The organism is Citricoccus sp. CH26A (assembly GCF_000224415.1).
GTDB lineage: Bacteria > Actinomycetota > Actinomycetes > Actinomycetales > Micrococcaceae > Citricoccus.
This window is the reverse complement of sequence record NZ_AFXQ01000022.1, coordinates 1-44,579: the sequence shown is the minus strand read 5'-3', so window position 1 is coordinate 44,579 and position 44,579 is coordinate 1. Positions and strand designations below refer to the sequence as shown.

General features: G+C 71.3%; 39 protein-coding genes. 34 read left to right on the top strand and 5 right to left on the bottom strand.

From position 1 onward, the window contains the following. The 18 genes from infB to CITRI_RS0112430 form a co-directional block, all read left to right on the top strand. Nucleotides 1–2,454: translation initiation factor IF-2 (gene infB, locus CITRI_RS0112515; protein ID WP_010145192.1), on the top strand; the 2,454-nt coding region annotated here is incomplete at its 5' end. A 35-nt stretch (nt 2,455–2,489) separates the two neighbouring features. Further along, complete coding sequence (rbfA, locus tag CITRI_RS0112510; protein ID WP_010145191.1) at nt 2,490–2,927, top strand: 30S ribosome-binding factor RbfA; 438 nt, start codon at nt 2,490–2,492, stop codon at nt 2,925–2,927. Next, nucleotides 2,924–3,853 (top strand): tRNA pseudouridine(55) synthase TruB, encoded by a 930-nt coding sequence (truB, locus tag CITRI_RS0112505; RefSeq protein ID WP_010145190.1) that lies wholly within the window; start codon nt 2,924–2,926, stop codon nt 3,851–3,853. The genes rbfA and truB overlap by 4 nt, the downstream gene beginning before the upstream one ends. Then, nucleotides 3,850–4,212 (top strand): hypothetical protein, encoded by a 363-nt coding sequence (locus tag CITRI_RS0112500; RefSeq protein WP_010145189.1) that lies wholly within the window; start codon nt 3,850–3,852, stop codon nt 4,210–4,212. Before truB ends, CITRI_RS0112500 begins: the two co-directional genes overlap by 4 nt. Beyond that, nucleotides 4,205–4,660, top strand: coding sequence for a hypothetical protein (locus tag CITRI_RS0112495; RefSeq protein WP_010145188.1), 456 nt, complete (start codon nt 4,205–4,207; stop codon nt 4,658–4,660). Before CITRI_RS0112500 ends, CITRI_RS0112495 begins: the two co-directional genes overlap by 8 nt. 58 nt (nt 4,661–4,718) lie before the next feature. Further along, nucleotides 4,719–5,669 carry a bifunctional riboflavin kinase/FAD synthetase gene (locus CITRI_RS0112490; RefSeq protein WP_010145187.1) on the top strand — a complete coding sequence of 317 codons (951 nt, stop codon included), beginning with the start codon at nt 4,719–4,721 and terminating at the stop codon, nt 5,667–5,669. Next, nucleotides 5,666–6,448 carry a class I SAM-dependent methyltransferase gene (locus CITRI_RS0112485; protein ID WP_010145186.1) on the top strand — a complete coding sequence of 261 codons (783 nt, stop codon included), beginning with the start codon at nt 5,666–5,668 and terminating at the stop codon, nt 6,446–6,448. Before CITRI_RS0112490 ends, CITRI_RS0112485 begins: the two co-directional genes overlap by 4 nt. An 80-nt stretch (nt 6,449–6,528) precedes the next feature. Next, a complete protein-coding gene (rpsO, locus tag CITRI_RS0112480) occupies nt 6,529–6,798 on the top strand; it encodes a 30S ribosomal protein S15 (RefSeq protein WP_010145185.1) in 270 nt (89 codons plus the stop codon). A 231-nt stretch (nt 6,799–7,029) separates the two neighbouring features. Continuing rightward, complete coding sequence (locus tag CITRI_RS0112475; RefSeq protein WP_010145184.1) at nt 7,030–9,297, top strand: polyribonucleotide nucleotidyltransferase; 2,268 nt, start codon at nt 7,030–7,032, stop codon at nt 9,295–9,297. A gap of 213 nt (nt 9,298–9,510) precedes the next feature. After that, complete coding sequence (locus CITRI_RS0112470; protein ID WP_010145183.1) at nt 9,511–10,836, top strand: pitrilysin family protein; 1,326 nt, start codon at nt 9,511–9,513, stop codon at nt 10,834–10,836. 168 nt (nt 10,837–11,004) lie between these two features. Beyond that, nucleotides 11,005–12,534 carry a sodium:alanine symporter family protein gene (locus tag CITRI_RS0112465; RefSeq protein ID WP_010145181.1) on the top strand — a complete coding sequence of 510 codons (1,530 nt, stop codon included), beginning with the start codon at nt 11,005–11,007 and terminating at the stop codon, nt 12,532–12,534. A gap of 169 nt (nt 12,535–12,703) precedes the next feature. Further along, nucleotides 12,704–16,426, top strand: coding sequence for a nitrate reductase subunit alpha (locus tag CITRI_RS0112460; RefSeq protein WP_010145180.1), 3,723 nt, complete (start codon nt 12,704–12,706; stop codon nt 16,424–16,426). Then, nucleotides 16,426–18,156 carry a nitrate reductase subunit beta gene (gene narH, locus CITRI_RS0112455; RefSeq protein ID WP_010145179.1) on the top strand — a complete coding sequence of 577 codons (1,731 nt, stop codon included), beginning with the start codon at nt 16,426–16,428 and terminating at the stop codon, nt 18,154–18,156. Before CITRI_RS0112460 ends, narH begins: the two co-directional genes overlap by 1 nt. Beyond that, entirely contained in the window at nt 18,153–18,869 is a 717-nt protein-coding gene (narJ, locus tag CITRI_RS0112450) for a nitrate reductase molybdenum cofactor assembly chaperone (protein WP_010145178.1), read from the top strand. Before narH ends, narJ begins: the two co-directional genes overlap by 4 nt. Further along, nucleotides 18,856–19,647 carry a respiratory nitrate reductase subunit gamma gene (narI, locus tag CITRI_RS0112445; RefSeq protein ID WP_010145177.1) on the top strand — a complete coding sequence of 264 codons (792 nt, stop codon included), beginning with the start codon at nt 18,856–18,858 and terminating at the stop codon, nt 19,645–19,647. Before narJ ends, narI begins: the two co-directional genes overlap by 14 nt. Before the next feature lie 51 nt (nt 19,648–19,698). After that, entirely contained in the window at nt 19,699–20,946 is a 1,248-nt protein-coding gene (locus tag CITRI_RS0112440; protein WP_010145176.1) for a nitrate/nitrite transporter, read from the top strand. An 18-nt stretch (nt 20,947–20,964) separates the two neighbouring features. Then, nucleotides 20,965–21,723, top strand: coding sequence for a 4-hydroxy-tetrahydrodipicolinate reductase (gene dapB, locus CITRI_RS0112435; RefSeq protein ID WP_010145175.1), 759 nt, complete (start codon nt 20,965–20,967; stop codon nt 21,721–21,723). Between the two features lie 9 nt (nt 21,724–21,732). Further along, nucleotides 21,733–22,167 (top strand): hypothetical protein, encoded by a 435-nt coding sequence (locus tag CITRI_RS0112430; RefSeq protein WP_010145174.1) that lies wholly within the window; start codon nt 21,733–21,735, stop codon nt 22,165–22,167. Here the strand turns inward: CITRI_RS0112430 and CITRI_RS18520 are convergent. Both CITRI_RS18520 and CITRI_RS17650 read right to left on the bottom strand, forming a co-directional pair. After that, nucleotides 22,164–22,421, bottom strand: a complete 258-nt coding sequence (locus tag CITRI_RS18520) for a hypothetical protein (RefSeq protein WP_141566099.1) — start codon at nt 22,419–22,421, stop codon at nt 22,164–22,166. The two genes, CITRI_RS0112430 and CITRI_RS18520, sit on opposite strands and share 4 nt — an antisense overlap. Continuing rightward, entirely contained in the window at nt 22,415–23,395 is a 981-nt protein-coding gene (locus tag CITRI_RS17650) for a heparan-alpha-glucosaminide N-acetyltransferase domain-containing protein (RefSeq protein ID WP_010145171.1), read from the bottom strand. Before CITRI_RS17650 ends, CITRI_RS18520 begins: the two co-directional genes overlap by 7 nt. A gap of 74 nt (nt 23,396–23,469) precedes the next feature. On the opposite strand from CITRI_RS17650, the gene dapA reads away from it, so the two are divergent. The 14 genes from dapA to CITRI_RS0112355 all read left to right on the top strand — a co-directional run bounded on the left by dapA (nt 23,470) and on the right by CITRI_RS0112355 (nt 38,241). Further along, a complete protein-coding gene (gene dapA / locus CITRI_RS0112420) occupies nt 23,470–24,381 on the top strand; it encodes a 4-hydroxy-tetrahydrodipicolinate synthase (protein WP_010145170.1) in 912 nt (303 codons plus the stop codon). A gap of 15 nt (nt 24,382–24,396) precedes the next feature. After that, nucleotides 24,397–26,082 (top strand): ribonuclease J, encoded by a 1,686-nt coding sequence (locus CITRI_RS0112415; RefSeq protein WP_010145169.1) that lies wholly within the window; start codon nt 24,397–24,399, stop codon nt 26,080–26,082. Nucleotides 26,083–26,164: 82 nt separating this feature from the next. Beyond that, entirely contained in the window at nt 26,165–29,224 is a 3,060-nt protein-coding gene (locus CITRI_RS0112410) for a DNA translocase FtsK (protein ID WP_010145168.1), read from the top strand. 38 nt (nt 29,225–29,262) lie between these two features. Next, a complete protein-coding gene (locus tag CITRI_RS0112405; RefSeq protein WP_010145167.1) occupies nt 29,263–29,853 on the top strand; it encodes a CDP-alcohol phosphatidyltransferase family protein in 591 nt (196 codons plus the stop codon). Next, nucleotides 29,850–30,329: a CinA family protein gene (locus CITRI_RS0112400; RefSeq protein ID WP_010145166.1), complete on the top strand. Its 480-nt coding sequence runs from the start codon at nt 29,850–29,852 to the stop codon at nt 30,327–30,329. Before CITRI_RS0112405 ends, CITRI_RS0112400 begins: the two co-directional genes overlap by 4 nt. Next, nucleotides 30,326–31,468, top strand: coding sequence for a hypothetical protein (locus CITRI_RS17645; RefSeq protein WP_010145165.1), 1,143 nt, complete (start codon nt 30,326–30,328; stop codon nt 31,466–31,468). The genes CITRI_RS0112400 and CITRI_RS17645 overlap by 4 nt, the downstream gene beginning before the upstream one ends. Before the next feature lie 260 nt (nt 31,469–31,728). Then, on the top strand, nt 31,729–32,181 hold the full coding sequence (locus tag CITRI_RS0112390) for a helix-turn-helix domain-containing protein (RefSeq protein WP_029139291.1): 453 nt from the start codon (nt 31,729–31,731) through the stop codon (nt 32,179–32,181). 68 nt (nt 32,182–32,249) lie between these two features. Beyond that, a complete protein-coding gene (locus CITRI_RS0112385) occupies nt 32,250–32,468 on the top strand; it encodes a DUF3046 domain-containing protein (RefSeq protein WP_029139290.1) in 219 nt (72 codons plus the stop codon). Between the two features lie 221 nt (nt 32,469–32,689). Next, nucleotides 32,690–33,754 carry a recombinase RecA gene (recA, locus tag CITRI_RS0112380; protein ID WP_010145162.1) on the top strand — a complete coding sequence of 355 codons (1,065 nt, stop codon included), beginning with the start codon at nt 32,690–32,692 and terminating at the stop codon, nt 33,752–33,754. Continuing rightward, nucleotides 33,751–34,323, top strand: coding sequence for a regulatory protein RecX (locus tag CITRI_RS0112375; protein ID WP_050813688.1), 573 nt, complete (start codon nt 33,751–33,753; stop codon nt 34,321–34,323). Before recA ends, CITRI_RS0112375 begins: the two co-directional genes overlap by 4 nt. 9 nt (nt 34,324–34,332) lie before the next feature. Then, a complete protein-coding gene (gene miaB / locus CITRI_RS0112370; RefSeq protein WP_010145160.1) occupies nt 34,333–35,844 on the top strand; it encodes a tRNA (N6-isopentenyl adenosine(37)-C2)-methylthiotransferase MiaB in 1,512 nt (503 codons plus the stop codon). Nucleotides 35,845–35,852: 8 nt separating this feature from the next. After that, nucleotides 35,853–36,770: a tRNA (adenosine(37)-N6)-dimethylallyltransferase MiaA gene (gene miaA, locus CITRI_RS0112365; RefSeq protein WP_010145159.1), complete on the top strand. Its 918-nt coding sequence runs from the start codon at nt 35,853–35,855 to the stop codon at nt 36,768–36,770. After that, nucleotides 36,767–37,720 carry a diaminopimelate epimerase gene (gene dapF / locus CITRI_RS0112360; protein ID WP_010145158.1) on the top strand — a complete coding sequence of 318 codons (954 nt, stop codon included), beginning with the start codon at nt 36,767–36,769 and terminating at the stop codon, nt 37,718–37,720. Before miaA ends, dapF begins: the two co-directional genes overlap by 4 nt. Beyond that, entirely contained in the window at nt 37,717–38,241 is a 525-nt protein-coding gene (locus CITRI_RS0112355; RefSeq protein WP_010145157.1) for a GNAT family N-acetyltransferase, read from the top strand. Before dapF ends, CITRI_RS0112355 begins: the two co-directional genes overlap by 4 nt. Before the next feature lie 114 nt (nt 38,242–38,355). Here CITRI_RS0112355 and CITRI_RS0112350 read toward each other — a convergent pair whose 3' ends face one another. Then, nucleotides 38,356–38,976: a class I SAM-dependent methyltransferase gene (locus tag CITRI_RS0112350; protein ID WP_010145156.1), complete on the bottom strand. Its 621-nt coding sequence runs from the start codon at nt 38,974–38,976 to the stop codon at nt 38,356–38,358. Between the two features lie 356 nt (nt 38,977–39,332). Here CITRI_RS0112350 and hflX point away from each other — a divergent pair, with 356 nt between their 5' ends. Continuing rightward, complete coding sequence (gene hflX / locus CITRI_RS0112345) at nt 39,333–40,895, top strand: GTPase HflX (RefSeq protein ID WP_010145155.1); 1,563 nt, start codon at nt 39,333–39,335, stop codon at nt 40,893–40,895. Further along, a complete protein-coding gene (locus CITRI_RS0112340) occupies nt 40,892–42,982 on the top strand; it encodes an ATP-dependent DNA helicase (protein WP_010145154.1) in 2,091 nt (696 codons plus the stop codon). Before hflX ends, CITRI_RS0112340 begins: the two co-directional genes overlap by 4 nt. 3 nt (nt 42,983–42,985) lie before the next feature. Here the strand turns inward: CITRI_RS0112340 and CITRI_RS0112335 are convergent, their stop codons facing one another. Beyond that, complete coding sequence (locus CITRI_RS0112335) at nt 42,986–43,900, bottom strand: hypothetical protein (protein WP_010145153.1); 915 nt, start codon at nt 43,898–43,900, stop codon at nt 42,986–42,988. A 26-nt stretch (nt 43,901–43,926) separates the two neighbouring features. Then, entirely contained in the window at nt 43,927–44,532 is a 606-nt protein-coding gene (lexA, locus tag CITRI_RS0112330) for a transcriptional repressor LexA (RefSeq protein WP_083843438.1), read from the bottom strand. Between the last annotated feature and the right edge of the window lie 47 nt (nt 44,533–44,579).

Below are 44,579 nucleotides of genomic sequence, written 5' to 3'. Positions count from 1 at the left end.
GACCAGGCCCCGGCCTCGGACAGCGCCGCCCCCACGCCGGGTCCGGCCGCACCGAAGGCCCCGGCCGCCAAGCCCGGAGCCCCGCGTCCGGCTCAGCCGGCTCGCGCCGGCGCGCCCAAGCCGGGTGGGGCCCGTCCCGGGAACAACCCGTTCACCTCCAAGGACTCCGGCGCCCGTGCCGGCGCCCCGCGTCCGGGCGGTCCCCGTCCCGGTGGCCCGCGTCCGGGCAACAACCCGTTCGCACCCAAGCAGGGCATGCGGTCCGGTCGTCCGGAGGAGCGCTCCGGCGGTCCGCGTCCGGGTGGTCCCCGTCCGGCGGGTGCCCCCCGTGCGGGCGCCGGTGCCGGCACTCCCGCGGCTCCGCGTCCGGGCGGCCCACGCCCGAGCCCGAACATGATGCCCGGCCACATCAACAAGCCCGCTCCCGCCTCGGCCCGTCCGGGCGGCCGTGGCCGTCCTGGTGGCGGCACCGGCGGCGGGCCCGCCGGTGGCGGTCCGCGCGGTGGCCGCACGGCCCGTGGCGGCACCCAGGGTGCCTTCGGCCGCGGTGGCGGTCCGCGGGGCAAGCAGCGCAAGTCGAAGCGCGCGAAGCGCCAGGAGCTGGAGCAGCAGACTCGCGAGATCGGCGGCGTCAAGGTTCCCCGCGGCAGTGGCGAGACCATCCGCCTGCGCCGTGGTTCCTCGCTGGCCGACCTGGCCGAGAAGATCAATGCCGATTCGGCGGCGCTGGTGAAGGTGCTGTTCCAGCTCGGTGAGATGGCCAACGCCAACCAGTCCCTGGACGAGGACACCTTCGCGGTGCTCGCCGGCGAACTCGGCTACACGATCGAGATCGTGTCCCCCGAGGACGAGGACAAGGAGCTGCTGGAGACCTTCGACATCGATCTCGAGGCCGAGGAGGCCGCCGAGACCGAGGAGGACCTCGAGCGCCGTCCGGCCGTCGTCACCGTCATGGGCCACGTGGACCACGGCAAGACGCGCCTGCTGGATGCCATCCGCTCCACCAAGGTGATCGAGGGCGAGGCCGGCGGCATCACCCAGCACATCGGCGCCTACCAGGTGGACTTCGAGCACGACGGCACGGATCGCAAGCTGACCTTCATCGACACCCCGGGCCACGAGGCGTTCACCGCCATGCGTGCCCGTGGTGCCAAGGTCACGGACATCGCCGTGCTCGTGGTCGCCGCGGACGACGGCGTCATGCCGCAGACCGTCGAGGCCCTGAACCACGCCAAGGCGGCCGGTGTGCCGATCGTGGTGGCGGTCAACAAGATCGACAAGCCGGAGGCCTCCCCGGACAAGATCCGCGGCCAGCTCACCGAGTACGGACTGGTGCCCGAGGAGTACGGCGGCGACACGATGTTCGTGGACGTCTCGGCGAAGAACAACCTCAACATCGAGGACCTGCTCTCCGCCGTCCTGCTCACCGCGGATGCGGCGCTGGACCTGACCGCGAACCCGAACAAGGGCGCTCGTGGCGTGGCCATCGAGGCCAACCTGGACAAGGGCCGCGGTTCCGTGGTCACCGTCCTGGTGCAGTCCGGAACCCTGCACGTCGGGGACAACATGGTGGTGGGCAACGCCCACGGCCGCGTACGGGCGATGTTCGACGACAACGGCGAGACCGTCACGGAGGCGCTGCCCTCCCGCCCGGTCCAGGTGCTGGGCCTGTCCTCCGTGCCCCGGGCCGGTGACACCTTCCTGGTCACCGAGGACGACCGCACCGCCCGCCAGATCGCCGAGAAGCGCGAGGCGGCGGACCGCAACGCCATGCTGGCCAAGCGCCGCAAGCGGATCTCCCTGGAGAACTTCGACCAGGCCGTGGCCGAGGGCAAGATCGACACCCTCAACCTCATCATCAAGGGCGATGCCTCCGGTGCCGTCGAGGCGCTCGAGGACTCCCTGCTGGAGATCGAGGTCGGGGACGACGTGCAGCTGCGCGTCATCCACCGCGGCGTGGGTGCGATCACCCAGAACGACGTCAACCTGGCCACCGTGGACAACGCCATCATCATCGGCTTCAACGTCCGCCCGGCCGAGCGCGTCGCCGACCTCGCCGACAAGGAGGGCGTGGACATGCGCTTCTACTCGGTGATCTACGACGCGATCGACGACATCGAGGCAGCGCTCAAGGGCATGCTCAAGCCGGAGTACGAGGAGGTCCAGCTGGGCAGCGCGGAGGTCCGCGAGGTCTTCCGCTCCTCCAAGTGGGGCAGCATCGCCGGTTCGCTGGTCCGGTCCGGCCTCATCCGCCGCAACGCCGCGGCCCGCCTCGTGCGGGACGGCGCCGTGGTGGCCGGGAACCTCAAGATCGAGTCCCTGCGCCGGTTCAAGGACGATGCCACCGAGGTCCGCGAGGGCTACGAGTGCGGTATCGGCCTGGGCGGCTTCAACGACATCAAGGAAGGCGACGTCATCGAGACCTTCGAGATGCAGGAGAAGCCGCGCGCCTGATGCGCGTCCGACACGGAAGAAAGGACTGAAGTCCCATGGCCGATCCGGCACGCGCGGGCCGACTGGCCCAACGCATCAAGGTGCTGGTCGCCGAGGCCCTGCGCAAGCGGGTCAAGGACGACCGGACGGAGTCGATCACGATCACCGAGGTGCGGGTCACCAACGACCTGCAGCACGCCACCGTGTACTACACGGTGCTCGGTGACGGCACGGCCGCCGAGGGTGTCCGGGAGGTCCTCGAGACCCACCGGGGCGCCATCCGGCACGAGGTCGGCCGCCAGCTGACCATCCGGCTGGTGCCGACCCTGGAGTTCGTGGCCGACGACGTCCCCGAGGCGGCGGCGCACCTCGAACAGGTCCTCCAGCAGGCGAAGGAGCGTGATGCCGAGCTGGCCCGCCAGCGGCAGAACGCCTCCTTCGCGGGAGAGGCCGACCCCTACCGCACGGACGGGGACGAGGACAGCCCCCGGTGAGCCGGGAGCTGCCCCAGGGCGCTCCGGGCACCTCCGCCTCCGGGCTGGTGCTGGTGGACAAGCCGGCCGGCTGGACCTCCCACGACGTCGTCGGGAAGGTCCGCCGGCTGGCCGGCACCCGGAAGGTCGGCCACGCCGGCACCCTCGACCCGATGGCCACGGGCCTGCTCGTGGTCGGCTTCAACAAGGCCACCCGGCTGCTCACCGCCATCACCGGGTCCGACAAGACCTACCTGGCCACCGTGCGGCTCGGCCAGAGCACGGTCACCGACGACGCCGAGGGCGAGGTCGTGCAGACCAGGCTCGCCAACGCCGTCACCGAGGACCGGGTGCGTGCGGCGATGCTCCCGCTGACCGGTGCGATCCAGCAGGTGCCCTCGACCGTGTCCGCCATCAAGGTGGACGGCCGGCGCGCCTACGACCGGGTCCGCTCCGGTGAGGACGTCACCCTCCAGGCCCGGCCGGTCACCGTCCGGCGCTTCGAGCTGACCGGGTTCCGGCGCCTGGACGGCGGGCGCATCGTGGACCTGGACGTGGAGGTCGACTGCTCCTCCGGTACCTACATCCGGGCCCTGGCCCGGGACCTCGGTGAGGCGCTGGACACCGGCGGGCACCTGACGGCGCTGCGCCGCACCGCCGTCGGGCCGTTCTCGGTGGACGACGCCGTGACCATCGAGCAGCTGGGGGAGCGGTTCACCGCGACGGACCTGTCCGAGGCCGCCGCCGGTCTGTTCCCCGTCCGCCGGCTGACCCCGGACGAGGCGGTGGAGCTGTCCTTCGGCCGGCGGATCACCGCGACCGGTCGTGAGGGCACCGTGGCGGGGCAAGCCCCGGACGGAGCCGTCGTCGCGCTCATCAGTGACCGGGACGGCAGGGCCAAGCCGGAGATCGTGTTCGCACCGGCCGCGTCGGACGGTGCCCCGTGATCCTCGATGCCTGGTTCTGGGTGGGAACGGTGGTATGCGCCGTCTCCCTGCTCATCTGCGTCGTCATGACGGTGCTGCGGCGCTTCCCGGCCGACGCCTCGATCCTCTCGATCGCCGCCGTCGAGCTGTTCCTGCTCGTCTACGGCACCGGCGCGGCGTTCCGGATGTCCGGGGGTGAGCCGGTGAGCGGAGCCCTCTGGGAGTTCTGGGGGTACGTCCTGACCGCGCTGGTGGTGCCCCTGGTGGCCTTCGTGTGGGCCGTGACGGACAAGACCCGCTGGTCCAACCTGGTGATGGCCGCCGTCGGTCCCACCGTCTTCGTGATGCTGTACAGGATGCAGGTGATCTGGTTTGGCTGAGAAAGTCCTCGAGTCCGGGGGCGCGCCCGCCCGGCCGAAGCGCAACCAGGGGCTGGGCCGCATCCTGGTGATGGTCTACGCCGTCTTCGCCCTGTCCTCCTTCGCGCGGTCGCTGTACCAGCTCGCCACGGAGTTCTCCGCCGCCCCGCTGGCCTACCTGCTCTCCGCCTTCGCCGCCGCCGTGTACATCGTGGCCACGCTGTCCCTGGCCCGCTCGGGGCGCACCGCCTGGTACGTCTCCCTGGTCGCCGTCCTGGTGGAACTGGTCGGGGTGCTCGGCGTGGGCCTGTGGACCGTACTGGACCCGGAGCTGTTCGCGGACGACACCGTGTGGAGCCGTTTCGGCGCCGGCTACGGCTACATCCCGCTCGTCCTGCCCCTCCTCGGCCTGGCCTGGCTGCTCACGCACCGTGACGACGTCGCAGGCCGCGCCGGAGCGGGTGGATAATGTTCAGGGTCCCCGGAATCCCGTGGACCTGAAGGACCGACGAGGCGGAAGGACCGCAGTGCACTACTGGGACGGACTGGCCGAGGTGCCCCCGGGACTCGAGCCGTCAGTCGTCACCATCGGGAACTTCGACGGCGTGCACCGCGGGCACCGGCAGGTGCTCGAGCACGTGGTCTCCACGGCCCGCTCCGCCGGGCAGTGCGCGATCGCGATCACCTTCGACCCGCACCCGCGCGTGGTGCACCGGCCCAACGAGCCGCAGGAGTCCATCACGGACCTGCAGGAGAAGTCCCGCCTGCTGTCCCAAGTGGGCCTGGACGGCCTGGTCGTCATCCACTACACCCTCGAGTTCGCCCAGCAGAGCCCCGAGGAGTTCGTGCGCAACGTCATCGTCAACGCCCTCCACGCCCGCACCGTGGTGGTCGGGCGCGACGTCCGCTTCGGGTACCGCAACGCCGGCGACTTCGACATGATGTGCGCCCTGGGCCAGAAGTACCACTTCGAGGTGGTGCCGGTGGCCGACTACGGCGAGGACCGCCGGTGCTCCTCCACCTGGATCCGGGACGCGCTGCGCGCCGGGGACGTCTCCGAGGCCGCCGGGGTGCTCGGCCGCAACCACCGCGTCCACGGCGAGGTCGTCCACGGGTTCGCCCGCGGCCGGGAACTGGGCTTCCCCACCGCCAACCTCTCGGACGAGGTCCAGGGGATGATCCCGGCCGACGGCGTGTATGCGGGATGGCTGCACGAGGAATCGGGCCGCCGCTGGCCGGCGGCGATCTCCGTGGGCTCCAACCCGACCTTCGACGGGGTCTCCCGAGTGGTCGAGGCCCACGTGATCGACCGGCCGGACGAGGCCGTGGAGGACTTCGACCTGTACGGCCAGCAGGTCGCGGTCGAGTTCGTCGAGCGGCTGCGCGGCATGGTCGCCTTCGAGGGCATACCGAAGCTGATCGAGCAGATGACCGACGACGTCGACCGCACCCGTCAGGTCCTGGCCGTCCCCTCGTGAGTCCCGTCCCCCCGCGCCCGACGGCCGGCCCCCGGTTGACGGAGACCGCCCGGCTCCACCAGGGCGAGGCGTTCCGTTCCACCGGCCGTCGCTACGACGCGATCCGGCCGTCCTATCCGGCCGGCGTGGTGGACTTCCTGGTCCCCGCCGGCGCCCGGACCGCCGTCGACCTCGGGGCCGGCACGGGACTGTTCACCGCCCTGCTGGACGCGCACGGCCTGGCGGTGACCGCCGTCGATCCCTCCGCGGCGATGCTCGAGGTCCTGCGAGCCGCGCTGCCGCGCGTGCGCACCGTGCAGGCCGGGGGCGAACGGACCGGGCTGCCGGACGGCTGCGCGGACGTGGTGACCGCCGCCCAGGCCTGGCACTGGATCGATCCCGAGGCCGGGGCCCAGGAGGCCGCACGGCTGCTCGGGCGTGGCGTGCTGGGCATCGTCTCCAACCAGCTGGACACCACCGTGCCCTGGGTCCACCGGCTCAGCCGGATCATGCACGCCGGTGACGTGCACCCGCCTCGGCAGCCACCGGCCGTGGGTGAGCGGTTCACGGCACCCGAGGGCCGGTGGTGGCACTGGACCCAGCCGATCACCCCGGAGGGACTCCACGACCTGATGGCCACCCGGTCCTACCACCTGCGCGCCACGGACGCCGTGCGTGACCGGATGCGCGCCAACCTGGACTGGTACCTCCTCGAGCACCTGGGGCACGCGCCCGGGGAGATGCTGGAGCTGCCGTACGTCACGAGCGCGTGGCGGTGCGAGGTCCGGCCCCTCTGCTAGGATGGACGGCTGGCGCCCGCTGCAGTCCGCGGTGGCGGGACCGTCCTCTCTGATCGCGGCACAACTCATGAGGAGTTCGCGTGGCACTCGACCCCGCCGTCAAGACGTCCATCATCAAGGAATACGCCACCCACGAGGGTGACACCGGTTCCCCCGAGGTCCAGATCGCCGTGCTGTCCCGGCGCATCAAGGACCTGACGGAGCACCTGAAGTCGCACAAGCACGACCACCACACCCGCCGCGGCCTGATGGCCCTGGTCGGTCGCCGTCGTCGCATGCTCGGCTACCTCGAGAAGACCGACATCGCGCGCTACCGCGCCCTGATCGAGCGTCTGGGCCTGCGTAAGTAACGTGACGTAGGGGCGGCGGTCCGCGTGGGGGTTTCCCCCCAGCGGGTCGCCGCCTCTAGTCTTATCCGGGGGGACCGCGCCGAGCGCACGCCTCCCACCATCTCTATCCATGCCCGCTCACGAGTCGCCGTTCGCGGTCCTCGACAGTGGCCTCCGGAACCCAAGCGTCCGGGGGCTTCGATCGAAGACCGGGTGGTGACGCGGCGGGCCGCTACGAAAGGACACCCACCCATGGAGGGTCCCGAGATCCAGTTCGCCGAAGCCGTCATCGACAACGGCTCCTACGGCCAGCGCGTCGTGCGCTTCGAGACGGGCCGCCTGGCCCAGCAGGCCGCCGGTGCGGCCATGGTCTACATCGACGAGGAGACGTCGATGCTGTCCGCCACCACCGTCGGCAAGTCCCCGCGCGAGGGCTTCGACTTCTTCCCGCTCACCGTGGACGTGGAGGAGCGGATGTACGCCGCCGGCCGCATCCCCGGCTCGTTCTTCCGGCGTGAGGGCCGTCCGACCACGGACGCCATCCTCACCTGCCGCCTGATCGACCGTCCGCTGCGCCCGGCCTTCACCAAGGGCATCCGCAACGAGGTGCAGGTCGTCGTCACCGTCACCTCGATCGCCCCGGACGAGATCTACGACACCGTGGCCATCAACGCCGCGTCCATGTCCACCCAGCTCTCGGGCCTGCCGTTCTCCGGTCCGATCGGCGGCGTGCGCGTCGCCCTGATCGACGACGGCGCCGGCAACCGCCAGTGGGTCGCCTTCCCGAAGCACTCGCAGCTGGAGAACGCCGTGTTCAACATGGCCGTGGCCGGCCGCGTGGCCGGTGACGACATCGCCGTGATGATGGTCGAGGCAGAGGCCACCCCCGGCGTCTGGAGCCTGGTCAAGGACCAGGGCGCCACCGCCCCCACCGAGGAGATCGTGGCCGAGGGCCTCGAGGCCGCCAAGCCGTTCATCAAGGCCCTGTGCGAGGCGCAGGCCGACCTGGCCGCCCGCGCGGCCAAGGCCCCGGTGGACGTCCCCGTCTTCAAGGACTACGAGGACGACGCCTACGCCGCGGTGGAGGAGTTCGCCGCCGCCCGGCTGACCGAGATCTACTCGATCGGTGACAAGCAGGAGCGCCAGAACGCCTCCGACGCCTACCACCTCGAGGTCATCGAGGCACTGACCGGCGAGGGTGCGGCCTTCGCCGAGCGCCGCCAGGAGGTCGCCAAGGCCTACGGTGCCGTCACCAAGCAGGTCGTGCGCCAGCGCATCCTCAAGGACCAGGTCCGCATCGACGGGCGTGGCCTGACGGACATCCGCAAGCTGACCGCCGAGGTCGAGGTCCTGCCGCGCGTGCACGGCTCCGCCATCTTCGAGCGCGGGGAGACCCAGATCATGGGCGTCACCACGCTGAACATGCTCAAGATGGAACAGCAGATCGACTCGCTGGCCCCGGAGACCTCCAAGCGCTACATCCACCACTACAACTTCCCGCCGTACTCCACCGGCGAGACCGGTCGCGTGGGTTCCCCGAAGCGCCGCGAGATCGGCCACGGCGCCCTGGCCGAGCGGGCCATCGTGCCCGTACTGCCGTCCCGCGAGGAGTTCCCCTACGCCATCCGCCAGGTCTCCGAGGCCCTGAGCTCCAACGGCTCCACCTCCATGGGCTCGGTCTGCGCCTCGACCCTGTCGATGCTCAATGCCGGCGTGCCGCTGAAGGCCCCCGTGGCCGGCATCGCCATGGGCCTCGTCTCGGACACCGTGGACGGCCAGACGCGCTACGCGGCCCTGACCGACATCCTCGGTGCCGAGGACGCCTTCGGTGACATGGACTTCAAGGTGGCCGGCACCTCCGAGTTCGTCACCGCGATCCAGCTGGACACCAAGCTGGACGGCATCCCGGCCTCCGTGCTGGCGGCCGCCCTGACCCAGGCCCGTGAGGCCCGGCTGCACATCCTGGGCGTCCTGAACGCCGCGATCGACGCACCGGACGAGATGAGCCAGTACGCGCCGCGGATCATCGCCATCAAGATCCCGGTGGACAAGATCGGTGCGGTCATCGGGCCCAAGGGCGCCATGATCAACCAGATCCAGGACGACACCGGTGCGGACATCTCCATCGAGGACGACGGCACCGTGCTGATCGGCGCCACCGAGGGCTCGCAGGCCGAGGCCGCCCGGTCGGCGGTCAACGCCATCGCCAACCCGCAGGTCCCCGAGGTCGGTGAGCGCTACCTCGGCACCGTGGTGAAGCTGACCACCTTCGGCGCCTTCGTGTCCCTGACGCCGGGCAAGGACGGGCTGCTGCACATCTCCGAGCTGCGCAAGATCAACGAGGGCAAGCGCGTCGAGGACGTCGAGGACGTCGTCGAGGTCGGCCAGAAGATCCAGGTGGAGATCACCAAGATCGACGACCGCGGCAAGCTCTCCCTGGCCCCCGTGGTCGAGGACGGCGCCTCGTCCGAGGGCGGGTCCGGCGCCGAGGAGTCCGAGGGCGCCGACCAGGAGGGCTGACCCTCCCTCCCGCCGGTCCTCCCCGGACGTCCCCGATGACGGTGCAGCCCGGCCCCGGCCGGCGCCGCACCCGGGGCGGTGCCCGCGGGGGAGTGGCGAACGCGTCCTGACAGGCCGGTGGGCCGCACGAGAGTGCGGCCCACCGGCCTCTCGCGTACCCGGGGGCAGGCGGGGTGGCCGGAACCGTGGCCGCGCGCTGGTAGTTTCAGGCACATGACTCCCACCATCCCGATCCCCGCAGGCTTCACCGGCACCATCCAGGACGCCGGGCACGGTTCCGTGGTGCGCCGGTCCGTGCTGCCCGGGGGCGTCCGGGTGCTCACGGAGTCGATGCCGGAGCAACGGTCGGTGACGATCGGCTTCTGGATCGCCGTGGGATCGCGCGACGAGGCCGAGGGGGGCTTCGGCTCGACGCACTTCCTGGAGCACCTGCTCTTCAAGGGCACCCCGCACCGGTCCGCGATGGACATCGCCACCGCGTTCGACCGCGTGGGCGGGGAGTCCAACGCCTCGACCGCGAAGGAGTCCACCTGCTACCACGCGCGGGTGCTGGACACCGACCTGCCGATGGCCATCGAGGTCATCACCGACATGGTGACCTCGGCGCTGATCGACCCGGTGGAACTGGAGACCGAGCGGGGCGTCATCCTCGAGGAACTCGCCATGGACGCCGACGACCCCGTCGACACCGCCCATGAGGAGCTGGCCACCAGGCTGCTGGACGGGCACCCGCTCGGCCGGCCGATCGGTGGCACCCCGGACGCCATCCGGGCGATCTCCCGCGACCGCGTGGTGGACCACTACCGGCAGTGGTACCGGCCGGACGAGCTGGTGGTGACCGCTGCCGGCGGGCTGGACCACGATGAGGTGTGCCGGCTGGTCCTGCAGGCCCTGCAGCGCTCCGGCTGGGACCTGCCCGAGGGCGCCGCACCGGCCCCGCGGCGCAGCCACGTCTACACCGGGGCCGGGATCACCGAGGGCGTGCACCGGGTGGCACGCCCGGTGGAGCAGGCCTCGGTCCTCGTCGGAGGCCGCTCCGTGCACACCCTGGATCCGGATCGGTTCGCCCTGGCCGTGATGAACTCGGCCCTGGGCGGCGGCATGAGCTCCCGGCTGTTCCAGGAGGTCCGGGAGAAGCGCGGACTGGCCTACAACACGTACTCGTTCTCGGCCTCCTACTCGGACGTGGGCTACTTCGGGCTGTACGCCGGCTGCTCCCCGGCCCGGGCGGACTCCGTGGCCGGATTGATGGTGGGGGAACTGGAACGCCTGGCCGAGCACGGCATCACCGACGAGGAGCTCGACCGCGTCCGCGGGCAGCTGTCCGGGGGCACGGTCCTGGGCCTGGAGGACACCGGGTCCCGGATGTCCCGGTTGGGACGCGCAGAGCTCGTGACCGGTGAGTTCGTGGACCTGGACGGCGCCCTGGACCGGTGGCGCCAGGTCACCTCCGACCAGGTCCGCGCGGTGGCCCGACGCCTGGCGGAGTCGCCGCGGGCCACCATCGTGGTCGGACCGGACGCGCCCCGCAGCTCCTGAGAGAACGGTTGAACATGTCCATCATGTTCCGGTTCCGGCGTTCGTCGGCACCTGACTTGACTGGCCGTGGTGCATGACACATTCTGGACGTTCCGGTCACTGTGTGACCGGTTCAGGCCCGTGGGGGACGGGCGTCGCACCCTGTGAGAGAAAGACCGGTCCATCGTCATGGAACAACTGGAAAAAGTCCTGGGAGACATCGGGTCCTTCGTCTGGGGGCCCTTCTTCCTCATCCCGCTGCTGCTCGGCACGGGCCTGTACCTGACCATCCGGCTGGGGTTCCTGCAGTTCCACAAGCTCTTCCCCGCTCTGAACCTCGGGATCATCCGGCGCCGGGATGACTCCGAGGAGGGTGACATCTCGCAGTTCCAGGCCCTCACCACCGCCCTGGCGGCGACCGTGGGCACCGGCAACATCGTCGGCGTGGCCACCGCCATCGGCATCGGCGGTCCGGGCGCGCTGTTCTGGATGTGGGTGACCGGCCTGGTGGGCATGGCCTCGAAGTACTCGGAGGCCTACCTGGCCGTCCGGTTCCGGACCACCGACGAGGCCGGGGACAAGTCCGGCGGGCCGCAGTACTACCTGCAGAAGGCCATCAAGGGCCCGCTCGGGAAGATCCTGGCGCTGTCCTTCGCCGTCTTCGCCTTCCTGGCCTCCTTCGGCATCGGCAACATGACCCAGGCCAACTCCATCGCGGCCAACGTCGAGGAGTCCTTCGGCCTGCTGCCCTGGATCACCGGCATCATCCTGACCGTGATGACCCTGCTCGTGCTGGTGGGGGGCATCAAGTCCATCGGCCGGGTCACCGCCGGGTTCGTGCCGGTCATGATCGTCTTCTACGTGGCGGCGTCGCTGTACATCCTCATCGCCAACGTCGTGGACATCCCGGCCGCCCTCGCCCTGATCTTCACCGATGCCTTCACCGGCACCGCCGCCGTCGGCGGGTTCACCGGATCGATCCTGATCATCGCGATCCAGTACGGCGTGGCCCGCGGCATGTTCTCGAACGAGTCCGGCATGGGCTCTGCCGCGATCGCGGCCGCTGCCGCGCAGACCACGCACCCGGTCCGCCAGGGCCTGGTCTCGATGACCCAGACGTTCATCGACACCATCATCGTCGTGAGCTGCACGGGCCTGGTCATCATCACCACCGGCGTCTGGAACCGGGTCGACGAGGAGACCGGCGAACAGGTCTCCGCGGCCCTGATGACCGGCGAGGCGTTCTCCACCGGCCTGCCGGGCCAGTGGGGCCACTGGATCGTCACCCTCGGCCTGGTGATGTTCGCCTTCTCCACCATCCTGGGCTGGTCCTACTACGGCGAGCGCAACGTCGAGCGCCTCTTCGGCCAGCGGCTGGTGATGCCGTACCGCGTCGTGTTCTCGCTCGTGGTCTTCATCGGCTGCACCGTGCCGCTGGCGGTCGTCTGGAACTTCTCCGACATCATGAACGGCCTGATGGCCCTGCCGAACCTCATCGGCCTGCTCATCCTGTCCGGCCTGATCGCCCGGGAGACCCGCCACTACCTCAAGCACGACCCGAAGCTCGTGGCCTCTGCGGCCGAGATCGAGGACTTCATGGTCGATCGTCCGGGCTGGGCGGACTGGAAGTCCGGGAACGTCGTCGGCTCCTCCCGCACGCACACCGGCCGCTCGCTGAAACCGGAGCGCATCCGGGAGGGCGACACCGGACCCGTGTGACCCGCGGACCACGACCGGGCGCGATGAGGGCACGCGCACGGGCCTGACCGGGCTGTCCGGCTCGGTCAGGTGACCGATCGGTGGACCATCGCCCCTCACGAGGCCTCCGGCGGCCGATCCCAGGACTGGGGTCTGCCGCTGGAGGCCTTGTCATGCTTACAGTGGCCCCATGGTGACCCCGGTCAAGCCCGGCATGGATGGTCCGGCAACTCAGGCACTGCTCAACATCGGTCGGTTCTTCACCCGATGGGACGAGACGGAGGACGGCCGAGCGGTCTTCCGGGAGGGGGGCCGGGACGGTGACGCGTTCTACCGGAACCGGTGGAGTCATGACAAGGTGGTCCGCTCCACCCACGGGGTGAACTGCACCGGGTCCTGTTCGTGGAAGGTGTACGTCAAGGACGGGATCATCACGTGGGAGGCCCAGGAGACCGACTACCCCTCGGTCGGCCCGGACAGTCCGGAGTACGAGCCGCGCGGCTGCCCCCGCGGGGCCGCGTTCTCCTGGTACACGTACTCACCCACCCGCGTGCGCTACCCCTACGTCCGCGGCACGCTGCTGCAGATGTACCGTGACGCCAAGAAGGCCACCGGGGGCGATCCGGTGACGGCCTGGCAGTCCATCGTCGAGGACCCGGACAGGCGCCGCAGCTACCAGCGGGCCCGTGGCAAGGGCGGTCTCGTGCGGGCCAGTTGGCAGGAGGCGATCGAGCTCTCCGCGGCCGCCCACGTGCACACCATCAGGACCTACGGTCCGGACCGCTGCACCGGCTTCTCGCCCATCCCGGCCATGTCCATGGTCTCCCACGCCGCCGGTGCTCGGTTCATCAACCTCATCGGCGGGGTGATGAACAGCTTCTACGACTGGTACGCGGACCTCCCGGTGGCCAGCCCCCAGGTGTTCGGCGACCAGACCGACGTGCCCGAGTCCGGGGACTGGTGGGACGCCACCTACCTGATGATGTGGGGCTCCAACGTCCCGGTCACCCGCACCCCGGACGCCCACTGGATGGCGGAGGTGCGCTACCGCGGGACCAAGGTCGTCTCCGTCAGCCCGGACTACGCGGACAACACGAAGTTCGCGGACGAGTGGTTGCCGGCCCAGGCCGGCACGGACGCCGCCCTGGCGATGTCCATGGGGCACGTGGTGCTGCGGGAGAACTTCGTGGACCGCCGCGTGCCGTTCTTCGAGGACTACGTGCTGCAGTACACGGACCTGCCCTTCCTCGTCACCCTGGACGAGCGCGCGGACGGCACCGTGGTGCCCGGCAAGTTCCTCACGGCCGCCGACCTCGGCGGGGTCGAGGCCGACGCGGCGGACCCGCACTTCAAGACGGTGCTGATGGACCGGGACGCCGGCACCCCGGTGGTGCCGCAGGGCTCCGTGGGCTTCCGGTACAACGAGCGGGACGAGGGGCGCTGGAACCTGGACCTGCAGGGCGTGCGGCCCTCGTTGTCGGTGGCGGACACCACTGGGTACGACGGCGGCGCCTCCGTGGTGGACCTGCCCGCCTTCACCGACGCGGACGGTTCCGGGTCGGTGATCCGCCGGGGCGTCCCGGTCACCGAGGTGGCCGGGCGGAAGGTCACCACGGTGTTCGACCTGATGCTCGCCCAGTACGGCGTCGGCCGCGCCGGCCTGCCGGGCCAGTGGGCGGGCGGCTACGACGACCCCCACACGCCCTACACCCCGGCCTGGCAGGAGGACATCACCTCGGTGCCCGCCGAGGCCGCCATCCGCACCGCCCGCGAGTTCGCCAAGAACGCCGAGGACTCCGGCGGACGGTCCATGATCATCCTCGGCGCCGGCATCTGCCAGTGGTACCACGGGGACGCCACGTACCGCGCCATCCTGGCGCTGCTGATGCTCTGCGGCTGCCAGGGCCGCAACGGCGGCGGCTGGGCGCACTACGTCGGCCAGGAGAAGGCCCGGCCCATCACCGGCTGGGCCGCCATGGCGGCCGCCTCGGACTGGACCCGTCCGCCGCGGTTCATGATCGGCACCGCCTTCTGGTACATGCACACGGACCAGTTCCGCTCGGACGGCTACTCCACGGACTCGCTGCAGTCCCCGCTGGCCGAGGGCCACCTGGCGGGCAAGCACACCGCGGACGTGATCGCCCAGTCCACCCGCCTGGGCTGGATGCCGTTCTACCCGCAGTTCACCCAGAACCCGCTGGACGTCGCGGACCAGGCCGCGGCCGCCGTCGGGAACGGCGAGGCCGCCACCGAGGCCGAGTGGATCGCCGCCCGGCTCAAGGACGAGTCCCTGCAGATGGCGGTGGAGGACCCGGACGCCGAGGCCAACTGGCCGCGCACCCTGGTGCTGTGGCGCTCGAACCTCCTCGGGTCCTCGGCCAAGGGGGAGGAGTACTTCCTCAAGCACCTGCTGGGCACCCACCACAACGTGCTGGGCCAGGACCACGGCGAGTCCCGGCCGCGCGACGTCCGCTGGCACGAGGAGGCCCCCGAGGGGAAGCTGGACCTGCTGGTCTCCGCGGACTTCCGGATGACCAGTTCTACGCTGCTCTCGGACGTGGTGTTCCCGGCCGCCACCTGGTACGAGAAGCACGACCTGTCCTCCACGGACATGCACCCCTACGTGCACGCCTTCACCCCAGCGATCACCCCGCCGTGGGAGGCCAAGACCGACTACGACCTGTTCCGGCTGCTCGCCGAGGAGGTCTCGCGCCAGTCCAGGACCCACCTGGGGGTGAGGCGGGACGTCGTCGCCACGGCGCTGACGCACGACACCCCGGGGGAGATCGCCCAGCCCGGGGGCATCGTCCCGGAGTGGAAGGGCACCGACCTGCCGGCCGTGCCCGGGAGGAACCTGCCGAACCTGAAGGTCGTGGAGCGGGACTACACGGCCATCGGGGACAAGTTCACCGCGGTCGGGCCACTGGCGGACACGCTGGGCTTCACGACCAAGCACATCACCTACGACGTCACCGAGCAGGTCGAGCTGCTCGGCCGGCTGCACGGGGTGTTCGACTCCGGTGCCGCCGCCGGCCGCCCGGCCGTGGACACCGACGCGCGGATGGCCGAGGCCATCCTGATGTTCTCCGGGACCACCAACGGGGAACTGGCCGTGCAGGGATTCGAGACCCTGGAGAAGCGCACCGGGGTGCCACTGGCGGACCTGGCCGCCGGCAGCCAGGAGAAGCGGATCACCTTCGCGGACACCCAGGCCGCGCCGGTGCCCGTGATCACCTCCCCGGAGTGGTCCGGTTCGGAGACGGGCGGGCGGCGGTACGCCCCGTTCACGGTCAACATCGAACGGCTCAAGCCCTTCCACACCCTGACCGGGCGCATGCACTTCTTCCTGGACCACGACTGGATGAAGGACATGGGGGAGATGCTGCCGCTGTACCGGCCGCCGCTGGACATGCACCGCCTGTTCGGCGAGCCGAAGCTGGGCGAGCGCGGGGAGCTGTCGATCTCGCTGCGCTACCTGACCCCGCACAACAAGTGGTCCATCCACTCGGAGTACCAGGACAACCTGTTCATGCTCTCGCTCTCCCGCGGCGGCACCTCCGTGTGGATGAGCGCCCAGGACGCCGCGCTCATCGAGGTGACGGACAACGACTGGGTGGAGTGCGTCAACAACAACGGGGTGTTCGTGGGCCGGGCGATCGTCTCCCACCGGATGCCCGAGGGCGTCGTGTACGTCCACCACGCCCAGGAACGCACCATCGACGTGCCGAAGTCCGAGGCCACCGGACGGCGCGGTGGCATCCACAACTCGGTGACCCGGATCCTGGTCAAGCCCACGCACATGATCGGCGGCTACGCCCACCTGTCCTGGGCGTTCAACTACCTCGGCCCCACCGGCAACCAGCGGGACATCATCTCGGTGGTCCGCAAGCGCTCCCAGGAGGTGCAGTACTGATGAGGATCATGGCCCAGACCGCCATGGTGATGGCACTGGACAAATGCATCGGCTGCCACACCTGCTCCGTGACGTGCAAGCAGGCCTGGACCAACCGTGCCGGCACCGAGTACGTGTGGTTCAACAACGTGGAGACCCGCCCCGGCCAGGGCTATCCGCGCCGGTACGAGGACCAGGAGAAGTGGCGGGGCGGCTGGGAGCTGAACCGGCGGGGGAACCTCAGGCTCAAGTCCGGGGGCCGCCTGGCCAAGATGTTCGGGATCTTCGCCTCGCCGGTGCAGCCCGAGCTCAAGGACTACTACGAGCCGTGGACCTACGACTACGAGAACCTCATCAACGCCCCGGCCGGGGACGACTTCCCGGTGGCCAGGCCCAAGTCACTGATCACGGGGAAGGACACCAGGATCTCCTGGTCGGCGAACTGGGACGACAACCTGGGCGGCACCGCCGGGTCCGGTCACCTGGACCCGATCGTGGAGAAGGTCCGGAGGGAGTCGGAGGACAAGGTCAGGTTCGAGTTCGAGCAGACCTTCATGTTCTACCTGCCGCGGATCTGCGAGCACTGCCTGAACCCCTCCTGCATGGCCTCCTGTCCCTCCGGGGCCATCTACAAGCGCGCCGAGGACGGGATCGTGCTGGTGGACCAGGACCGCTGCCGCGGCTGGCGTCAGTGCGTGACCGGGTGCCCGTACAAGAAGATCTACTACAACCACAAGTCCGGCAAGGCCGAGAAGTGCACGTTCTGCTACCCCCGCGTGGAGGTGGGCATCCCCACGGTGTGCGCGGAGACCTGCGTGGGCCGGCTGCGGTACATCGGCATCTTCCTGTACGACGCCGACCGGGTCACCGAGGCCGCCTCGGTCCCGGACGAGCAGGACCTGTACGAGGCCCAGCTCGACCTCATGATGGACCCGCACGACCCGGCCGTGATCGAGGCGGCGCGCGCCGAGGGCATCCCCGAGGACTGGCTCGACGCGGCCCGGCGCTCACCGGTGTACAAGCTGGCCAAGGAGATGCGGGTGGCGCTGCCGCTGCACCCGGAGTACCGGACCATGCCGATGGTCTGGTACGTCCCGCCGCTGTCCCCGGTGGTCGACCTGCTCAAGGACCAGGGCCACGACGGCGAGGACGCCGAGAACCTGTTCGGGGCCATCGAGTCGCTGCGGATCCCGGTGGAGTACCTGGCCGAGCTGTTCACCGCCGGTGACACCCGGCTGGTCACGGACGTGCTGCGCAGGCTCGCCGCGATGCGCTCCTACATGCGGGACATCACCCTGGGCCGGGAGGCGGACGAGTCCATCGCCCGGGCCGTCGGCATGACCGGGGCCCAGGTCCAGGAGATGTACCGGCTGATGGCGATCGCCAAGTACGGCGAGCGCTACGTCATCCCCTCGGCCCACGTGGAGGACGCGCACAACCTCGAGGAGCTGGGCTGCTCGCTGGACGTGGACGGCGGCCCCGGCATGGGCCAGATGGGCGGGTTCGGGGAGGCCTCCGGGCGGCCGGTCCCGGTGGCCCAGGAGACGTTCATGGCCCTGCAGGCCCGGCAGACCGCCGACGACCCGACCGGCAACACCCAGCTGGCCGGCCGCGTGAACCTGCTCAACTGGGACGGCCACGGCACGCCCGAGGGCCTGTTCCCGCACCGCACGGCCGAGGACGTGGGCCAGGTGGAGGAGCCGCCCGGTCCGGCCGACGGCACCACCACCCGAAGCGGTGAGACGGCATGAGGCTCCTGGAGCGGCTGCTGGGCAAGCCCGGGAGGGGCAGCCTGGATCCGGAGGACTACACGGACCCCGACCCGGTCCGCAGCGCGGTCGTGCGGCAGGCTGCGGCGGTGCTGCTGTCCTATCCGGACGAGGAGCTGCTGGAGCGGATCGAGCCGGTGCGCGCGGCGCTCGCCGAGGTCGGCGCGGAACCGGCCCTGACCCAGCCGCTGGTCGACTGGCTCACCGCCCGGCCCCTGCACGAGGTCCAGTCCGACTACGTCCAGGAGTACGACCTGTCCCGGCGGCACAGCCTGCACCTGACCTACTGGACGGACGGGGACACGCGCCGCCGGGGCGAGGCGCTGGCCGCGTTCAAGGAGGTCTACCGTTCCCACGGCTGTGCACCGGACGACGCCGAGCTGCCGGACTACCTCCCGCTGGTGCTCGAGTTCGCCGCCCGGGTGAGTCCGGACGCCGGCTACGAGTTGCTCCAGCGCTACCGGCCCTCCCTGGAACTGCTGCGCCTTGCCCTGCGGGACGACGCGTTGCCCCATCACGGGATCGTCGCCCTGGTCTGCTCCACCCTGCCCGGCCCCTCGCCCGCGGACAAGAGCGCCGTGCAGGCCATGGCCGGGTACGGCCCGCCCACGGAGACCGTCGGGCTGGACGCCTCCGACCCGCGGTTGCTCCCCTTCACCCCCACCTCGGAAGGATCAGGACATGGACGGCGCTGAGGTCCCCGTCGGCATCTGGGACGTACTGCTCTGGGGCGTGCTTCCCTACATCGTCCTGGCCTTCTTCATCGGGGGCACCGTCTGGCGCTACCGCTACGACCAGTTCGGCTGGACCACCCGGTCCTCCCAGCTGTACGAGTCGCGGTTGCTGCGCTGGGCGTCCCCGTTGTTCCACTTCGGCATCCTGGCCGTGCTGGTCGGCCACATCGTGGGGCTGGTGATCCCGCGGGCCTGGACGGATTCGCTGGGGGTCACGGAGGACATGTACCACGTCATGGCCCTGGGCATCGGCTCGATCGCCGGCATCGGCACCCTGGTGGGGATCGTGCTGCTCGTCTACCGCCGCCGCACCACGGGACCCGTCTTCATGGCCACCACCAAGAACGACAAGTTCATGTACGTGCTGCTGGTGGGGGCGATCCTGGCGGGCCTGGCCGTCACCGCGATCTCCGTGTTCGACCACTCGGTGACGGACTACCGCAGCACCGTGTCCCCGTGGTTCCGCTCCATCTGGATCCTGCAGCCGGACGTGGCCGCGATGGCCGCCGCGTCCCTGGGCTTCAAGGTGCACGTGCTGTGGGCGTTCGCCCTGTTCGCGGTCTGGCCGTTCACCCGGCTGGTGCACGCCTTCACCGCCCCGCTGCACTACCTGTTCCGTCCCTACATCGTCTACCGATCCCGGGACAGCCGCCGGCCCGGCCGCGGGACGGTGCCCGTCCGTCGCGGCTGGGACCCCGTGGGAACCCCGGACCGCGAGCGCACCCGGACCCGCCGCTAGGACCCGCCGCCAGGACCAGGACACGAGGACCAGGACACGAGGAGCCAGACCATGAGTGCGACCGCACCCGCCGCCCGCGACGCCGACCTCGCCGGAGGCCAGACCCTGAACCTGTGGCTGGCCACGCTGGCCTCCACCGTCGGGTTCTGGGCCTGGACGATGATCGGCCCGCTGTCCGCCCGCTACACCGAGCAGATGGGCCTGGCCCCGACCCAGACCGCGGTCCTGGTGGCCATGCCGATCCTCGTCGGCGCGGTCGCCCGCGTGCCGGTCGGGGTGCTGACGGACCGCTACGGCGGGCGCCTCATGTTCACCGTGCTGCTGGGCCTCACGGCACCACTGGTGCTCGTCACCGGCCTGGTCGGGGCGCTGGGCGCCTACGTCCCGCTGCTGGTCGTGGCGTTCTTCCTCGGCATCGCCGGAGCGGTCTTCGCGATCGGCATCCCCTTCGTCTCCGCCTGGTATCCGCCGCACCGCAAGGGCTTCGCCACGGGCATCTTCGGGGCGGGCATGGTCGGCACCGCGGTCTCGGCCTTCGCCACCCCCCAGCTGGTGGCCGGGATCGGCTACCTGGCCACCCACGTCCTCGTGGCCGTCATCGTCGCGGTGGTCGCCGTGCTCTGCGCCCTGCTGCTGCGGGAGTCTCCCGCCCGGGCCGGCACCACGCCCACCCCGGCGCTGCCCAAGCTCCGGCGGGCCTTCTCCCAGCTGGTCACCTGGCAGCTCTGCTTCCTCTACGGCGTGGTCTTCGGTGCCTTCGTGGCCTTCTCCAACTACCTGCCCACCTACCTGGGCAACATCTACGACTACGCCGCCACCGAGGCCGGCTGGCGCACCGCCGGCTTCGCCCTGGCCGCCGTGATCGCGCGGCCGGTCGGCGGCACCCTCGCCGACCGGCTCGGCCCGCGGGCCGTCACGCTGACCTCGTTCGCCGGGGCCGCGGTCATGGCGGTCATCGTGGCCCTGCAGCCCGGCGCCGAACGCGTCTACGGACCCGTCTTCCTGCTCATGGCCCTGTTCCTGGGACTGGGCACCGGCGGCGTGTTCGGCTGGGTCGGCCGCGCCGCGGACCCGCGTGACGTCGGGACGATCGGCGGCATCATCGCCGCGGCCGGCGGGCTGGGCGGGTACTTCCCGCCGCTGGTGATGGGAGCCACCTACAACGAGGAGCACAACAGCTACTTCGTGGGGTTGATGCTGCTGGCCACCTTCGCGCTCGTGGCACTGGCGCTGACCTTCACCGTCCGCAACGGCGGCAGGGTCGATGAGCGGCAGGCGGCGTCGGCGGCCGCGGTGTAGCGCCATAGACTGGAGTCCATGACTCAAGACTCGATCCGCGTCGCCATCCTGGGCGCCTCAGGGAAGATGGGCCACTACGCCGTCGAGGCGGTCGACGACGCCGCAGGCCTGGAACTCGTCGCCCGGCTCGGCTCGAAGGACCGGATGGAGTCCGTGCTCGAGGCCGGCGCCACCCACGTCCTGGACCTCTCGGTCCCGGACGCATCGCCCGACCACGTGGCCTTCGCCGTGGAGAACGGCCTGCACACCGTCGTCGGGACCTCCGGTTGGTCCGGTGAACGGCGGGCCGTGCTGGCCGAGCAGCTCGCGGGACACCCCGGGGTCGGGGTCCTCATCGCCCCCAACTTCGCGCTCGGCTCGGTGCTGGCCAGCGCCTTCGCGGCCAAGGCCGCCAAGTACTTCCCCTCCGTGGAGCTCATCGAGATGCACCACCCGGCCAAGGTGGACGCCCCCTCGGGCACGGCCGTGCGCACCGCGGGACTGATCGCCGAGTCCCGGGCCGCGGCCGGCGTCGGGCCCTCCCCGGACGCCACCACCCATGATCCGGACGGGGCGCGCGGGGCCCTCGTGGACGGTGTCCGGGTGCACTCCGTGCGTCTGCGGGGGCTGGAGGCCCACCAGGAGGTGCTCCTGGGTGGGCCGGGCGAGCAGCTGGTCGTCCGCCACGACGCCTTCGACCGCGGTGCGTACATGCCCGGGGTGCTGCTGGGACTGCGCACCGTGGCCTCGCGGCCGGGACTGACCTACGGCCTCGACGGCTACCTCGACCTGGACTGACGGGACCTGATGAAGACCAAGATCGGTGTGGGCGCGATCGTCGCCCTCATGCTGCTGTTCGCCGTGCTCGCCGTGGTCTCGGCGGTCGGCTTCATGCAGGCGCCGCAGCCGGTGGCCAAGGTGCTCGGGGTGGCCACCCTGGGGATCGTGGCCGTCGGGCTGTGGACGCTGTGGCGCGAACTGCGCTTCGGGATCATGACGGAGCGGCTGGGCCGCACGCTCGCCGCCGAGGGCGGACTGCCCGTCGACGACCTGCCGCGCTCACCCGGCGGGCGGATCGACCGCGCCGTGGCGGACGCGCAGTTCGAGGTCTTCCGGGCCGAGGCCGAGGCCGCCCCGCAGGACTGGCGTTCCTGGTACCGGCTCTCCCTGGGCTACGACGCCTCGGGCGACCGGACCCGGGCTCGCCGGGCCATGCGGGACGCGATCCGGCTCTACCCCTAGGACCCCTGGGGCCGGGGCCCCGCCAGGGTGGACGCGACCGTCGAGACCCCCCACTCCAGCGGGCCCTTCCAGCCGAAGCCGCGCCAGACGGTCCCGGCGACCAGGCAGCCCACCCAGTAGGCGATGAGCAGCCCCAGCCGGGGCCAGGCCGCGGTGGCGGAACCGAACACGTCCAGCGCCACGAGGTGTCCCACGTACAGGGTCAGGGTCATCGAACCGGCCCCGATCAGGGGCATCAGGGGGTAGGTCAGCACCCCCGGCCCACGGTGCACAGCAGGAGGCAGAGCCCCAGCACCATGGCCGAGGTGCCGCAGGTCAGCAGCAGGTCCAACGGGGCCCCGGAGTGCGGGGTGGCCAGGGTGAACCACACCGGATGGGCCTGGATCGACTCCGTGGAGATCGCGGCGCCCGTCAGCAGCTGGGCCTCGAGCCGGGCCGGGCCCACCCCGGTCCCGTCGGAGATCGACTCCAGCACGCCCGGCAGCGACTGCAGGCCCCGGGAGACCAGGAACGCCGTGGCGGCCAGCGCCGCACCGCCGGCGGCCAGGGCGGCGGACACCCGCGTGCGCTCCAGGCGCAGTCGTCCGAGGAACAGCCCGAACAGCACGTAGCCGAGCCACTGCAGCACGGGGTAGTACCCGCTGAACACCAGGTCCCACGCGAGCAACCCGGGCTGGACGAGCAGGTCCGACAGCGCGGGGGTCTGCCAGATGCGCCAGTGATCCACGTAGGCCGTGGCGCCCACCGCGGACTGCATGACCGCGGAGAGCAGGCTGGCCACCACGGGGGACAGCAGGAGCCACGCGGCGGCCCAGCCGGCCAGCACCCGGGCCCCCAGGTGCAGGAACGGCAGGGCGGCGATGAACAACAGGGCGTAGTGGGCCAGGATGATCGCCACGTTCGTGTCCAGGGAGCCGCAGGCCAGGCCGATGACGAACAGCAGGCCCGCGCGGATGGCCACCTGGCGCCGGTCCCACCCCAGGCGCGGTTGCTGGTGGGGTGCACGCCGGGCGCCCGCACCACCGGTGAGCAAGGCCAGCCCGACACCGGCCAGGGTGGCGAACAGGGCCGAGGACTTCCCCGCGAACACCAGCCCCACCGTCGTCGGTTCCGTCCCGTCGGCGGAGACCAGCACCATCAGGTGCGTCGCGATCATGCCCAGCAGGGCGATGCCCCGCGCGGCGTCCACGCCGGGGATGCGGCGTGAGACCTCCGTGCGCAGCGCCATGCACCCCTCCTGTGATCAGGTCCTCGTGCGTGACTTACGCACCGCAGGACATTCTCGCAGGTAGGCTGGACGCCATGATCGACACCCCTGCCGCACGCTCCGAACTGCCCTTCGGCACCATGGTCCCGGCCATGGTGACGCCGTTCACGGAGGACGGCAGCCTGGACCTGGACTCGGCCCAGAAGCTGGCCGTCCACCTGGTGGACGAGGGCGCGGACGGACTGGTCGTCACCGGCACCACGGGGGAGACCTCGACCCTGCGCGACGAGGAGAACATCGCGATGTTCGAAGCCGTCGTCGAGGCCGTGGGTGGCCGGGCGAAGGTCATCGCCGGCACCGGCATGAACGACACGGGGCACTCGGCGCACCTGTCCCTGCTGGCCGAGCGTGCCGGCGTCGACGGCCTGCTGCTCGTCACCCCCTACTACAACAAGCCGAACCAGGCCGGGATCCGGGCGCACTTCGAGACCATCGCCTCGTCCACCGACCTGCCGGTCATGCTCTACGACATCCCGGGCCGCTCGGTCATGCCGATCGAGCCGGACACCATCATCGCCCTGGCCGCGCACCCGAACATCGTGGCCCTGAAGGACGCCAAGGGCGACTTCCAGTCCACCACCCTCGTGGCCGCCAACACCGACCTGCACATCTACTCGGGCGAGGACGCGCTGACCCTGCCGCTGATGGCCCTCGGTGCCGTGGGCGTCGTCTCGGTGACCGCTCACGTGGCTCCCCGGCTCTACCGTCGGCTCGTGGACGCGATGGCCGCCGGGGACCTGGCGGCCGCGCGCGCCCTGCACTTCGAGCTGGACCCGTACCAGCGCGCGGTCATGACCCACATCCAGGGTGCCGTGTCCAGCAAGACGATCCTGCAGTGGCAGGGCATCCTCCCCAGTGCCACGGTCCGCCTGCCGCTGACGCCGGCCACTGAGGACGAGCAGACCGTCATCCGCGCCGACCTCGCGGAGGCCGGCCTCACCTTCTAGAAGGGACCGAACCCCATGGCACCAGGCCCTCGCCTGTCCACCCCGCCCCAGCTCAAGCCCGGCACCTGCCGGGTGGTGCCGCTCGGCGGCATCGGTGAGGTCGGCCGGAACATGACGACCTTCGAGCTGGACGGCAAGATCCTCATCGTCGACTGCGGCGTGCTGTTCCCCGAGGAGACCCAGCCCGGCGTGGACGTGATCCTGCCGGACTTCGAGTACATCCGGGACCGCCTGGACGACGTGGTCGGCGTGGTCCTGACCCACGGCCACGAGGACCACATCGGCGCGGTGCCGTACCTGCTGCGGATGAGGCCGGACATCCCGCTGATCGGGTCCAAGCTGACCCTGGCCCTGATCGAGGCCAAGCTCGAGGAGCACCGGATCCGGCCGATCACCCTCACCGTGAGGGAGGGGGACACCGAGCACCTCGGTCCCTTCGAGTGCGAGTTCGTGGCCGTCAACCACTCCATCCCGGACGCCCTGGCCGTGGCCCTCAAGACACCAGCCGGCACCATCCTGCATACCGGTGACTTCAAGATGGACCAGCTGCCCCTGGACGGGCGCATCACCGACCTGCGCGCCTTCGCCCGGCTCGGCGAGGAGGGCGTGGACCTGTTCCTGACCGACTCCACCAATGCCGAGGTCCCCGGGTTCACCACCACGGAGAAGGAGATCGGCCCGGTCCTGGAGGGACTGTTCGCGCGGGCGGACAAGCGCATCATCGTCGCCTCCTTCGCCTCCCACGTCCACCGCATCCAGCAGGTCCTGGACGCCGCCGGCGCGCACGGGCGCAAGGTGTGCTTCGTCGGCAGGTCCATGGTGCGCAACATGGGCATCGCCGCCAAGCTGGGCTACCTGGACGTCCCGGAGGGGACCCTGGTGGACCTCAAGGAGGTCGACCGGCTGCCGGACCACGAGGTGGTGCTGATGTGCACCGGTTCCCAGGGTGAGCCCATGGCCGCCCTGTCCCGGATGGCCAACGGCGACCACCGCATCCAGCTGGACACCGGAGACCTGGTGGTGCTGGCCTCCTCGCTGATCCCCGGCAACGAGACCTCGGTGTTCCGCGTGGTCAACGGCCTGATGAAGCTGGGCGCCGAGGTCGTCCACAAGGGGATGGCCAAGGTGCACGTCTCCGGGCACGCCTCCCAGGGCGAGCTGCTGTACTGCTACAACATCGTCAGGCCCACCCACGTCATGCCGGTCCACGGCGAGACCCGGCACCTGATCGCCAACGGCCGGATCGCCGAGGCCACGGGCGTGCCCGGGGAGAACGTCCTGCTGACGGAGAACGGTTCCGTGGTGGACCTCAAGGACGGGGTGGCCCGCGTCAGCGGCCAGGTCGAGTGCGGCTTCGTCTACGTGGACGGCTCCTCGATCGGCGAGATCACCGACGCCGACCTCAAGGACCGGCGCATCCTCGGCGAGGAGGGGTTCATCTCGGTGATCTCCGTGGTCAACCGCCAGACCGGCACGATCGTCTCGGGCCCGGACATCCACGCCCGTGGCGTGGCCGAGGACGATGCCGTGTTCGACGACGTCAAGCCGCGTATCGCCCGCGCGCTCGAGGAGGCGGTGCAGTCCAACGCGGACCACACCACCCACCAGTTGCAGCAGGTCGTGCGCCGCGTCATCGGCACCTGGGTGAACCGCAAGCTGCGGCGGCGCCCGATGATCGTCCCGGTGGTACTGGAGGCCTAGACCGGCCCGGTGACGGGCGCTCCGGCCCGGAAAGCCTGTGTTGGTCCGGGCCGGGGACGTCGCCGGGCGGTACCGTACTTGCATGGCGACCCGTACTTCCCCGACGCGTTCGCAGTCCGGCCGGTCCTCGACGTCCCCCGCCCGCAAGGGCGCGGAACCGAAGGCCGCCAAGTCGTCTGCGCGCTCGTCCGGCTCCACCCAGCGCAACCGCACCGCATCCGCGGTGCCCGAGGCGCACGCAGAGCCGCAGGCGCCGGTCCTGGTGCGCGCGCTGCGCGGATTCTGGATGGCCATGGCCACGCCCGTCGGCGCCGGGGTCCGCAAGATCGGCCGGGACGCGAGGATCGCGCCGGAGGATCGCCGTGACGGCACCGGGTTCTTCCTGGTGGTCCTGGCCGCGGTCATCGGTTCCGTGGAGTGGTGGGGCCTGCGCGGGACCCCCGGTTACGGGACCGTGGTCCACAACGTCGCCGCCGGCACCCTCGGCTGGGCGGCCCTGATCTTCCCCGCGGTGCTGCTGGTCGTCGCCGTGCGCTACTTCCGCACCCCCCAGGAGCACCGGGACAACGGCCGGATCACCATCGGCCTGCTGGTGGTGACGGTGGCCGTCGCCGGTATCGCCCATCTCGTCGCGGGCCTGCCCACCGTCGCCGACTCCTTCGCCGAGCTCCTGGCCGGCGGGGGCATCGTCGGTTACCTCGCCACCACGCCGCTGGCCTCGCTCGTCACCCCCTGGCCCGTATGGGCGCTGATGGTGGCGCTGGCCCTGTTCGGGGTGCTGATCGTCACCGCCACCCCGGTGGGCCAGATCCCGCAGCGGATGCGGGAGGCCTACGCCTGGCTCACCGGCCAGCCCGACGGCGGTACCCCCGGCGCCCGGGACGGCGCACGCGGGGGGCACGACCAGTCCTACCTCACCGAGCATGACCGCCCCTCCGGCCGCGGATCCCGTGCCGGCGGGGAGCGCACGGCCGGCGCGGAGCTCGAGGCCGGCGAGGTTGCGAAGGCCGGCAAGGCCGGCAAGGCCGGCAAGCGCAAGGGCGTCCGGCTGTTCGGCCGCGACGAGACGCCCACCGAGGTCCTCGACGACGCCGGGACCCCCAGCACCGAGGCCTACGAGACCGCCGTCATCGACGAGAAGCCGCAGGACGAGGTGGCCGAGCAGCCGCAGGACGAGGTGGCCGAGCAGCCTCCTGCCGTCCCGGCGGGCGTGCGGCGTCCCACCGCCGGGGAACTGGCCATCGCCCGCGCCAAGGAGGCGGCCGGGGTCAGGATCCCGAAGCCGGAGGAGACCGAGAGCGTCGGACCCTCGACCGAGCCCATCGGCGTGGTCGCACCCTCCGTGCCGGCGAATCCCGTCTCCCGGCCCACGGAGCTGCCGCCGATGCCCGCCCGCTCGGAGCAGCTGCACCTGGGCGGGGACGTCACCTACACGCTGCCGGACTCCACGATGCTGCCCGCGGGCCCGCCCCCGAAGGAGCGCACCGAGGCCAACGATCAGGTGGTCGCCGCGCTGACCGAGACGCTGACCCAGTTCAAGGTGGACGCCGAGGTCACCGGCTTCTCCCGCGGGCCGACGGTGACCCGCTACGAGATCGAGCTCGCGCCGGGCACCAAGGTGGAGAAGGTCACGGCGCTGTCCAAGAACATCTCCTATGCGGTGGCCTCCTCGGACGTGCGGATCCTCTCGCCGATCCCCGGCAAGTCCGCGATCGGCATCGAGATCCCCAACGCCGACAAGGAGGTCGTCGCACTGGGCGACGTGCTGCGCTCGAACGCGGCACGCAAGACCGACCACCCGATGGTGATGGGCGTGGGCAAGGACGTCGAGGGCGGCTACGTGATGGCCAACCTGGCGAAGATGCCGCACATGCTGGTGGCCGGCGCCACCGGCGCCGGCAAGTCCTCCTTCGTGAACTCCATGATCGTCTCGATCCTCATGCGCTCGACCCCGGACGAGGTGCGCATGGTCATGGTGGACCCCAAGCGCGTGGAACTCACCGCCTACGAGGGCGTGCCGCACCTGGTCACCCCCATCATCACGAGCCCGAAGAAGGCCGCCGAGGCCCTGCAGTGGGTGGTGCGCGAGATGGACACGCGCTATGACGACCTCGCGGCCTTCGGCTACAAGCACGTGGACGACTTCAACAAGGCCGTCCGCGCCGGCAAGGTGACCCTGCCGCCGGACTCCAAGCGGGTGCTGAAGCCGTATCCGTACCTGCTGGTCATCGTGGACGAGCTCGCCGACCTGATGATGGTCGCCCCCCGCGACGTCGAGGACGCGATCGTGCGCATCACCCAGCTGGCCCGTGCCGCCGGCATCCACCTGGTGCTGGCCACCCAGCGGCCCTCCGTGGACGTGGTCACCGGCCTGATCAAGGCCAACGTGCCCTCCCGCATGGCGTTCGCGACGTCCTCCGTCACCGACTCCCGCGTGGTCCTGGACCAGCCCGGTGCCGAGAAGCTGCTCGGTCAGGGCGACGCCCTGTTCCTGCCGATGGGCAAGTCCAAGCCGATGCGCGTGCAGGGCGCCTGGGTCAACGAGTCCGAGATCCACGCCGTGGTGGAGCACGTCAAGGGCCAGATGCAGGCCCAGTACCGGGACGACGTGGTGCCGGAGAAGGTCGAGAAGGTCATCGACGAGGACATCGGCGACGACCTGGACCTGCTGCTGCAGGCCACCGAGCTCGTGGTCACCACCCAGTTCGGCTCGACCTCGATGCTCCAGCGCAAGCTGCGCGTCGGGTTCGCCAAGGCCGGGCGGCTCATGGACCTCATGGAGTCCCGCGGCGTGGTGGGCCCCTCGGAGGGGTCCAAGGCCCGGGACGTGCTGGTCAAGCCGGATGACCTGGCCGGGGTGCTCGCCACCATCCGCGGTGACACGCCACCGGCGGCCGCGCCCAGCGAGGACGCCCCCGAGGCCTATGCCGAGGACGTGGTCCACTCCGACCACGAGGCCGGCCGCCCGCCCGTGCGCGGTGCCACCGACCAGGAACTGGTGCGGGGCTCGCTCCCGGAGGACGACGGCTACGGCCGCGACCTCGTCGCCGAGGACCTGGCCGGGCGACGCTCGGCCCAGGACTGGCACGACGAGGAGGAGGACGAGGGCTCGGAGGACGCCTGGCAGCTCACCGGCCGGTGAGCCGCCGGAAGGAACCGGCGGGTCCGTAGACTGCAGGGATGAACGAGAACTGGAACCTGCCCAACGTCCTGACCACGGTCAGGATCCTGCTGGTCCCGTTCTTCGTCTGGTTCCTGGCGGCCGGAGGCCCCGCCGGCGAGGACTCCCTGGGCATGCGCTGGGCCGCCTTCGCGGTGTTCGCCGTGGCGATGTACACGGACAAGCTCGACGGCGACATCGCCCGGGCACGCGGACTGGTCACGAGCTTCGGGAAGATCGCCGACCCCATCGCGGACAAGCTGCTCACGGGCGCGGCCTTCATCGTGCTCTCGATGCTGGGAGAGCTGTGGTGGTGGGTCACCATCCTGATCCTGCTGCGCGAGTGGGGGATCACCCTGATGCGCTTCGTGGTGCTGCGCTACGGGGTCATGCCGGCCTCGCGGGGAGGCAAGCTCAAGACCGTGCTGCAGGCCGGGGCGCTGTTGCTGATGCTCGCCCCGCTGACCCCGCTGCTGGGGGACTGGTACCCCTGGGTCGGCTGGACCGCGATGGGTGCCGCCCTGGCCGTCACGCTCGTCACCGGCGCGGACTACGTCCTCAAGGCGGTCCGGTTGCGCCGGTCCGCGCTGGCCGGCGGGGCACGACCATGAGCCTGCCGGCCGACGTCGTGACGGAGCTGATCCGGCGCGGGCTGCGGATCGCGACCGCCGAGTCCCTGACCGCGGGACTGCTGGCGGCGACGATCGCGGACGTGCCCGGTGCCTCCGCGACCCTTCAGGGAGGGGTCGTGGCCTACCAGAACGAGGTCAAGGAGCGACTGCTGGGCGTGGACCCGTCACGCCTCGCCAGCCACGGGGCCGTGGACGCAGGCGTCGCCGCCCAGATGGCGGAGGGGGCCCGCCGGACGCTCGGCGCGGACATCGGCGTGGCGACCACCGGGGTGGCCGGGCCCGAGCCGCATCAGGGCCGGGCCGTCGGGACCGTCTACCTGGGCATCGCCGGACTGCCCGGTCCCGCCGCCGAGGAACTGCACCTGGACGGGGACCGGGAGGGCATCCGCCGCGGGACGGTCGAGGCCGCCCTGCGCAGCGTGCTGCGGCGCCTGGACCGGGAGGCACGGGCATGACGACCGCGATCGGGTTGATGGCCGACCCCGGGACGCCGGCGATCGTGGCCAGCCGGATCCGCGAGGCCCTCCGGACCGAGCTGTCCCGCAGGGTGGACGACAGCACTGAGTGGCGGATCGACGTGGTGGACGAGATCGTCCCGCTGGACGCCGACGGCAGCGTGGACCTGGTGCGCTGGACGACACAGGTCGACGCGCGCCACGACTGGGAGATGGTCATCTACATCACGGACCTTCCGCGCTACGAGAACGGGCGTCCCGTGGTGGCCGAGATCTCACGGCGGGACAATGCCGCCATCCTGTTCCTGCCCGTGCTCGGCGTCTTCCGGCTGGAGCGGCGGGTCGTGGAGACGATGTCCCGCCTGGTGGGGCACCTCCACCGGGGTGCCGTCGACGTCGGGCCGGAGGGCCGGACCGTGACCAGGGACCCGGAGCACCCGGAGGCCCTCAACGCCCTGGTGCCGCTGTCCGACACGATGTCCGAGTCCGCGGAGGCCGCGGAGCAGGTGTACGCGACCGGTCCCTGGGCCGTCCCGCGCCTGCTGACCGGGATGGTCCAGTCCAACCGCCCCGGGCGCCTCCCGGCCGCGATGACCGCCTCGGCTGCGGCCGCGTCCGCGGCGGGTGCTTACGGCGTCTTCTTCGGCAGTATCTGGACCCTCGCCGCGGACATGGGCGTGGACCGCCTCTCGGTGGTCACGGTGCTGGCCGTCATCGGGATGACGACCTGGCTGATCGCGACGAACGGGCTGTGGGCCCGCCGCAGCGACTGGTCCACCCGGCGGTGGGCGGCGATGGACAACCTGGCCACCGTCGTCACCGTGGCCGTTGCCGCGCTGATGATCTACGCGGGACTGTTCGTGTTGCTGTTCGTGGCCTCCGTGGTGGTGGTCCCGCCCCACTACCTCACGGAGACACTGGGGGTGGAGGCCGGGATCCAGCACTACCTCAAGCTGTCCTGGCTGGCGGCCAGCCTGGGCCTCATTGCCGGCGCGATCGGGTCCAGCTTCGACGACGACGAGGCCATCCGCAACGCCACCTACTCCCTGCGGGAGGCCGAACGGCGGGCCCTGCACCAGAGGCTCGAGGAACGGGAGGACGAAGAGCCCGACCACCGCGCCCACGGGACGGGACCATGACGGTAGCGTCACGATCCGCGACCGGTCCGGTGGGGCCTTGTCACGGGGTGCCAGGGTGTCGCTAGTGTGGGACCTGAGGATCCGGCGGGGCCGGGGGCCCGCTGCCGTGGCTGTGAATCCGCTGGGAACCGGCCGTCGCGGGGGTGCTCACGGGAACAAAAACCGGTGCTGAGCCGGTTATGCAGGACAGTTGACCCGGCGCTCACCGCACCACCGGCGGGGGCGCGTTCCCAGAACTCGTACAGGAGAAACCAGTAGACATGATGAAACAACCGGTTACCATCAACGGAATCACCCGTTGGCTGGCGACCGGAGAGAACATTCCAGCAGCCACTCCAGAGACCAAGGAGCACGCCGTGCCAGTCCTTCGCCAGGAAATCGGAGATGTGCTGCGAGACGTGCGTCAGCGCCAGGGGCGCACCCTTCGTGAGGTCTCGCACCACGCCCGCGTGTCCCTCGGTTACCTGTCCGAGGTCGAGCGCGGCCAGAAGGAGGCCTCCTCCGAGCTGCTGTCCTCGATCTGCGGGGCCCTGAACGTCCCGATGTCCCTCATGCTGCGTGAGGTGTCGGACCGCATCGCCCTCCAGGAGGGCGTGCACATCCCGGACCACATACCGGCGGACCTCGAGGCCGGCTACCGCCGGGACTCCCTCGGCGACGCGCTGCCCGACGAGGTCCCGGACGATCTCGGCCAGTTGGCCGGCAGCCACTGACCACCGACGCGGCCGCAGACCCCTGGGGGGTCTGCGGCCACGGTCGTGTGCGGTGCGGAAGGGAACCCATGAGACTGAGTGAATTCCGTCGTCTGATGGACGAGGAGTTCGGCCCGGCCAACGCCGGGGTGATCGCCTCGTCGCTGGTCCTGCCCACCCTGGACACCACGGCGGACCAGGCCCTGGACGCCGGGTGGGATCCCCGCCACGTCTGGCTCGACGTCTGCGACCTCCAGGGTGTTCCCGAGGACCGCCGGCTCGGCCGGGACATCCCGCCCCGGGACTGAGCTCCCGGGAACCGGTGGACACGCCGGGCAACTATTCGAAAATACGTTCGAATGGCGGTAGTCTCCTGCACAGGACTTCTCCGGAGCCGGAACCCGGGTATGTCATCCACAGCGACCGTCCTGTCCCGTTAACTCGTCCGGGCGGGCGGATAGGTTTCTCTACAGCACAAGGGAGCGGCCTCGACGGCCGCCCGTCACCAACACAGACCCAGGGGTGAATCATGGCGTCAGCCAACGACCGCGAGAAGGCACTGGAAGCCGCACTGGCCCAGATCGACAAGCAGTTCGGCAAGGGGTCGGTGATGCGCCTGGGCGACGACGCGCGCGCACCGATCGAGGTGATCCCCACCGGTTCGGTGGGCCTGGACGTCGCACTGGGCATCGGCGGCCTGCCGCGTGGCCGCGTCGTGGAGATCTACGGACCGGAGTCCTCGGGTAAGACCACCGTCGCCCTGCACGCCGTGGCCAACGCGCAGCGCAATGGCGGGATCGCGGCGTTCATCGACGCCGAGCACGCGCTGGACCCGGAGTACGCCCGGAAGCTCGGCGTGGACACCGACGCGCTGCTGGTGTCCCAGCCGGACACCGGTGAACAGGCCCTGGAGATCATGGACATGCTCGTGGGCTCCGGATCGCTGGACATCATCGTCATCGACTCCGTGGCGGCCCTGGTGCCCCGCGCCGAGATCGAGGGTGAGATGGGTGACAGCCACGTCGGCCTGCAGGCCCGCCTGATGTCCCAGGCGCTGCGTAAGATCACCGGCCGGCTGGCACAGACCAAGACCACGGCCATCTTCATCAACCAGCTGCGCGAGAAGATCGGCGTGTTCTTCGGCAGCCCGGAGACCACCACCGGTGGTAAGGCGCTGAAGTTCTACGCCTCGGTCCGCATCGACGTGCGCCGCATCGAGACGCTCAAGGAGGCGGGCAACGCGGTCGGTAACCGCACGCGCGCCAAGATCGTCAAGAACAAGATGGCCCCGCCCTTCAAGCAGGCCGAGTTCGACATCATCTACGGCGAGGGCATCTCCCGCCAGGGCTCGCTCATCGACATGGGCGTCGAGGAGGGCATCGTCAAGAAGTCCGGCGCCTGGTTCACCTATGACGGTGATCAGCTGGGCCAGGGCAAGGAGAACGCCCGTCGGTTCCTCAAGGACAACCCGGACCTGGCGGACGAGATCGAGACCAGGATCCTGGAGAAGCTCGGGATCGGCGTCGCGCCCGAGGAGGACTCGGCCGCCGAGCCTCAGCTGCGGGCCGTCTCCGGGGAGTCCCCGGCCCGATGACCCGCCGCCATCTTCGCGTGGTGCCGGATCCGGACCTTCCCGAGCATCTTGCGGACGATCCGGAACCGGCCGCCGAGGAGGTGGCCCGGTCCATCGTGTTGCGCCAGCTCACCGCCTCGCCGAAGTCTCGCCGGCAGCTCGAGGAGAAGCTGGCAGAGCGTCAGGTGCCGCCCGAGGTGGCGTCTGCGGTGCTGGACCGGATGGAGGCGGTGCGGCTCGTCGACGACGAGGCCTACGCCGAGTCCTACGTCGCCTCCCGGCAGCGCAGCCGCGGCCTGGCCCGCGGCGCGCTGCGGCGGGAACTGCAGCAGAAGGGCGTCACCGGTGAGGCCGCCGAGCACGCCCTGGAGACGATCAGCGAGGACAGCGAGCGGGCCGCCGCCATCGAACTGGTGGAGAAGAAACTCCGCGGCCGCCCGGTGCCCTCCGGGGATGACCCCGAGTCACGGGCGGAGCGGGACAAGGTCGTGCGACGTCTCGCCGGCATGCTCGCCCGCAAGGGCTACGCGCCCGGCATGGCCCTCGGGGTGGTCAAGGACGTGCTGGGCGGGCTGGAGCTCGACGACTAGAATGCTGCGGTGACTTCCGCCCTCCTGACCCCCGATGACCGCACGTACCAGGTCCGCACCTTCGGCTGCCAGATGAACGTACACGACTCCGAGCGCATCTCCGGTCTGCTCGAATCCGCGGGGTACGCCCCGGCCGACGAGACCACGGAGCCGGACCTCGTGGTCTTCAACACCTGTGCCGTCCGGGAGAACGCGGACAACCGCCTCTACGGCAACCTCGGCAACCTGCGCTCGGTCAAGGACAACCACCCGGGCATGCAGATCGCGGTGGGCGGCTGCCTGGCCCAGAAGGACCAGAACACCATCCTGGAGAAGGCGCCCTGGGTGGACGTGGTCTTCGGCACCCACAACATCGGCTCCCTGCCGGTGCTGCTGGAACGGTCCCGGCACAATCAGCAGGCCGAGCTGGAGATCCTCGAGTCGCTCGAGGCCTTCCCCTCCACGCTGCCCACCAAGAGGGATTCCACCTACTCGGGGTGGGTCTCCATCTCGGTGGGCTGCAACAACACGTGCACCTTCTGCATCGTCCCGGCCCTGCGCGGCAAGGAGAAGGACCGCCGCCCCGGGGAGATCCTCGCGGAGGTGCAGGCGCTGGTGGATGCCGGCGCCGTGGAGGTGACCCTGCTCGGCCAGAACGTCAACACCTATGGCGTCGAGTTCGGGGACCGGGGAGCCTTCGCGAAGCTGCTGCGGGCCTGCGGCGAGATCGAGGGCCTGGAGAGGGTGCGGTTCACCAGCCCCCACCCGGCCTCCTTCACCGATGACGTCATCGAGGCGATGGCCGAGACCCCGAACGTGATGCCGCAGTTGCACATGCCCCTGCAGTCCGGCTCGGACAAGGTGCTCAAGGACATGCGCCGGTCCTACCGGTCGAAGAAGTTCCTCGGCATCCTGGACAAGGTCCGCGACCGGATCCCGCACGCCGCCGTCACCACGGACATCATCGTCGGATTCCCCGGGGAGACCGAGGAGGACTTCCAGGACACCCTGGCCGTCGTGGAGGCCTCCCGGTTCTCCTCCGCCTTCACGTTCCAGTACTCCATCCGCCCCGGGACGCCCGCGGGGGAGATGGAGGACCAGGTGCCCAAGCACATCGTGCAGGAGCGCTTCGAACGTCTGACCGCCCTGCAGGACCGGATCAGCGCGGAGGAGACGGCGAAGCTGCTCGGCACCCGCCAGGAGCTGCTGGTGACCAACCAGCCCGGCAGCAAGGGCGCGGAGACCGGGCGGCTCGCCGGCCGCGCCCCGGACAACCGTCTCGTGCACTTCAGCGTCCCGGCGGGGGAGCAGGCGCCGCGCCCCGGGGACTTCGTCACCGTGACCATCACCGAGTCGCACCCCTACCATCTCATCGCCGACCCCACGGCCCAGGACTACCTCCTGCGCCGGTCGCGCTCGGGTGACGCCTGGGACCGTGCCCAGGCCGAGTCCTGCGGCGTGCCCGCACCGGGCGGGGCGGCCGGTGCCGCCGGGACCGCCGGGGTGAGCCTGGGCATGCCCTCCCTGCGCGTCGGTTCCTGAGCCGGTCCATGCAGGAGGTGATCGCCGTCGTCGGGCCCACCGGGACCGGGAAGTCCGACCTGGCGCTGGACCTGGCCGAACGCCTGGGCGGGGAGATCGTCAACACGGACGCCCTGCAGCTCTACCGCGGCATGGACATCGGCACGGCCAAGCTGCCCCCGGCCCAGCGGCGGGGGATCCGGCACCACCTCCTGGACGTACTGGAGGTCACCCAGGAGGCCTCCGTGGCACGGTTCCAGGGCGCCGCGCGCGCGGTGATCGAGGACATCACCCGGCGGGGACTGCGGCCGGTCCTCGTCGGGGGGTCCGGGCTCTACGTGCGGGCCGCGCTCGACGAGCTCGAGTTCCCGCCGACGGACGCGGTCGTCCGGGCCCGCTGGGAGGAGCAGTCCGCGCGGGTGGGCCTGGACGGGATGCGCGAGCGACTGCGCGAGGTCGATCCGGCCAGCGCGGAGCGGCTGGGCGACGTGCGCCGCGTCGTCCGCGCCCTGGAGGTCCATGAGCTCACCGGCCGGCCCTTCTCCTCCTTCATGCCCCGGCGCACCTACCTGCGGCCCACCGTCCAGATCGGCCTGGACCTGGACCGCGCCCGGTTGCATGCACGCCTGCACCGGCGCGTGGTGGGCATGGTGGAGGCCGGGCTCGTCGACGAGGTCCGGGACCTGGACGCCGCCGGCCTGCGGACGGGGAAGACCGCGTCCAGGGCCATCGGCTATGCCCAAATCCTGCAGGTCCTCGACGGTCAGGCGGACCTGGACTGGGCCATCGAGGACACCGCGACCGCCACGCGCCGGTTCGCCCGCCGGCAGCTGACCTGGTTCCGGGCCGACCCGCGCGTGACGTGGTTCGACCCGACCGAGGCGCACCTGCTGGACCGGGTGCTGGCGCACCTGGGCGGACAGGTCCCGCCTAGACTGGCTCCATGACCCTGCCGATCGCCCAGGACCCCGACCGCCTGCGGACCGCCCTCGACCAGCTGGGCGGCCTGCGCTATGCCAAGGGGCAGGGCACCGGCAATGACTTCGTGCTCGTGCCCGATCCGAACGGGGAGACCGAGCTGTCCCCGGACCACGTGGCCGCCCTGTGCGACCGGCACTTCGGCGTCGGCGGCGACGGGCTGATCCGGGTGGTGGAGTCCTCGCATCTCATCGAGGGACGCGACCTGCTGCAGGACCACCCGGAGGCCGTCTGGTTCATGGACTACCGCAACTCGGACGGTTCCGTGGCCGAGATGTGCGGCAACGGCGTCCGCGTCTTCGTGCACTACCTCGCCGAACGCGGCCTGGTGGACCTGGCACCGGGGCAGGAACTCACCATCGGGACCCGCGCCGGGATCCGGACCGTGACCCGGCTGGAGGACGGCTACGCGATCGACATGGGGCCGTGGAGCCTCATCGATCCCGAACTGGCCCGGGAGAGCGCCTCCGACTCGCTCGTGCTCGCGGCCGGGCTGGTGGACCCGCGGCCCGCCCTGAGCATCTCGCTGGGCAATCCGCACACCGTCGTGGCGCTTGCCGAGCCCGCCGAACTGGCGGCACTGGACCTCACCCAGCAGCCGTCCGTGGACCCGGTGCCGCCCAACGGCACCAACGTCGAGTTCGTCGTCGCGGCCGACCCGCTGTTCCACGAAGACGTCGGCCGGGTGGACCTGCGCGTGCACGAACGCGGCGTGGGTGAGACGCTGTCCTGCGGTACCGGCGCCTGCGCGGCCGCAGCCGCCGTCCGCCTCTGGGCCGGGGACGACACTGCCAGCCGCTGGCAGGTGGGGGTTCCCGGTGGCCTCGTGGGCGTGGACTTCCGCGCCCAGCCCGACGGCACCGAGCACGTGATCCTCTCCGGTCCGGCCGAGCTGGTCTTCGAGGGCACGGTGCTGTGAGCCCGGTCCGCTGGACGGTGCGGCCCGAGGACCCCGGGGGCGGGGACCGGGCAGCCGTCCGCCGCGTCGTGGAGGCCGCCTTCCCGACGCCGGCCGAGGCCGACCTCGTGGACGCCCTGCGCGGGGACCCGGGCGCCTGGCTGCCCGGACTGTCCTGGGTCGTCGCGGACGCCCGGGACCCCGACGCCGGCCCCGTGGGACACGCATTGATCACCCGCTGCCACGTGGGCGGGGAACCGGCGGCCGCCCTCGCCCCCTGCTCCGTGCTCCCGGACCACCAGGGCCGTGGGGCGGGCACCGCGGTGATCGAGGCCGTGCTCTCGGCCGCGCGGGAGGCGGGGGAACGCGTCGTCCTCGTGCTGGGCCACGCCGGGTACTACCCGCGCTTCGGGTTCCGGCCGGCGTCGGGCCTCGGGATCAGCGCGCCGTTCGAGGCGCCGGACGAGGCGATGATGGCGCTCGTGCTCGGCGAACCGGTGCCCGCCGGCCCGATCGCCTACCCGCCCGCGTTCGGGGTCTGAGGACGCACCCGTGACCCGGCGGGGGTCACCGCCCGAGGGCAACGGCCGCGACGACCCGCTGTCGTCCCTGCGGCCGGCGCGTTCCCGCACCCCGCCCCGGCCGGACGGGCCGGCTCAGGCGCGTTCGACCAGCAGGATCCGGAACCCCTTCTCCGTGGCGTGCCGGGAGACGCTGAACGCACCGGGGTGCCGTTCCTCCAGGGCGGACCGGATCCAGGGGAGCAGGGAGTCGGCGCCCAGGTTCTTCTGGACCACGAGGTAGGCACGCCCTCCGGGTGCCAGCCGGGGCAGCCACTGCAGCAGGATCCCGTGCAGGGCCTCCTTGCCCACGCGGATGGGCGGGTTGGACCAGATCAGGTCGAACCGGGCGGACTCCGGTACGTCCTCCGGCCGGCACACGGTGACGCGGTCCAGGCCGAGGGCGGCCGCGTTGTCCCGGCAGAGCTGGGCCGCCCGGTCGTTGACCTCCACGGCGGTGACCTCCGCCTGCGGGCTGGAGAGCCCGAGCGTGAGCGCCAGCGGCCCCCAGCCGCAGCCGATGTCCAGGAACCGGCCCGACGGCGGCGGCCCGGGGACGGTGCGGAGCATCGCCGCCGTGCCCTTGTCCAGGCCCTCCGGGGAGAAGATGCCGTTCGCAGTCTGCACCGCGACCTCCCGGCCGGCCAGGGTGAGCGTGATCCGGCGTCGACGCTCGGGCGTGGCGGGGTCGGCGGAGAAGTAGTGTGCGGAGTCCATCACCGCCCGATGTTACTTGACAGGGGCCATATACTGGACGACATGTGGATTTTCCTGCGCTGAGCCCGAGTGAGCGACTGCTCACGGCTCCGGACCGATGACTCCCCGCGCTGACGGGTCGAGGATCGCTCCGTGATGGCAACCCACCCGTCCAGCACCGTCCCGAACGCCCCGCCGTGGAATCGGCGTCGTTCGACGTGCACCCGCTCGGCCCCGCGCAGCGTCGCGGCCGTGTGGCCGATTCCCCGGGAGGTCCACCCATGGCCCCGAACAACCCCATCCCCAGCGGCACGCCAGACCCTTCGGGCGTCCGTCCGAGCGACTACCCTAGATACCACGCATCTTCCAAGGAGACCATGACCGAGAACCCCCAGCACGGGAACGACCAGCCGGACGAGTCCCAGATCCAGGACGTGATCGAACGCATCCTGGCCGCCGACGCGGCCAGTGCCTCCGTCGAGCACGGCGTCAGGCCCACCGAGGGCCGTGCCCTGGCCCTGTCCGACGGCGACGACGGGCACACCGAGGCCGACGGCGAGCAGTACGACCTCGCCGAGCGCCAGGCCCTGCGCCGGGTCACCGGGCTCTCCACCGAGCTCGAGGACATGACCGAGGTCGAGTACCGGCAGCTGCGCCTCGAGCGCGTCGTGCTGGCCGGGCTCTGGTCCGAGGGCACCGCCGCGGACGCAGAGAATTCCCTGCGCGAGCTGGCGGCGCTCGCCGAGACCGCGGGCTCCGAGGTGCTCGACGGCCTCATCCAGCGCCGGCACACCCCGGATCCGGCCACCTTCCTCGGTAAGGGCAAGGCCGAGGAACTGCGGGACATCGTCGCGATGACCGGCGCGGACACCGTGGTCGTGGACTCGGAGCTCGCGCCCTCCCAGCGGCGTGCGCTCGAGGACGTGGTCCGCGTGAAGGTCATCGACCGCACCGCCCTGATCCTGGACATCTTCGCCCAGCACGCCAAGTCCCGTGAGGGCCGCGCCCAGGTGGAGCTGGCCCAGCTCGAGTACCTGCTGCCGCGACTGCGCGGCTGGGGTGAGTCCATGTCCCGTCAGGCCGGTGGCCGGGCGGCCGCCGGCGAGGGCATCGGCTCCCGCGGTCCCGGTGAGACGAAGATCGAGCTCGACCGCCGGCGGATCCGGACCCGGATGGCCAAGCTGCGTCGGGAGATCGCGGCCATGAAGCCCGCCCGCGAGACCAAGCGGGCCAACCGCCGCCGCAACAGGGTGCCGTCCGTGGCGATCGCCGGATACACGAACGCCGGCAAGTCCTCGCTGCTGAACCGGTTGACCCATGCCGGGGTCCTGGTGGAGAACGCACTGTTCGCCACCCTGGACCCCACCGTGCGCAAGGCGGTCACCCCGGACGGGATCGGCTACACGCTCTCGGACACGGTCGGGTTCGTGCGGTCCCTGCCCACCCAGTTGGTCGAGGCGTTCCGCTCGACCCTGGAGGAGGTGGCGGACGCGGACGTGATCCTGCACGTCGTGGACGCCTCGCACCCGGACCCGGAGGGCCAGATCGCCGCGGTTCGCACCGTGCTGGCCGAGGTGGACGCGCGACGGATCCCCGAGATCATCGTGCTGAACAAGGCCGACGCCGCGGACCCGGTGGCGATCGCCCGGCTGCGTCAGCGCGAACCCCGCTCGGTGGTGGTCTCCGCCCGGACCGGGGAGGGCATCGCCGAGCTCGAGCGGGCCATCGCGGACGCCATCCCGCGTCCGGACGTGGCCCTGGACCTGCTCATCCCGTTCACGGACGGGGACGTGGTCTCCCGGTTGCACTCCCCGGATGCGGACATCATCTCCGAGACCTATGAGTCGGGAGGCACCCGGCTGCGGGTGCTGGTCCGCGAGGACCTCGCCGATGACCTGCGGCGTTTCTCCGTCGACCGGCCGGAACCGGCCGGGGCATGACGGACACGGCACAGCACACCGCTCCGGAGCAGGACGTGCTCGCCCGCACCGAGGCCGAGCGGCAGGCCCTGCAGTGGCTGGACGCGGCCGTCGAGGCGACGGGCGGGCAGCACCGCGAGGGCCAGCGCCGCATGGTCGTGGAGGTGGCCCGCTCCCTGGAGTCCGGGACCCACCTGCTCGTGCAGGCCGGCACCGGCACGGGGAAGTCGTTGGCCTACCTGGTGCCGGCACTGCAGCACGCGGTGGACGCCGAGGCCCCGGTCGTGGTCGCCACCGCCACCCTGGCCCTGCAGGCGCAGATCATGCGCCGCGACGCCCCGCGGTTGCTGGAGGCCCTGCAGGACGAGCTGCCCCGGGAGATGACCGTGGCACTCGTCAAGGGCCGCTCCAACTACCTGTGCCGGCACAAGATCGACGGGGGCTTCCCCGAGGAGGACGGGCAGGCCCTGTTCGGCCTGGCCGACGACGGCGAGGCGATGGTCACCGGTGACGCGGGACCGACCAGCCCGCTGGGCCGGGAGGTCAAGCGACTGCGCGACTGGGCCGAGGAGACCGAGTCCGGGGACCGGGACGACCTCGAGCCCGGGGTGAGTGACCGCGCCTGGCGCCAGGTCTCGGTCTCGGCGGTCGACTGCATCGGCGCCCAGCGCTGCCCCATGGCCGAGGAGTGCTTCTCGGAACGGGCGCGGGCCGATGCGGCCGAGGCCGACGTGGTGGTGACCAACCACGCGATGCTGGCCATCAGCGCCTTCGAGGGCCTGGCCGTCCTGCCGGAGTTCGACGCGGTGATCGTGGACGAGGCCCATGAGTTGCAGGACCGGGTCACGGGGGCGGTGACCGGACAACTGTCCGGAGCCATCGTGCAGACGGCCGGTTCCGCGGCACGCAAGCACACGGCGATCGCGGTCGAGGACCTGATGCAGGCCGGCGTCGGGCTGGACGCGGCATTCGCCGCCACCCCCACCGGACTCATCCCGCGCGGGCCGGACGAGGTCCAGCAGAACGCCCTGCGGGCGGTCCGGGATGCGGCGCGGCAGGGGCTCAGCGACTCCAAGGGGCCCGGTGGGGCAGGCGGTTCCGCCGAGGCGGCCGACGGTGGCCGCCAGATGGCACGCTCGCGGCTCCAGGAGGTCCTCGAGGTGGCCGAGAGGATGCTCGACGCCGTCCCGGACGCGGACTACCCCGAGGTGCTGTGGGCCTCCCGTCCGGGCCGCTTCGAGCCGGGGACCGGATGGGTCCCCGGTGACGAGACCGCCGCGCCGGTGGTGAGCGTCGCCCCGTTGTCGGTGGCCGGCCGGCTCCGGGAGGGGTTGTTCGGCCAGGCGACCACGGTGCTGACCTCCGCGACCTTGACGGTGGGGGAGTCCTTCGACCCCGTGGCGGGTTCGCTCGGGCTGCTCGGGCCGGGCGCACCGCGATGGACCGGGGTGGACGTGGGCAGCCCCTTCGACTACCCGCGCCAGGGCGTGCTCTACGTGGCGCGGCACCTGCCCCGGCCCGGCCGGACCTCCTCCCCGGACGCCTACGACGAGCTCGAGTCCCTGCTGCTCGCCTCCGGGGGAGGGGCACTGTGCCTGTTCTCCTCGAGGCGCGCTGCCGAGGACGCCGCCGCGGAGATGCGCAGCAGGCTGGGGGCGGCGCCCCAGATCCTCTGCCAGGGAGACGCCACCCTCTCGGCCCTCGTCCGCCAGTTCGCCTCCGAACCGGACACCTGCCTGTTCGGGACCATGAGCCTGTGGCAGGGCGTGGACGTGCCCGGATCGGCCTGCCGTCTGGTGGTGATCGACCGGATCCCGTTCCCCCGTCCGGACGACCCGCTGGGGACCGCACGCACCCGGGAGGTCAGCCGTCACGGCGGCAACGGGTTCATGGCCGTCTCGGCCGCCCACGCCGCCGTGAGACTGGCACAGGGCGCCGGCCGGCTGATCAGGACCACCACGGACCGGGGGGTCGTGGCGGTGCTGGACCCCCGGCTGGCCACCGAACGCTACGGAGGGTTCCTGCGGTCCACCCTGCCGGACTTCTGGCCGACCACCGACCCGGCCGTGGTGCGGGGCGTGCTGGAACGCCTGCGCGACCCTGCCTAGGGATCACGAGCGGTCGACGGCCGAGAGCAGCTCCAGCACCTCGACCGTCCGGATGCCCCGCCAGTCCAGGCCCTGGCCCGGGCACCACGCGGGCCAGTCGACGTGCCAGCCCCCATCCGACTGCTGGCCCATGACGACCCGGTCGAGGTCCGCCCGGAGCTGCCTGTCGGTGAAGAGCCGGCGCGCTGGGGTCGCGGCCCCCGGCTCGATCACCGGCGCCGACCACGGGTCGGCGCACAGGTCCCAGGGGTGCAGCCGTTCGCCCTCGGCCCCGCCTTCCACCGCCAGCGCGCCGTCGCGGTCCAAGCGGGACCGCCATGTCTCGATCACCGCGGCCTCGGCAGGGCCCTCGGTGCGGGGACCCCGGTCCGCGGCCAGGAAGCGCAGGGCGTACTTGACGGCGTAGGCCGACAGCTCACCCTCGCGGAGCTGGGAGCGGCACCACGCCGCGGCCGCCTCGGCCCACCCGCCGACGAAGCCGGTCCGGAGGGCGGCGGCAGCGAAGCCGAAGGTGAGGTGGGATCCCCCGGGCCACAGCTGTACCCAGGGCGCGTGCGGCCAGGCCAGGGAGGGCTCGGTGACGAAGGGCAGTGAACCGTCGAGCCCGGACGCCGAGGCAGCCCACTCGAGCGCGCTGCGGAACCAGGGATGGTCGGCCAGGTCCCACCCGGCCAGCAGGTCGAGGGCGGTGAGGGTGGCGAGGGGCTCGCTCACCGGGGAGCGGACATCGGGCTCCAGGCCGTGACCGAATCCGCCGTCGGGGTTGCGATACGCGCCCAGCGCCGCCAGGACGCCCTCGGGACCGCCCCCGTGCAGCAACAGGTCCAGGCGACGACGCTCCAGGAGCCGTCCCCGGGTGTAGACGAAGCGCTCGGCGTCCGCCACCCGGACGCCTCTCGGGAAGGGACGGTGGTTCATCGCCGCGCTCCGCATCAGTGTCCCGGTCAGAGGGCCCGCAGGACCGTGACCACCTTGCCCATGACCGTCGCCTCGTCTCCGAGGATCGGCTCATAGGCCGAGTTCTGCGGCAGCAGCCACGTGTGGCCGTCGCGCTGCCGGAACGTCTTGACGGTGGCCTCATCATCCAGCAGGGCCGCCACGATGTCACCGTTCTGGGCCGAGTTCTGCTGGCGGACCACCACCCAGTCCCCGTCGCAGATCGCGGCGTCGACCATCGAGTCACCGGAGACCTTGAGCATGAACAGCTCTCCCTCGCCGGTGAGCTGGCGGGGGAGCGTCATGACGTCCTCGACCTGCTGGTCAGCCAGGATCGGCCCACCGGCGGCGATACGACCGACGAGCGGGACCGGAACGGAGGTGCCCTCCACCGCACCGGTGTGCAGGGCCGTGACCGGAGCCGGGCGATCGGCGGTGTCCGGGGAGACGGCCGCGGCCGTCGACACGGGCTGTCCGTCCTCGTCCAGCAGGACCTCCATGGCGCGGGGCCGTCCCGGATCCTTGCGGATGTAGCCCCACTTCTCCAGTTGGCCCAGCTGATGGGTCACCGAGGACAGCGAGGCCAGTCCGGCGGCGTCACCGATCTCCCGCATCGACGGCGGGTAGCCGTGCTGCGCGATGGCCGAGCGGATCGACCCCA

Excerpts from the sequence above, each read along its gene's own strand:
- rbfA (WP_010145191.1), top strand. The coding sequence starts at position 2,490 with ATGGCCGATCCGGCACGCGCGGGCCGACTGGCCCAACGCATCAAGGTG.
- CITRI_RS0112350 (WP_010145156.1), bottom strand. The coding sequence starts at position 38,976 with ATGGACTCCGCACACTACTTCTCCGCCGACCCCGCCACGCCCGAGCGT.
- CITRI_RS0112375 (WP_050813688.1), top strand. The coding sequence starts at position 33,751 with ATGACCCGCCGCCATCTTCGCGTGGTGCCGGATCCGGACCTTCCCGAG.
- CITRI_RS0112465 (WP_010145181.1), top strand. The coding sequence starts at position 11,005 with ATGGAACAACTGGAAAAAGTCCTGGGAGACATCGGGTCCTTCGTCTGG.
- dapA (WP_010145170.1), top strand. The coding sequence starts at position 23,470 with ATGATCGACACCCCTGCCGCACGCTCCGAACTGCCCTTCGGCACCATG.
- CITRI_RS0112405 (WP_010145167.1), top strand. The coding sequence starts at position 29,263 with ATGAACGAGAACTGGAACCTGCCCAACGTCCTGACCACGGTCAGGATC.
- CITRI_RS17650 (WP_010145171.1), bottom strand. The coding sequence starts at position 23,395 with ATGGCGCTGCGCACGGAGGTCTCACGCCGCATCCCCGGCGTGGACGCC.
- CITRI_RS0112335 (WP_010145153.1), bottom strand. The coding sequence starts at position 43,900 with ATGAACCACCGTCCCTTCCCGAGAGGCGTCCGGGTGGCGGACGCCGAG.
- CITRI_RS17645 (WP_010145165.1), top strand. The coding sequence starts at position 30,326 with ATGACGACCGCGATCGGGTTGATGGCCGACCCCGGGACGCCGGCGATC.
- CITRI_RS0112475 (WP_010145184.1), top strand. The coding sequence starts at position 7,030 with ATGGAGGGTCCCGAGATCCAGTTCGCCGAAGCCGTCATCGACAACGGC.
- CITRI_RS0112430 (WP_010145174.1), top strand. The coding sequence starts at position 21,733 with ATGAAGACCAAGATCGGTGTGGGCGCGATCGTCGCCCTCATGCTGCTG.
- miaA (WP_010145159.1), top strand. The coding sequence starts at position 35,853 with ATGCAGGAGGTGATCGCCGTCGTCGGGCCCACCGGGACCGGGAAGTCC.
- lexA (WP_083843438.1), bottom strand. The coding sequence starts at position 44,532 with ATGCGGGAGATCGGTGACGCCGCCGGACTGGCCTCGCTGTCCTCGGTG.
- CITRI_RS0112470 (WP_010145183.1), top strand. The coding sequence starts at position 9,511 with ATGACTCCCACCATCCCGATCCCCGCAGGCTTCACCGGCACCATCCAG.
- CITRI_RS0112385 (WP_029139290.1), top strand. The coding sequence starts at position 32,250 with ATGAGACTGAGTGAATTCCGTCGTCTGATGGACGAGGAGTTCGGCCCG.
- CITRI_RS0112440 (WP_010145176.1), top strand. The coding sequence starts at position 19,699 with ATGAGTGCGACCGCACCCGCCGCCCGCGACGCCGACCTCGCCGGAGGC.
- hflX (WP_010145155.1), top strand. The coding sequence starts at position 39,333 with ATGACCGAGAACCCCCAGCACGGGAACGACCAGCCGGACGAGTCCCAG.
- CITRI_RS0112340 (WP_010145154.1), top strand. The coding sequence starts at position 40,892 with ATGACGGACACGGCACAGCACACCGCTCCGGAGCAGGACGTGCTCGCC.
- narJ (WP_010145178.1), top strand. The coding sequence starts at position 18,153 with ATGAGGCTCCTGGAGCGGCTGCTGGGCAAGCCCGGGAGGGGCAGCCTG.
- narH (WP_010145179.1), top strand. The coding sequence starts at position 16,426 with ATGAGGATCATGGCCCAGACCGCCATGGTGATGGCACTGGACAAATGC.
- CITRI_RS0112410 (WP_010145168.1), top strand. The coding sequence starts at position 26,165 with ATGGCGACCCGTACTTCCCCGACGCGTTCGCAGTCCGGCCGGTCCTCG.
- narI (WP_010145177.1), top strand. The coding sequence starts at position 18,856 with ATGGACGGCGCTGAGGTCCCCGTCGGCATCTGGGACGTACTGCTCTGG.
- dapF (WP_010145158.1), top strand. The coding sequence starts at position 36,767 with ATGACCCTGCCGATCGCCCAGGACCCCGACCGCCTGCGGACCGCCCTC.
- CITRI_RS0112390 (WP_029139291.1), top strand. The coding sequence starts at position 31,729 with ATGATGAAACAACCGGTTACCATCAACGGAATCACCCGTTGGCTGGCG.
- CITRI_RS0112400 (WP_010145166.1), top strand. The coding sequence starts at position 29,850 with ATGAGCCTGCCGGCCGACGTCGTGACGGAGCTGATCCGGCGCGGGCTG.
- recA (WP_010145162.1), top strand. The coding sequence starts at position 32,690 with ATGGCGTCAGCCAACGACCGCGAGAAGGCACTGGAAGCCGCACTGGCC.
- dapB (WP_010145175.1), top strand. The coding sequence starts at position 20,965 with ATGACTCAAGACTCGATCCGCGTCGCCATCCTGGGCGCCTCAGGGAAG.
- CITRI_RS0112460 (WP_010145180.1), top strand. The coding sequence starts at position 12,704 with ATGGTGACCCCGGTCAAGCCCGGCATGGATGGTCCGGCAACTCAGGCA.
- CITRI_RS0112415 (WP_010145169.1), top strand. The coding sequence starts at position 24,397 with ATGGCACCAGGCCCTCGCCTGTCCACCCCGCCCCAGCTCAAGCCCGGC.